This window comes from Variovorax sp. GW823-FHT02B07, from assembly GCF_058797695.1.
The window spans coordinates 2,175,222-2,230,784 of record NZ_JBXAJX010000001.1 but is presented as its reverse complement, the minus strand read 5'-3'; the positions used below and the strand labels follow the sequence as shown (position 1 = coordinate 2,230,784).

Here is a 55,563-nt window from a genome sequence, read left to right as displayed (position 1 = left end):
GCGCGACGGCCGCACCGTCTACCTCAGCGGCCAGGTGCCGCGCGTGGGCACCACCGTGGTCGTCACCGGCCGCGTGGGCGATGCCGTGTCGCTCGACACCGCGCGCGAAGGCGCCCAGATCTGCGCGCTGCGCAGCCTCGCGCTGCTGCGCCGCGCACTCGGCTCGCTCGATGCGGTCGAGAAGGTGCTGCGCGTGGGCGTGTTCGTACAGTGCACGGCCGGCTTCACGCAGCAGAGCGAGGTGGCCGATGCCGCGTCCGACCTGCTGCACCGCGTGTTCGGCGAGGCCGGCGTGCATGTGCGCACGGCGGTCGGCGTCTATGCACTGCCGAAGAATGCGACGGTCGAGGTCGAGATGACCGTCGCGACCACCCACGCCGCCTGAATCGACTGCGTCAGCTGCGTTCGCGGCGCGCGGGTTCGCTGCGGTGCAGGTGCACCGCCAGCGTGTCGCGCGGCGGGCGCACCGCGCATTGCGCCAACAGCCGGCCGGCTTCGCCCCGGTGGTAGCCGTTGTGCGTCACGACATGGGCCAGCATTTCTTCGCGCGTCATGCGGCCCTTGTCGCCGTCGGTGAACACGAAGGGCAGCGGCTCGGCCAGCAGCGCCGGCGTGAGCGTGTCCAGGTAGGCGAGGTACCAGCGGTCGGACTCGGCCACGGCGGCGCGCAGGTCGGCCAGCGTCGGCGTTTCGGGCGTGTTGTCGTCGGTGAAGCCGTGCGGCGTGCCCGTGAGGTGGCCCGCGAAGATCCGGTTCACCACATGGGCATGGTTGACCACGCGGATCGCGGCATGCCGGGCGTCGGCGTGTTGCACGGGGTCGAGGCTGGCCATGCGGTCCAGCAGCTCGTCGTTGGCCCACGCGTGGTACTGGAACAGCGTGCGCAGCAAGGGTGGGGCGCTCATGTCGGGTGTCCTTGTCGCCGGTCGGCGTTTCGTCGGGGAACCCGGATGTTCGCGGCAGGCGCGGCGCCTGTCTACCCGCTTTCGGATCAGTGTTCGCCGAGCATCCAGCGCGTGCGGTCGCCGCGCCCCGGCAGGTGCAGCGCGGCGGTGGCGGCGGGCGTTTCGGCCAGCAGCCGGCCCTTGCGGAACACCTTGAGCCGCGTTGCGCGCAGGCGGATGGCCTCGACCGGGTCGCGCGCCTGCAGCAGCACGAAGCTGGCGTCGCAGCCGGCTTCCAGGCCGTAGCCGTCCAGGTGCATCACGCGCGCCGCGCGCGTGGTCACGGCCTCGAAGCACTGGTGGATGCCGGCCTGGCCGGTCATCTGCGCCACGTGCAGCCCCATGTGGGCCACCTCGAGCATGTCGCCCGAGCCCATGCCGTACCACGGGTCCATCACGCAGTCGTGGCCGAAGGCGACGTTCACGCCGGCCGCCAGCAGCTCGGGCACGCGCGTCATGCCGCGGCGCTTGGGATAGCTGTCGTGGCGGCCCTGCAGCGTGATGTTGATGAGCGGGTTCGACACCACGCTCACACCGCTCTCGGCGATCAGCGGCAGCAGCTTGCTCACGTAGTAGTTGTCCATCGAGTGCATCGAGGTGCAGTGCGAGCCCGTCACGCGGCCCTGCAGGCCCAGGCGCAGCGTCTCGGCGGCCAGGGTCTCGATGTGGCGCGAGAGCGGGTCGTCCGACTCGTCGCAGTGCATGTCGACCAGCTTGCCGCGCTCGGCCGCCAGCTCGCACAGCAGCTTCACGCTGGCCGCGCCGTCGGCCATGGTGCGCTCGAAATGCGGAATGCCGCCGACCACGTCCACGCCCTTGTCGAGCGCGCGCGTGAGGTTGTCGACGCCGCCAGGCGAACGCAGCACGCCATCCTGCGGAAAGGCCACCAGCTGCAGGTCGATGTAGGGCGCCACCTGGCGCTTCACCTCGAGCAGCGCATCGACCGCGAGCAGGCTGGGGTCGCTCGTGTCCACGTGCGAGCGGATCGCCAGCAGGCCCTTGGCCACGGCCCAGTCGCAATACGCGAGCGCGCGTTCGATGAGCGCATCGGCCGTGAGCAGCGGCTTGAGCTCGCCCCACAGCGCGATGCCTTCGAGCAGCGTGCCGCTCTGGTTGACGCGCGGCTGGCCGTAGCTCAGCGTGGCGTCCATGTGGAAGTGCGGGTCGACGAAGTGCGGCGCGAGCAGCAGGCCCTGGGCGTCGAGCGTCTCGTGCGCGGGCGCGGCCAGGCCGGGCGTGACCTCGGCGATGCGGCCGTCCTGCACGGCGACCGACATGCCGGTGCGGCCGTCGGGGAGGGTGGCGTTGGTGATGAGAAGGTCGAGCATCGGTGGGGTGTTTTTTTTTGAGGGGCGTTCAGCGCGTGCGCTGCGCGCGGAAGCGGTATTGCCCTGCGGCTGGCCCGACCTCGATGGTCACGCGGCGCAGCTTGTCGTCGTGGCCCGAGTCGGCCTTGGCCGTCACCACGATGCCGCGCGGCGTGGCGCGGCAGGTGAGTTCGCTCAGGGAGATTTCCGCGTGGTCGTTGTCGAGCTCGGCGATGGCGGTCGTGTGGACGGCGTACAGGCTGTAGCTGCGGTCGGCCTCGCCGCGCGCCATCCACTGCACGTAGAGGAACGACTGGGCGAAGGCTTCGGCGTGGATCACACGGTAGGTGCCGTGGTGGTCAGGGCCCCAGGTGCCGCAGGTCTGCACCCAGGTGACGGCGTCGTGGGTGGCGAAGCGCTCGGGGCCGTAGTCGGCACCCAATGCATGAGCGCCATTGCCGGCCAGGGCGAGTAGCGCGGTGGCCAGCAGGCGACGGAGGCGGGGCCGCGTCATCGGCATGTCAGCGTTCTCCCTTGCGGTAGGGTTTCATCAGCGCCTGCGGGTAGCTGGCCTTGCGCGCCACCAGCACCAGCGCCAGGATCGACAGCAGGTAGGGCAGCATCAGGTACAGCTGGTAAGGCAGCACGGCATCGCCCGATTGTTGCAGCCGCAGCTGCAGCGCGTCGAAGAACGCGAACAGCAACGCGCCGAGCAGGGCCTTGCCGGGCCGCCATGAGGCGAACACCACCAGCGCCACGCAGATCCAGCCGCGCCCGTTCACCATGTTGAAGAAGAAGGCGTTGAAGGCCGAGAGCGTGAGGAACGCGCCGGCCACGCCCATCAGCGCCGAGCCCGCCACGATGGCGCCCGTGCGCGTGGCCGCGACCGACACGCCCTGGCTCTCGGCCGCCTGCGGGTTCTCGCCCACCATGCGCAGCGCCAGGCCCAGCGGCGTGCGGTACAGCACCCAGGCCACCGCCGGCACCAGCAGCAGCGCGAACAGCGTGAGCGCGGTCTGCGCGCCGAGGATGGGCACGGGCAGCCAGTCCATCGGCGCGAAGGGCGTGATGGTCGGCGGCGTGTTCACCTTCGGAAAGCTCACGCGGTAGCCGAAGTAGCTCAGCGCCGTGGCCAAGAGCGTGATGCCCAGCCCCGAGACGTGCTGCGACAGCGCGAGCCCGACGGTCAGGAAGGCATGCAGCAACCCGAACACCATGCCCGTGAGCGCGGCCACGCCGACGCCGGCCCACAGCGGCGCGCCGGCATACACCGCGAGCCAGCCGGTGAAGGCGCCCGCGACCATGATCCCCTCGATGCCCAGGTTGAGCACGCCCGCGCGCTCGCACAGCAGCACGCCCAGCGTGCCCAGGATGAGCGGCGTGGCGATGCGCAGCACCGCGACCCAGAAGGCGGGGTTGGAAAGAATGTCGAGCAGGTCGGTCATTTCGTCACCCGCACGCGGTACTGCGTGAGCAGCGTCGCCACCAGCACCGCGATCAGCGAGGCCGCGACGATCACGTCGGCGATGTAGGTCGGCACGCCCACGGCGCGGCTCATGGTGTCGGCGCCGACCAGCACGCCGGCCACGAACACGCCGGCGGCGATCACGCCCAGCGGGTGCAGCCCGGCGAGCATCGCGATCACGATGCCCGTGTAGCCGTAGCCCGGCGACATGTCGAGCGTGACGTAGCTCGTGCGGCCCGCCACCTCGATGGCGCCGGCCAGCCCGGCCAGCGCGCCCGAGAGCAGCGCCACCATCACCACGGTGCGCGTCACCGGCACGCCGGCGAAGGCGGCGGCGCGTGCATTGGCGCCCACGGCGCGGATGTCGAAGCCCAGCACCGTGTACTTGAAGATCGCCCACACGATCACCGCGAGCGACACGGCCCACAGCAGCCCGGTGTGCACGCGCGTCTGCGCGATGAGCTTGCCCAGCTCGAGGTCGGACTGCAGCGACACGCTCTGCGGCCAGCCCATCGCCGTCGGGTCTTTCATCGGCCCGTCGAGCAGCGCCGACACGCCCAGCAGCACGATGAAGTTGATGAGCAGCGTGGTCACGACCTCGTCGACGCCGAGCTTGTTCTTCATGAGCGCCGGGCCCAGCAGCATCAGCGCACCGGCCACCGCAGCGGCCAGCATCATCAGCGGGAACAGCACCCACGGCGACAGCTCGAAGCCCGTGCCGCCGTGCATGCCGCCCACGGCCACGGCGGCGAGCGCGCCCGCGAACAGCTGCCCCTCGGCGCCGATGTTGAAGAGCCGCGCCTTGAACGCGACCGTGGCGGCCAGGCCGGTGAGGATGAGCGGAATGGCCCGCGTCAGCGTCTCGCTCCACGCGAACACCGAGCCGAAGCCGCCCTGCAGCAGCAGCGCGTAGGTGCGCCCGACCGGCGCGCCGGCCCAGCGCACGAGCAGCGCGCTCACCAGCAGCGTGAACACGACCGCGCCGATGGGGGCCAGCACCAGCGCGGCGCGCGAGCTTTCGTGGCGTCGTTCGAGGCGCATCATGTGGCGGCTCCCGGGCGTTGCGGCGCGGTGGCGCCGGCCATCGCCAAGCCGATGGCCTCGCGCGTCCAGGCCGCGGCCGGGCGCGCTTCGCCGAGGTGGCCGCCGTGCATCACGGCCACACGGTCGCCGAGCGCGAGTACTTCGTCGAGGTCGTCGGAAATGACGAGCACCGCCGCGCCGGCATCGCGCGCGGCGATGAGCTGCTGCTGCACGTAGGCGACGGCGCCGATGTCCAGCCCCCAGGTCGGCTGGTGCGCGACGATGAGGCGCGGGGCGCGGTTCGGGTACTTCTTGTTGTCGGTGTCTTGTTCCACTTGCTCGGGCGCCAGCAGCGCCCGCCCCAGGATCAGTTTCTGCATGTTGCCGCCCGAGAGCGAACGGGCCGGCGACATCAGGCCGGCGCCGCGCACGTCGAAGGCTTTCTCGATGCGCCGGGCGTGCAGCCGCGCGGCGGCGCGCCGGACGATGAACGACCAGCGTGAAAAGACGGGGCTGCGCAGCCGCTCGGACACGGCGTTCTCCCACACCGGCAGATCGCCGACCACGCCGACCGCGTGCCGGTCTTCGGGGATGCGCGCCACGCCGCGCTGCACCAGCCGGGCGGGCGAGGGCGGCAGCGCGCGGCCCATGAATTGCGCGCTGCCGGAGACGGCGCGGCGCGTGCCGCTCAGCAGCTCGGCCAGCGCGACCTGGCCGTTGCCGGAGACGCCGGCGATGGCGGTGATTTCCCCCGCGCGCAGCGTGAGCGACACCTCGCGCAGGCGGTCCTGCCCGCCGTCTTTCGCCGAGGCCGTGCTCACGTGGTCGAGCACGCAGACCGCGTCGCCCACCGACTTCGCGGGCCGGCGCTGCGGCGCCTCGACCGCGTGGCCGACCATCCACAGCGCGAGCTGCGCCTGCGTGGTGTCGGCCGTGCGCGCCTCGGCCACGAGCTTGCCGCCGCGCAGCACCGCGATGCGCTGCGACACGCGCAGCACCTCGCCGAGCTTGTGGCTGATGAAGATCACCGACAGGCCCTGCGCCACCATCTGCGCGAGCGTGGCGAACAGCGCCTCGCTCTCCTGCGGCGTGAGCACGGCCGTGGGCTCGTCGAGGATCAGGATGCGCGCGCCGCGGTACAGCGCCTTGAGGATTTCCACGCGCTGGCGCTCGCCGACCGAGAGGCTGCCGATGGTCGCGTCGGGTTGCACCGGCAGGCCGAACCGCTGGGCGACCTCGAGCAGCCGCGCACGGGCCGCCGCACGGCGCGAGACCGGGCGCCACAGCGGCTCGGTGCCCATCGTCACGTTGTCGAGCACGCTGAGGTTGTCGGCCAGGGTGAAGTGCTGGTGCACCATGCCCACGCCCGCGGCCAGCGCGGCCTTGGGGTTGCCGGGCGGCAGGGGCGAGCCGAAGACTTCGATGCGGCCTTCGTCGGCGACATAGTGGCCGAACAGGATCGACATCAGCGTCGACTTGCCGGCGCCGTTCTCGCCCAGCAGCGCGAGCACTTCGCCGGCCTGCAGGTCGAGGGAGATGGCGTCGTTGGCCATGAGCGGGCCGAAGCGCTTGGTGATGCCCTGGAGGCGGAGCACGGTGGGGTTCATGGGCAGACAGGTGGCGACGGCAGGTCGCGGCAGAAATTCTCGATGGCCCGGGCGGAGGCGGCGGGCGAGGCCTGTAGCAGGCCGTGGGGGCCGTCGAGCTGCACCAGGTGCAACGCCGACAACCCGCGCTGAATGGCGGCCACCGCGCGGCGCGGCACCACGCGATCCTGCAGCGCCTGCAGGTACATCGCCGGCACACGCACCAACGGCAGCTTGTCGCGCACGTCGACGCGCTGCACTTCCTTCATGCGGTGGGTCATGACCGCGACCGACACCTGCTTCAGCGAAGCCTGGAGCATGTCCGACAGGTGCGGCGACGCCGAGCCGCCCAGCAGCAGGTGCCGCATCGGCGCGCGCATGAGCTTCGAATGCAGCAGGCGCATCGACAGGTCGAGCAGGCCCGCGCGCATCAGCGCCAGGCCGGGTGCGGGCCGGCGCGCGAAGCTGCAGCACAGGATGAGGCCGCGCAGCCCCGGCGGGCGCGAGGCCGCGAGGGAGATGGCCAGCGGCCCGGAAAACGACTCGCCGAGCAGCACGAAGGGTTGCTGCGTCGGCAGTTGCGCGCGCACCAGCGGCTCGAGTTCGTCGTAGCCCAGCACCTGGCGGCCCGGGTAGCGCACGACGTCGATGGCGGCCTGCGGCCCCAGGGCCTGCGCCAGCGGCGCGAAGAGATCGCCGGTGCCGTCCATGCCCGGCAGCAAGACAAGACGAGGCAGGCGCCCGGGCGCCACCGTCATTTCCACGCGGCCAGGAAGGCCAGCATGACCTTGGCCGAGTTGTCGGCCGCGATGCTCATGAAGGTGCCCATCTCGTTCTCGCCGTCGCCGCCGCCCGCGAGGTCGCTCAGCGAGCGGAAGGCGATGTAGGGCACGCCGTTGCTGTAGGCGACCATGCCCACGGCGGCGGTTTCCATGTCGAGCACGTTGGCCTGGAAGGTCTTGTAGGTGTATTCGCGGTAGGCCTTGTTGTCCATGAAGGCCTGGCCCGACACGCCGTTGCCGCCCACCACCAGCTGCGGCTTGCGCGGCAGGCACTTGCCGGCGCCGCAGTTCGCCAGCTCGACGTTGCGGATGCTGCGCGCCACCTCGAGCATCTTCGGATCGGCCGCGAACCAGAACTTGCGCTCGATGCCCGGCTTGGCGGCCGAACGCACCTCGACCGGACGCGGGAAGTTCATGCCGAAGTTGGGCAGCGTGGCGTCGGTGATGAAGGGCGGCGCGCTGTACTTGCCGGGTGCGGTCTCGCGTGCCATGAGCACCTCGAGGTACTGGCCCCACTGGGCCGGCACCGTCACGTCGCCCACGTGCAGCGACGGGTTCACGCCGCCCGCGATGCCGCTGAACACGATGCCGCTGATGCGAAAGCGGTTGAGCACGAGCTGCGTGTTCATGGTCGCGTTCGTCATGCTGATGCCCGAGAGGAACAGCACCACGGGCTTGCCTTCGAGCGTGCCGGTGGTGAACTCGACGCCGTTCACGCTGTGTTTGCGGGGACCCTGCAGGCGCGTGAGCAGCAGCTTGAGCTCGGGCTCGAAGGCCGAGATCACGGCCAGGCGCGGCGTGTCGTCCAGCCGCGTGCTGCTGTTGATGCTGACGACGTCCGACTTGTAGACGCCGACGCAGCCCGTCAGCACGAGGCCGAGCGCGGCGGCCAGGACCGGGCCGCGCAGGCGCTGGAGAAGCGAGGAAGTGTTCGTCATGGTCATCAGGAGTTGGTGGGCGGGAGTGAGGGGCGGTGTGCGGCGTCGGGCGTGGCGATCCAGGCTTGCAGCGCGGCGACGCGCGCGTGCTTCGGTGCCAGGCCGACGAAGGTGGTGTAGGCGGCGAGCGCCTTGGCGTCGTTGCCGGCCTGCAGGTAGGCATCGCCCAGGTTCAGGTAGGCGAGGGCGCGGCTGCCGTCCATGTCGATGGCCTGCTCGAACCAGCGCGCGGCCTCGACCGGCTTGCCGCGCTTGAAGTACACGAAGCCCAGGTTGTTGGCCGCCAGCGCAAAGCGCGGCTGCAGCTTCAGCGCCTCGGTGAAGGCGGCTTCGGCCTCGTCGTAGCGGCGCTCGCGGTACAGCTGCAGGCCGCGGTCGTTGGCGCGCTGGGCGGCCACGCGCGGCGTGAGCGGCGCGGCGGCCGGCATGGTCAGCTTGGTGTCGGCGCCTTCGAGGTTCTTCACCACCACCTCGACGGCGGGCGGGCCGGCCTTGGTCGCCTTGGCCGTCTTGGGTACGGCCGCCGCATGCACGGCCTGCTCGTTGGCCTGGTCGATGCGCTTGTTGACCTGGCTGGCGGCGGCGTCGAGCTGCAGGCTGTCGCCGCTGAGGCCTTCGCGTTCGACGGGCAGCGCGAACACGAACTCGCCGCCTTCCGAGCCCGGCAGGCTGCCGAAGGCCGGCGTCTGCCGCGCGATGGCCGAGACCGCCGGCGCCACGTAGGCCGCGAGTTCGGTGCCGGTGATGACGTTGTCGCCGTTCAGGTCGGCCTTGCCCGACAGCGCCTGCAACATCGTCCAGGTGAAGACCGAGTGGCCGCCGGGCCCGTCGTCGGCCACCTGCTGGTCGGCGCCGCCGGCGGTGAGCATCTGGCGGCCGATGCGGCGCGCGTTGTCGGTCAGGAAATTCCTGTTGCCCTGCGCCGCGCCGCCGCGCGTGAGGCCCAGGCCCGAGTAGCAGGCGTCCACGAGGAACAGCACGTGCTTGGCCGACAGCGCCTCGGCCACCTCCTGCAGCTGCGGCATCGAGATGGCGTCCGACGGCAGGTTGTCCAGCGTGGCGTCGACCGGCACGATGTAGCCGACATCGCGCCCGCTCGCGAGCTTGCGGGTGCTGCCGTGGCCGGCAAAGAACACCAGCACGCGGTCGTCGCGCTTCACGCGCTTGCCGTCGGTCAGCTTTTCGTTCAGCGCGCGCAGGATGTTGGCGCGCGTGGCCTGGTCGTCGTACAGCGCCGTGATGTTCTCGGGCTTGAAGCCGAAGCGCGTCACGAGCAGCTGCTCCATCGCCTTGGCGTCGGGCACCGCGTGGTGCAGGCCGGGCCACTTGGCGTACTTGTCGATGCCGATCACCAGCGCGTGGCTCTCGCGGTAGAGCGTGTCGCCCGAGGTGGCGGCCACGCCGTCGTCGGGTGCGGCCTTTTTCGATGCGCTCACGACGAACTTGCCGTCGCGCCAGGTGGCGAAGCGGTAGCCGTCGGCCACCAGCTGGTCGAGCACCGTGGGCAGCGCCTGCACGGTGCGGCCCTGGATGTCGTGGAACAGGATGACGCCGCGCTTGGCCTTGTCGACCTCGGCCAGCACGCGGTCGGCGATCGACTTGGGCACCGGGTCGGCCCAGTCCATCGAGTCGACAGTCCACATCATGGAGCGCAGCTTGAGCGCCTCGACCGTGCTCAGCTTGGCCTCGTTGCGCGCGCCGTACGGAAAGCGAAAGAGGGTGGACTGCGGCCGGCCGGTGGCATCGAGCAGCGTTTCGGTCTCGCTGGCTTCGACGCGCACCGCGTCGTCCGTCATCTTGGCCATCATGCCGTGGCTGAAGCTGTGGTTGGCGAGCACGTGGCCGGCGGCCAGCACGCGCTTGGCGGTCGCGCCGTTGGCGTTGAGTTGGGCCTTGCCCTGTGCGTCGAGCTTGCCCAGGTTGCGCCCGAGCTGGAAGAAGATGGCGGGCGCGTCGTAGCGCTTCAATATCTCCAGGATCTCGTCGGTGTGTTTGGCGTGCGGGCCGTCGTCGAAGGTCAGCACGACGGTCTTGGCCGGCAGCGAGGTGCCGAAGATTTCGCGTGCGTCCGCGCTGTCCTTTTCCTTGGCGCCGCCCGGGGGCTGCGTGTAGGGAACGATGGCGCCGAAGTCTTTCAGGATCTGCTCGCGCGAGTACAGGCCCTGCAGCTTGGCCACGTAGTCGGCCCACTTCTCGCGCTTGGGCTCGATGCCACGCTGCGCGAAGCGGCCGAACACGTCTTTCAGCTCGCGGTCGTAGGCCTGCTCGATCTCGGCGAGCACGGCCAGGTCTTCGCTGGCGCGGCGGCCGAGCTTGAGCCCGGACAGCGACTGCGCCTGGCTGTAGCGCGTGCTCAGCTCGGACAGGAACTCCTTGAACGCCAGCCGGTCGGCATCGAACCAGCTGGGCTCGCTCTCGATGCGGTCGAGCAGTGCGTTCAGGCCCGCCACGGCGGCGGGGTCCGTCATGTCCGCGGCCTGGGCGACCAGCGCCTGCTGGCGCTCCTGCATCTCGTGGAACAGCTGCTGCCCGACGGCGCTGACGGCGCGCTTCTCGGCCGCCTCGAGCGCACGCTCGCCGGTCATCAGCACGATCATCTGGCGGTGCGCGGCGAGCAGGGCGTCGGCGCGCGCCTGCAGCGCGGCCGGAATGCCGACCGGTGGCGCGACCACCGGCGGTGCAACGGCAGCGGGCGCCGAGGCGGCCGATACGGGCACCTCGGCCACCGGGGCCGGGGCCGTCGGCTCAGGTTGACAGGCGGCGAGCCCGGCGGCCAACGCCGCGATGGCCATGCCATGGATTGCGGTCTGCCATCGCGCACGCTTCATGGGTTCGGGTCTGCTCGCTTGTCTGTCTGCTTGTTACTTGGCGGTGGACTTCGGCTGGGCGTCGTCCACCTTCACGGTGAACTTGCCGGCCAGGATGTCGGCTTGCTTCGCCTTCACCTTGGCCACGATGTCGGCCGGCACCTTCTTCTCGAAGGTGCCCAGCGGCGCGAGTTCAGAGCCCTTGTGCTTCATGTGCGAATACACGCCGTAGTCCTCGGCGGCGAACTTGCCTTCCTTCACCAGCTTGATGGCGCGGTCGGCCGAGGGCTCGAAGTTCCACAGCGCCGAGGCCACCACCGTGTCGGGGTACTGGGCCTGCGTGTCGATCACGTTGCCGATGGCGAGCTTGCCCTTTTCCTTGGCCGCGTCCGACACGCCGAAGCGCTCGGCGTACATGATGTCGGCGCCCTTGTCGATCATCGCGAAGGCCGCTTCCTTGGCCTTCGGCGGGTCGAACCAGCTGTTGATGAAGCTCACGCTGAACTCCACCTTCGGGTTCGTTTCCTTCGCGCCCGCCATGAACGCGTTCATGAGCCGGTTCACTTCGGGGATCGGGAAGCCGCCGACCATGCCGATGCGGTTGCTCTTGGTCATGCCGCCCGCGACCATGCCGCTGAGGTAGGCCGGTTCCTGGATGTAGTTGTCGAACACCGAGAAGTTGGGCGCCTGCGGCTTCAGCGACGAGCCCATGAGGAACGCCACCTTGGGGAAGTCCTTCGCGACCTTGCGCGCCGCCGCTTCCACGCCGAACACCTCGCCCAGGATCAGCTGGTTGCCGCCCGTGGCGTACTCGCGCATCACGCGCTCGTAGTCGGCATTGCTCACGTTCTCGGTGGCCTTGTATTCGATCTCCCCACGCGCCTCGGCCGCCTTCAGCGCCTTGTGGATGCGGCCCACCCATTGCTGCTCGAACGGCACCGTGTACACGGCAGCCACCTTGAGCTTGGCCTGCGCGAGCGCAAGGCCCGGGGCGCCCGCCGCAAGCGCTGCGGCGACGGCGATGGAACGAACGATCAATTGACGGCGTGCTGTCACGGTCTTCTCCTCGGTCTGTAAAAAAATCAAGCGCTGCAATCCCCGTGCCCACCGAACCCAACCGAGCCGGCCGCTTGCGGCAGGCTCCCTTCCAGCAAACACCGAGGAACCGGCTCCGCCGGGCCTCAGGTGTTGCCCCCGGTAGGGGGAAGGAGCAGCGACACGAAGTGCGCGAAGCCTGGGGGCGAGCCTACTTCGTGCCGAAGATGCGGTCGCCGGCGTCGCCCAGGCCCGGCAGGATGTAGCCGTGGCTGTCCAGCTCGCGGTCGATGGCGGCGGTGTAGATCGGCACGTCGGGGTGCGCGGTCTGCATCGTCTTCACGCCCTCGGGGCAGGTCAGCAGGCAGACGAACTTGATCGACTTGGGGTTGAGTTCCTTCAGCCGTTCGACCGCGGCCACGGCCGAGTTGCCGGTGGCCAGCATGGGGTCGACCACGATCACGTCGCGGTTCTCCATCTCGCCGGGCATCTTGAAGTAGTACTCGACCGCCGTGAGCGTCTTGGGGTCGCGGTACAGGCCGATGTGGCCGACGCGCGCGCCCGGCACCACCGTGAGCATGCCGTCCAGGATGCCGGTGCCGGCCCGCAGGATCGACACCAGCACCACCTTCTTGCCGTCGATGACCTTGGCCTGCATGGTCTCCAGCGGGGTCTCGACCTCGATGTCCTGCATCGGCATGTCGCGCGTGACCTCGTAGGCCATCAGCATGCTGATTTCGTTCAAGAGCCGGCGAAAGCTGTTGGTGGAGGCGTCCTTGCGGCGCATCAGCGTGAGCTTGTGCTGGACGAGGGGGTGGTCGACGAGGTGGACGTTGCTCATTGGAGTCTTCTTTTGGTGTGCCGTTGCGGAAAACAGGAGAGTCTAAAAGACTAGAAGACGGTGCCGTCGCTCTCGATCTGCAGCGGTGGCGCACCGTTTCGCAAGCGCTGTGCCAGCACCCGGCCCGCGGCCCAGGTGCCGCCTTCGAGCACGCAGGCCAGGGGCAGCTCTTCCTCGGTGCGGTCGAGCACCTTGCGCACGCGCGGGGCGATTTCGTCGAGCAGCGCCACGGTGAGGGCGCGCCATTCGACGATGAACTCGTCGCCGGCCTTCCAGCGGCGGGTGAGAAAGGCCGCCTCGCGCGGCACGATCACGCCGCTGTCGATCAGCAGGCCGCCGTTGCGGTACTCGGGCAGGGCGGTGAGCGCGTCGAGGTGGCGCACCTTCACGCCGGCCCATTCGAAGGGCTCGAGCAGCGAGTACGTGAGCCACTGCGACAGCTTGTGGAACGGCATCCAGCCGTTGGTGAGCCCGGGGCCGGTGACGGCGCTGTGGCGCCAGCAGTCGCCCAGTGCGAAGGCCGGGTCGCCGGAGCCTCCAACGTTGTCGCTGCCGTCGGCCGCCAGGCTGTCGATGGCGTTGGCCGAGGGCCAGATGTGCGAGAGGGTGTCGAGCAGCAGCGACAAAATCTGGTGCGCCGTGATCTCGGCCGTGGGCGGCGAGGCCGCGCCCAGCGGGGCCACGAGCGCGTCGAAAAGGCCGGCGGGCCGGCCGTCGTCGCCGAAGGTCTCGGGCTGCTCGCTCATGGCCTCGCCCAGGCGGCGCAGCAGCACCGCGCGTCCGGCCAGGCCGACCAGCGGATTGACCTCGCTCACCTGGAAGGCGTCGCCCAGGCGCTCGGTCACGAGGCCGCGCAGGCCGGCCGCGTCGGCCTGCAGTGGGTGGTTCGGGTCGGACGAAAAGAGCCCGCTGGTGAACGCATGGAAACACGCCACGCCCAGGCCTTCGGAGCGCGTGAAGCGCAGGCCGGTGGCCGGTTCGGTGTAGTGCCAGGTCGGGCCGGCGCCGGCGTCGAGCAGCACGCTCACCAGCGTGAGGTCGATGTGGGCGCGGGCGCGCTGGCGGGCGTCGAGGCCCTTGCCGAGCAGCGCGTCGAGCTGCAGGCGGCGGTCGACGCCGCCGGCCTCGAAGTGGCGCCAGCGGCTGTGGTACGGGATGGTGTCCCAGGGGTAACGCTCGCGCGTGACCTCGGCCACGGTGCGTGCCGCGTCCTCGAGCGCGTCGTCGCTGCCGATGCGGAACCATTGCGACTCGCCGCGGCGCGCGCGTGCCAGCAGGGCGCCCGCGCGCTGGCGGATGGCGGTGGTGGTGCGCAGCAAGGTGGCGGCGCCGGCCGGGTGGGCGGTGTCGGGCGCGAACTCGATCGACGGATCGACAGCGCCCGCGCCGCCGGGGCGCAGGCTGCCGGAACCGTCGGCGGGCAGGTCGATGTCGGTGCTTCGGCTCATTCGCTCAATCCCCGGCCCTTGGCCTTTTTCAGTTCCTCTGCGTCCGGCACCGGGCCGGGCGTGAAATAGCCGGCTGCCATCTTGGCGTCCATCTCGACGCGGGCGTCGGCCGGGATCAGTTCGTCGGGAATGTTCACGCGCTCGCCGATCTCGATGCCCGAGCCGGTGATCGCGTCGAACTTCATGTTGCTCATCGACACGAGGCGGTGGATCTTCTTGATGCCCAGCCAGTGGAAGACGTCGGGCATCAGCTCCTGGAAGCGCATGTCCTGCACGCCGGCCACGCACTCGGTGCGCGCGAAATACTGGTCGGCCGTGTCGCCGCCGACCTGGCGCTTGCGGGCGTTGTAGACCAGGAACTTGGTCACTTCGCCGAGCGCGCGGCCTTCCTTGCGCGAGTAGGCGATGAGGCCCACGCCGCCGCGCTGCGCGCCCTGGATGCATTCCTCGATGGCGTGCGTGAGGTAGGGCCGGCAGGTGCAGATGTCGGAGCCGAACACGTCGGAGCCGTTGCACTCGTCGTGGATGCGCGCGGTGAGTTCGACCTCGGGGTTGGCCAGGTCGCGCGGGTTGCCGAAGATGTAGAGCGTCTGCCCGCCGATGGGCGGCAGGAACACCTCGAGGTCGGAGCGCGTGACGAGTTCGGGGTACATGCCGCCGGTTTCCTCGAACAGCGTGCGGCGCAGGTCGGTTTCGGAGCAGCCGAAGCGGCGCGCCACCTCGGGCAGGTACCACACGGGTTCGATGGCCGCCTTGGTCACCATCGCGGCGCCGCCCGTGGTGAGGAAGTGGCCGTCGGCCTTCAGGCGCCCGCTTTGCAGCGCCTCGATCACCTCGGGCAGGATCACGTGGGCCTTGGTGATCGCGATGGTCGGGCGGATGTCGTAGCCGGCCGCGAGTTCGGTGGAAAACACGTCGGCCACGAGCGCGCCCCAGGGGTCGAGCGAGACGATGCGCCCGGGCTCGCTCCACTGCGGATAGGGGCCGATGACGTCGGTGGGCGCGGTGTTGGTGAGGTCGGCCTTGTGTTCGCGCTTCAGGGCGCCGGCCGCCACGGCCAGCGCGCGGTACACGCTGTACGAGCCGCTGTGCGTGCCGATGACGTTGCGGTGCGCGCGCTTGGTGGTGGTGCCGACCACGGGCCCGCGCTCGGTGGCGGTGGCCGCGCCCCAGTGGATGGGCAGGGCGCCGAAGCCGCCGGCATGCGAGGTCAGGCGGATGTGGCCGGTCGAGGACGAGGGGTGGAGCGGAGGGCTCTGCGCCGGGCTGGCACCGGTCGCGGTCGGCAAGGCGGAAGGGAGCGCGGTACTGTCTGCAGACATTTGAGGCCCTCAAAAAATGCAATGTACCGAGCACTTGTGCGGCTGGCAAGCGAGGGCCCGCGCGGCCTGGCCGCACTGGCTTTCAGGCAGGCGATGAGCGCAGGCCGTAGGTCTTGCCGTGCACGAACAGGTACTCGGCGCGCAGCACCGCGTCGCCTTTCTCGCCGGTGAAGGTGAAGCCCAGCACGGCCACCGGCGTGCCGGGCTTGATCTCCTCGACGCCCCAGGCCTGCAGCCGTGTGAGCGGGGCCAGCTCGATCTGCCACTTGCGGTCGCGCCGCGTCGGCAACTGCGCCTTGGCCAGCAGCGCCGCGCCGTCGACCGTTGCGCTTTGCTTCGGCAGGGGCCGCTGCTTCAGGTCGGGCGGCAGCGCGAGGTTCTCGGGCAGCTCGATCTCCAGCTCGCCGTGCGGGTTGCGCCAGCTCACCTTGGTGGCGCGGCCTTCCAGGTACAGCGGGCGCTCCTGGTCAAAACTGCTCCAGCCGTGGTGGGCCCAGGCGGGCAGGGCCAGTGCGATCGAACCGGTCACGAACATGCGTCGATGCAGCATCGCGTTCTCCTTGGTCAGACATAAGCAATCCAGCGCCCGCAGATGATGACAGCGAGCCAAAACCCCAAAGACAGGAGGCATTGAAACCTGGCGAACCCGCTCTGCCCGCCGAGGTCACCGCGCAGGTGGAACCAGGCGGCGTTGAGGCCGGCCAGCAGGATCAGCAGCAGCTTGACGCGAAAGGCCGTGTTGCTCAGCAACTCGCCCGGCTGGCTGGCGAACATGGTCAGGCCGGTCAGTGCGCACAGGCCGAAGCCCAGCAGGGCGGGGCGCAGCGTGAGGCGCGCCAGCAGCGGCGCCGGCAGCTCGCGGGCCAGGCCGAGGGCGCGCAGCTCGAACACCAGCAGGCCGCCGAACAGCAGCGCGATGCCCACGATGTGCGCCGCCTCCAGCGCCGGGTAGGCCCAGGGGTGCGAGACGAGTCCGGCCAGCATCGGGGCAGCTTAGCGCAAGCCTCGCCCCGGGGGCGCGGCACAATCCCTTGCAATCTTTTTTCACCAGGCTGTAACCGGCCGGCCCGATGGCACGAAACACCGTAGGCAGCAGGACGACACCGAGCGACGCGGAAGCGGCCTTGCGCCGCCTGTTCCTTCGCGGCCTCGATGGCGACGCCGGCGCGTACCGCGAGTTCCTGCAGAAACTGAGTGCGCACCTGCGCGCTTTTCTGGGCAAGCGCCTGTTCGGCTGGCCCGATGAAGTGGAAGACCTCGTCCAGGAATGCCTGCTCGCCATGCACAACCAGCGCCACACCTACCAGAGCGACCAGCCGCTGACGGCCTGGGTGCATGCCATTGCGCGCTACAAGATGATCGACCTGCTGCGCGCCAAGTCGGTCCGCGAAGACCTGCATGACCCGCTGGACGACGACCTGGCCGTGTTCGCCGCGTCGGCCACCGAGGCCAGCGACGCGAAGCGCGACCTCGGCGGATTGCTGCAGACCCTGCCCGAACGCCAGCGCCTGCCCATCGTGCACGTGAAGATCGAAGGCCTCTCGGTGGCCGAGACGGCCAGCCTCACGGGCATGTCGGAGTCGGCGGTGAAGGTCGGCATCCACCGGGGCCTGAAGGCCCTGGCCGCGAAGTTCGGGGGAGGCGCCGCGCCATGAAGACCGACGACCTCGTGAACCTGCTGGCCGCCGGCGAGGTGGCGGTGCCGCGGCGCAGCGCCAGCGGGCGGATCGGGCTGGCGGTGCTGGCCGCGCTGCCGGTGTCCTTCGTGATCCTGTTCGGCGAGTACGGGCTGCGGCCCGACCTGGTGCAGGCGATGTTCTGGCCGATGTTCTGGGTCAAGGTGCTGTTTCCGCTGTGCATCGCGGCGGCGGCCTTCGTGACGGTGCAGCGGCTGGCCCGGCCTGGCGTGCGGGTGCGCCACGCGTGGTGGGGCGGGGTGCTGCCGGTGTTGGGAATCTGGGGGCTGGCGGCGTTCGTCTGGTTCTCGGTGCCGATCGAGGAGCGCATGCCCTTGCTGATGGGCCAGTCGTGGCGCATCTGCGCTCTGAGCATCGGCTTCATGGCGCTGCCGGTGTTCGCGGCCACCTTCGTGGCATTGCGGGGGCTGGCGCCGACGCGGCCCGCGCTGGCCGGGGCCGCGGCCGGCGCACTGGCCGGCGGCGTGGGCGCGTCGGTCTACGCGCTGCACTGCATGGAGCTGACCGCGCCGTTCCTCGCGGTCTGGTACGTGAGCGGGATCGCGGTGCCGGTGCTACTGGGCGCGGCACTGGGGCCGCGCCTGCTGCGCTGGTAACGCGGCCGCTTTCTCTTAGCGCTTCTTGCTGCCGAAGATCCCGCCCAGCACGCCGCGCAGGATTTCCTTGCCCACCGACGTGCCCATGGTGCGCACCGCCGACTTGGCCATGGTCTGCACGAGGCCGTCGCGCTTGCCGCCGCGCGGGCCGGTGCTGCCGAAGAGCATGTCGTTGAGCATGCCGCCCATGCCGGACGATTCTTCCGCGGCGGCTCCGCCCTTGGCGCCGGCAGCCGGCGCATCGGGTGCGCTTTCGGCGCGGCCCTTGAGCTTTTCGTAGGCCGATTCGCGGTCGACCGTCTTCTCGTACACGCCCGCCACCAGCGAGCCCGCGATCAGCGCCTTGCGCTGCTCGGGCGTGATCGGGCCGAGTTGGCTGCCCGGCGGCAGCACGTACACGCGCTCGGTGATGCTGGGGCGGCCCTTGGCGTCCAGGAAGCTCACCAGCGCCTCGCCCACGGCGAGTTCGGTGATGGCGGTCTCGATGTCCAGGCCGGGCTTCTGGCGCATGGTGCTGGCGGCGGCCTTCACGGCCTTCTGGTCGCGCGGGGTGAAGGCACGCAGCGCGTGCTGCACCCGGTTGCCCAGCTGGGCCAGCACCGAATCGGGAATGTCCAGCGGGTTTTGCGTGACGAAATACACGCCGACGCCCTTGGAGCGCACCAGTCGCACCACGAGTTCGATGCGTTCGACCAGCGCCTTGGGCGCCTCGTTGAACAGCAGGTGGGCCTCGTCGAAGAAGAAGGCCAGCTTCGGCTTCTCGGGGTCGCCGATTTCGGGCAGCTGCTCGAACAGCTCCGACAGCATCCACAGCAGGAAGGTGGCGTACAGGCGCGGCGAGTTCATGAGCTTGTCGGCCGCCAGGATGTTCACCACCCCCTTGCCGCCCACCGTCTGCATGAAGTCGGTGATGTTGAGCATCGGCTCGCCGAAGAACTTGTCGCCGCCCTGGGTCTCGATCTGCAGCAGGCCGCGCTGGATCGCGCCTACGCTGGCGGCGCTGATGTTGCCGTACTCGGTGGTGAACTGGCTCGCGTTCTCGCCCACGTACTGCAGCATGGCGCGCAGGTCCTTCAGGTCGAGCAGCAGCATGCCGCTGTCGTCGGCGATCTTGAACACCAGGTTCAGCACGCCGGCCTGGGTTTCGTTCACGTCGAGCATGCGGCCCAGGAGCAGCGGGCCCATGTCGGACACGGTGGCGCGCACCGGGTGGCCCTGTTCGCCGAACACGTCCCACAGCGTGACGGGGCAGGCGGCCGGCTCGGGCACGTCGATGCCGCGTTCCTTGAGCGTGGCGGCCAGTTTCTCGCTGACGCTGCCTTTCTGGCTGATGCCGGTCAGGTCGCCCTTGACGTCGGCCATGAACACCGGCACGCCGATGTTCGACAGTTGTTCGGCGATGGTCTGGAGCGAGACGGTCTTGCCGGTGCCGGTGGCGCCGGTGATCAGGCCATGGCGGTTGGCCAGGCCGGGCAGGAGGGTGCACTCGATGGTGTCGTGGCGTGCGATCAGAAGGGGGTCGGCCATGGGGCGCTCCGGGTCGTATCGAAGCGCGCAGTCTAATCAACCGCCACTCCTATAATTCACGACCCCGCACGGTCGTTCAGGAAAAAAGTTCAGGAGGTTTTTTTGTCATCGACTGCTCAGCCCCCCATTCCCGCCACTGGCGATGCATCCGAACAGTCGCCGATCGAAAAAGAGCTGGCCGTGTTGCTCGTGAACGCGCTCAATCTCGAGGTCGCACCTGAAGAGATCGTTCCCACCGACCCGCTGTACGGCGAAGGTCTGGGCCTCGACTCCATCGACATCCTCGAAGTCGCGCTCGAAGTCTCGCGCCGCTACGGTTTCCAGCTGCGCTCGGACGACGAGCGCAACCAGCAGATCTTCCAGTCGCTGCGTACGCTCGCGACCCACGTCGCCGAGCACCGCAGCGCCACCTGATCCATGTCCCGATGGCGACTCGTCCTCCTGCTGCTGGTAGGGGTCACGTATGCCGGCCTCTCCCACTGGATGACGCTGTTCCACGCCACCGAGCCCTGGGCTGTGGTGGTGTTGCTCGGCCCGTTGTGGATCGCGGCCATGGGTTGCGCCGCCAGCTGGTTCGGCCGCTGGGGCCTGGCCATAGCGGCGGCGCTGGGCATCGGCGGCTTCTCGCTCGTCTTCCTCGGTGAGGCGGGCGACACGAACCGCCTGTACGTGCTGCAGCACATCGGCATCAACGGCGCCTTGTGCGGCTGGTTCGGCTCGACGCTGCGCGGCAAGGGCCTGCCGCTGATCACCCAGTTCGCGCAGCGCGTGCACCCGCTGAAGGGGCACATGCTGTCGTACACGACGCACCTGACGCAGGTGTGGACGGTGTACTTCGCCGTGGTGGTCGTCTCGTCGATCGTGGTCTACCTGACGCTGCCGTTCTCGGCCTGGTCGCTGCTGGCCAACGTGCTGTCGCCGCTGAGCGTGGCGCTGCTTTTCGTGGGCGAGCACCTCGTGCGCTACCGCCTGCATCCCGAATTCGAACGCACGCGCCTCGTCGATGCGGTGCGCGCGTTCTACGGCACCTCGACGGTGGACAACGGCGCTGGCGGCCAATGAAACAGGCACAGCCCGCGTGACCCCCGACACCGCTTCTTCTTCCTTCCTGCCGCTGCTCGCGGACCGCAACCCCGACGCGCCCCTGGCCTGGCGCGCCGGCCAGCCGGTCAGTACGCGGCAATTCCTGGCCGACGTCGCGCGCCTGGCGCCCGCACTGCCCGCCGAAGGGCCTGCCGTCAACCTCTGCCTCGACCGCTACGCCTTCGCCGTGAGCCTGGGCGCCGCGCTGGTGCGCGGCCATGCCAGCCTGCTGCCGCCCGACGCGCGGCCGGACACGCTGGCGCGCCTGACCGAAACCGGCGGCGCCCACCTGTTCGCGCTGACCGACGACGACAAGCTCGAGACACCCGGCATGCGGCGCCTGCAGGTCGAGGCCGTGCCCGGCCCAGCCAGCGATGCGCTGGTGCCCGCCATCGACGGCGGCCGGCATGCGGCCAGCCTGCTCACCTCGGGTTCCACCGGCGTGCCGCAACCGCATGCCAAGGCCTGGCGCACGCTGGTCGGCGACGTCGAAGTGGCGGTCGAGCGGCTGTGCCGCGTGCTGCAGCGGCCCACGCTCGAAGGGCTCGCGCTGGTGGCGACCGTACCGGTGCAGCACAGCTACGGCCTGGAGTCGTCGGTGCTGCTTGCGATGCTCGGTGGCGCCGCGTTCGAAACCGGGCGGCCGTTCTTCCCGGCCGACGTGGCGAAGGCGCTGGCCTCGGTGCCGCGCCCGCGCGCGCTGGTGACCACGCCGTTCCACCTGAAGACGCTGCTGCTGTCGGGCATCGAGTTGCCGCCGGTCGACCTGATCCTGTCGGCCACCGCGCCGCTGTCGCCGCAATTGGCCGCGCAGGCCGAGCAGGCGCTGGGCGGCGTGCTGCTCGAGATCTACGGCAGCACCGAATCGGGCCAGGTGGCCACGCGCCGCACGACCGAGAGCGAAATCTGGGAAACCTTCGGCGAGATCCGCGTGCATGCGCAGCCGGGGGAGGGTGACGGACCCGAGCGCTTCATCTTCAGCGGCGATTTCATTCCCGAGCCGACGCCCATGGCCGACGTGCTCGAGCTGCTCGATGCACGGCGCTTTCGCTTGTTCGGCCGTGCCAACGACCTGATCCACGTCGCCGGCCGGCGCAGTTCGCTCGCGCACCTGAACTACCACCTCAACAGCATCGCCGGCGTCGAGGACGGCGCCTTCTGGCTGCCCGACGAGGTGGCCGACGGCGTGGTGCGGCCGGTGGCGTTCGTGGTCGCGCCCACGCTGTCGGCAGCGGACATCATTGCTGCACTGCGGCAACGCCTGGAGCCCGTGTTCGTGCCGCGCCGCGTGGTGCAGGTCAAGGCCTTTCCGCGCGAAGGCACGGGCAAGCTCACGGTGCGGGCGCTGCGCGAATTTGCGCTGGCGCAGCTGGCCGACGACCAGACGCCGGTGCAGATGGCGCACACGGTGCCGGTCGACCATCCGGCCTTTGCGGGCCATTTCCCCGGCCAGCCGCTGGTGCCCGGCGCGCTGCTGCTGGCCGAGGTCATGGAAGTCGTGCGGCGCGTGCCGGCGCTGTCGGCACGGCTCGGCCCGAGCCCGACGCTCGCGGCCGCCAAGTTCCTGGCGCCCGTGCGGCCTGGCAGCACGCTGTCCATCGAGCTGCATCCCGAGGCCGGAACCGGCCGCGGCGTGCGTTTCGACGTGCGCTGTGACGGCGTGGCGGCTGTCACCGGCCGCTGGACGGCTGTGCCAGAGTCGGCGGGATGAAGCACACCGACGCCGAAACGCGCGCCGTGGACGAAGCGGCGCGGCAGACCGCCCGCCCGGCGGCCCAGCAGGGCGACTGGGCGCGCGCGCCCGAGCGCAGCAACATGCTGGCGCTGCGCTTCATCTGCCTGATGGCGCTGGTGTGCGGAAGGCACGTCACGCGGCTGCTGCTGCCGCCGATCAGCCTGTACTTCCTGCTGTTCGCGCCGGCGCCGCGCCGCCACATCAAGCGCTACCTGTTCCGGGCCATCGGTCCGCGCGCGGGCTGGGTCGACGGCTACCGCCTGCTGCACGCGTTTTCCTCCACCGTGCTCGACCGCGTGTACTTCCTGCGCGGGCGCATGGACCTGTTCAAGCTGAAGATCGAAGGCAACGCCCCGATCGAGGCCGAGGCGACCGAAGGGCGGGGCGCTTTCCTGCTCGGCGCCCACATCGGCAGCTTCGAGGTGCTCGGCGCCTGCAAGCAGCAAAAACACCAGAACCGCATGCGGCTGGCGATGCTGATGTACCCCGACAATGCGCAGCGCATCACCGCCATCCTGAACGCCATCGCGCTGCCCGAGATGCGGCCCCACGTGATCGCGCTGGGCCGGCCGCATTCCATGCTCGCGCTGCGCGACTGGCTCGACGGCGGCGGCCTCGGCGGCATGTTGGCCGACCGCACCCTGCCGGGCAGCGAGGAGCAGCCGGCAAACCAGCGCGGCAACAACATCGTGCTGCCGTTTCTGGGGCAGCCGGCCGTCTTCAACGATGGCCCGTTCCGGCTGGCGGCGCTGCTGCGCCGCAAGGTGTTCTTCATGGCCGGCATGTACGGCGGCGGTGCCCGCTACGATGTCCGGTTCGATCCGCTGGCCGACTTCGGCACGCCGTTCGCCGACGCCGCGGAGCGTGAACGCCGCATCCGAAGCGCGGTCGAAGCCTATGTGGCCCGCCTGGAGGCGCTGTGCCGCGCCTACCCGTACAACTGGTTCAATTTTCATGATTTCTGGCTCGAAGATGCGGCTTGATCGGCTTTGCAGGGTGGTGGTGCTGGCGGTGGCTTTCTGTGCCGCGCCGGCCTGGGCGGCGTTCGACCTGCCCGAACTGATGGGCCTGCTGGCCCGGCAGAAGAGCGGCGAGGCGCGCTTCACCGAGCAGCGCTTCGTGCACGGCCTCGAAGGCCCGCTCGACGCGAGCGGCACGCTGAGCTTCGAGGCGCCCGACAAGCTGGTGCGCCGCACGCTGTCGCCGCGCATCGAGACCATGTCCGTCGACGGCAACACGCTGACCCTGTCGCGCGGCAACCGCAACCGCACGCTGGCACTGGACAGCATGCCCGAGCTGCTGGGCCTGGTCGAAGCCATGCGCGGCACGCTGAGCGGCGACGGCGCCACGCTGCAGCGCTACTTCAAGAGCACCGTGACCGGCGCCGCCGGCAAGTGGACGCTCGACCTCACGCCCAACGACAGCCGGCTGGCCGCGCAGGTGCGCAGCATGCGCATCACCGGCCGCAACAGCGAGGTGCTGGGGCTGGAGATGGAGTTCGTGGGCGGTGACCGTTCGGTCATGCACATTTCGCCCAACGCGCCGGCGTCGGCGCTGCCGGCCGGCGCCCCCGGGCGCGCGACGCCGTGAGCCTGGCGCAGGCGGGCGGCCCGCCGGGGTGGTCGCGCCGCATCGTCGTCCTGCTGGCGTGGCTCTTGGTCGTGGCCCTCGGCGCGGTCGTCATCGCGCGCACCCAGATCGGCGCCGACCTGTCGGCCTTTCTTCCCAAGAGCCCTGACCTGCGCCAGCGCGTGCTGATCGAGCAGCTGCAAAGCGGCGTCGCCTCGCGCACGCTGATGCTGGGCTTCGAGGGCGGCAGCGTCGAACAGCGTGCTGAAGTCTCGCGTGCCGTCGGCAAGGCGATGCGCGAAAGCCAGCTCTTCGACCTGGTGCAGAACGGTGACGTGAGCGACTGGAGCGAGGCCGGCACCTGGGTGTTCCAGCACCGCTACCAACTGTCGTCCGGCGTGATGCCGGGGCAGTTCACCGCCGAAGGGTTGCGCGAGGCCATCGTCGACACCCTGTCGATGCTCGGCACGCCGGCCGGGAATGCGATCAAGCCCTTGCTCGACAGTGATCCGACGGGCGAGACCCAACGCATCGCGATGGAGCTGGTGCCGGCCAGCGCGCCGCGCAGCGAGGCCGGTGTCTGGATGTCGCGCGAGGCGCCGCGTGCGCTCATGATCGCCACCACGCGCGCAGCTGGCGGCGACCTCGACGCGCAGGCCGTCGCCATCGCCCGCGTGCAGGCCGCCTACGAAGCCGCCGCGCGTGGCATGGGCGAGGCCGCGCCGAAGCTGCTGCTGAGCGGGCCGCCCGTGTTCTCGGTGATGAGCCGCGAAAAGATCAAGACCGAAGCCATCCACCTCGCGGTGGTGGGCGGCATCGTGATGAGCGTGCTGCTGCTGCTGGCCTTTGCCTCGCCGCGCGCGCTGGTCATCGCCTTCCTGCCGGTGGCCACGGGCGTGGTGGTGGGCACCGCGTCGGTCAGCCTGGTGTTCGGCTCGGTGCACGGGCTCACGCTGGGCTTCGGCAGCACGCTGATCGGCGAGACGGTCGACTACGCCATCTATTACCTGATCCAGGCGCGCGGCGCGGCCGTGGCCGGCACCGGCTGGCAGCGCTGGCGCGAGGTGCACTGGCCCACGGTGCGGCTGGGCCTGCTGACCTCCGTGTGCGGCTTTGCGGCGCTGGTGTTCTCGGGCTTTCCGGGGCTGGCGCAATTGGGCGTGTTCTCGATCGCCGGGCTGGTGTCGGCCGCGCTCGCCACGCGCTACGTGCTGCCCGTGCTGGCACCCGATGGCGCGACCGGCATGGGCATGCGCCGGCACATGGCGCGGCTGGCCGGCCTGCTGGTGCGCGGCCTGCCGCGCCTGCGCTGGCCGCTGGCGGCGCTCGGCGTGGCGGCGCTCGCGCTGGTGCTGTGGCAGGGCGGCCACCTGTGGCGCGCCGACCTGAGCGCGATGAGCCCCGTGCCGCGCTCGGCCCAGCAGCTCGACGAGATGCTGCGCAAGGACATCGGCGCCAGCGACGGCGGCGTGCTCGTGGTGGCCTTCGGCGACGACGAACAGGCCGCACTGCGCCACACCGAGGCCGCGGCTGCGCGCCTCGATGCGCTGGTCGACAAGGGCGAGCTCAGCGGCTACGAAGCCGTGACCCGCGTGCTGCCCAGCGTGGCCGCGCAAACGGCGCGCCAGGCCAGCCTGCCCGACGTCGACACGCTGCGCGCCAACCTGGCCGAGGCGACCAAGGGCCTGCCGCTGCCGGCATCGCGCCTCGGCCCCTTCGTGGCCGACGTGGAAGCCGCGCGCAAGCAAGCGCCCGTGCAGCGCGCCGACCTCATGGGCGGCCCGCTGGGCTCGGTGGTCAACACGCTGATGTACGAGCGACCGGGCGGTGGCTGGTCCACGCTGGTCGTGCTGCATCCCGGCCCCGGCTTCGAACAGGCGCGCCTCGAGGAGGCGCTGGCCGGGCTGCCCGAGGTGCAGGTGGTGGACGTCGGGCGCGAGCTCGGCGGCCTCTATCAGCGCTATCTGCACGAGGCCTTCGTGCAGGTGCTGCTCGGCGCGCTGGCGGTGGTGGTGCTGTTGGGCGTGTACCTGCGCTCGTGGCGCCGTCTGCTGGCCGTGTGCCAGCCGCTGCTGTTCGCGGTGGTGCTCACGCTGGGCGGCATGGCACTGGCGCAGGCGGCACTCGGCATCCTGCACCTCGTGGGGCTGCTGCTGATCGTCGCCGTGGGATCGAACTACGCGCTCTTCTTCGACCAGCTGCGCACGACCGGGCGCGCCGATGAAGACACGCTGGCCTCGCTGATGCTGGCCAACCTCACGACGGTGGTGTCGTTCGGGCTGATCGCGATCTCGGACATTCCGGCGCTGTCGTCCATCGGCCGTGTGGTCGCGCCGGGCGCCTTGCTGGCGCTGCTGCTGTCGGCCGCGTTCGCGCGCAACGTGGCGCCCGGGAAGGGCCCGAGCCCACAGCGTCCGCGCTGATGGGAAAATCCGGGCCCACCATGTCGTCGCCTTCCGCCCCTTCCACCCGTTCTGCCGCCTCCGAATCCTGGCCCTGGCCGCCGGCCATGCGCGCCAGCGCGGCCGTGCATGTGGCTGCGTTGGGCGCTGGCGTGCTGGTGCCCGGCGCCTGGCCCTGGGCGCTCGGCGCGGTGGTGCTGAACCATGCGCTGATCACCGGTGCGGGCCTCACGCCGCGCAGCAACCTGCTCGGCCCGAACGTCACGCGCCTGCCCGAGGCCGCCGGCGCGCGTCGCGAGGTGGCGATCACCATCGACGACGGGCCCGAGCCCGAGGTCACGCCCCGCGTGCTCGACCTGCTGGACGCCCACGGCCAGCGCGCGACCTTCTTCTGCATCGCCGAGCGCGTGCTGGCGCATCCCGCACTGGCGCGCGAGATCGTCGCGCGCGGCCACAGCATCCAAAACCACACGGCGCAGCATCGCCACAACTTTTCCTTCCTCGGCCCGCGCGGCTTCGCGGCGGAGATCGCGCGCGCGCAGGACATCCTGACCGACGTGACCGGCCAGCGCCCGACCTGTTTCCGCGCGCCCGCCGGCCTGCGCAACCCTTTCCTCGAACCCGTGCTGCACCGCCTCGGCCTCTCGCTCGTGAGCTGGACGCGGCGCGGTTTCGACACCCGCGAAGGCGACGCCACCAAGGTGATGGCGCGCCTTACTCGCCACCTGCAGGCGCGCGATATCCTGCTGCTGCACGACGGCAATGCCGCGCGCACCGCAGCAGGGCAACCCGTCTTGCTGGAAGTCCTGCCCTTGTTGCTCCAACGCCTGCGCACCGATGGATTGCGCGCCGTGACCCTGCCTGAAGGATTGAAGACCGCATGAGCGCCGTGATGCCATCGACGATGACCACCGACCAAGCCTGGCGCGAGCTGCACGAAGCCGCGACAGTGCCCTACAAGAAGGGCGGCACCTTCGCCTGGCAGTTCGCACGCGGCAAGCTCGGGCGCGACCCGGTGTTCCGCGGCCTGCTCGAACGCGGGCTGATCGACGCCCAGCACCGGCGCGTGGTCGACATCGGCTGCGGACAGGGCCTCTTCGTGAGCCTGCTGGCGTCGATGAGCGCGATGCAGCAGCAAGGACGCTGGCCGGCCTCATGGGCCGCCACGCCCGCCGCCGCGGACTACACGGGCATCGAGCTGATGCCGAAGGACGTGGCGCGCGCCGAGGCGTCGGTCGGCCACCTGCAGCCGACGCCGCGGCTGGTGTGCGCCGACATGTGCTCGGCCGCCTTGCCCGACTGCGATCTGGTCGTGATCCTCGACGTGCTGCACTACGTGGACCTCGCGGCGCAAGAAGGCGTGCTGACCCGCGTGCGCGACGCGCTCCGCCGCGGCGGCAACCCAAAGGCGCGCCTGCTGCTGCGCGTGGGCGATGCGTCGAGCACGCGTGGTTTCGCGATCAGCCAGTGGGTCGATCGCACCGTGACGCGCATCCGCGGCCACAAGGTCTCCCCGACCTGGGGCCGCCCGCTGGCCGAGTGGATCGCCGTGCTGCAGCGCCTGGGTTTCCGCGTGCAGAGCATGCCGATGAGCGAAGGCACGCCGTTTGCCAACGTGCTGCTGGTCGCCGACCTGGAGACTGCCGCTTGACGGCACCGCAGACGCTCGACCGCGCGGGCATCGCCGCGCGCATTCCGCACAGCGGCAGCATGTGCCTGCTGGAGCGCCTCGAAGGCTGGGACGCCGAATCGATCCATTGCAGCACCACGACGCACAGCCAGGCGGACAACCCGCTGCGCACCGAGAGCGGCCTGCTCGCGCCCAACGCCATCGAGTACGCGGCGCAGGCCATGGCGCTGCACGGCGGCCTGCTGGCCGCCGAGGGCAGCACGCCGTCGGCCGGCTTCCTGGCCAGCGCGCGCAACGTGAAGCTGGGGGTGGCGCGGCTGGACGACATCGCCGGAGCGTTGCAGGTGCGCGCGAAGCGCCTGTCCGGCGACGACCGGCAGGTCTTGTATGAATTCACGGTGGCGGCCGACGACGGCCGCCTGCTGGCCGAGGGCCGGGCCGTGGTGGTCTTGAACACGCCGCTGGCGGACATGGGAAGCACACCGTCATGAGTTTCGAAGGAAAACGCACACTGATCACCGGCGCCAGCGGCGCGCTCGGCGCGGCCATGGCGGAGCGTTTTGCGCGCGACGGCGCCACCGTGCTGCTGCATGCGAACTCGCGGCCCGAGGCCATCGAGCAGCTGGCCGCGTCGATCACCGCCGCCGGCGGCAAGGCGGAATGCCATGTGTTCGACCTGCGCAGCGACGAGGCCTGCGCGGCCGGCTGCGTACGCATCCTCGAAGGCGGCGCGGTGCAGATCCTCGTCAACAACGCGGGCGTGCACGACGACGCCGTGCTGCCCGGCATGCGCGCCGAGCAATGGCACAAGGTGATCGACGTGTCGCTGAACGGTTTCTTCCGCGTGACTCAGCCGCTGCTGCTGCCGATGATGCGCACCCGCTGGGGGCGCGTGCTGAACATCTCGTCCGTCGCCGCCATCGCGGGGAACAAGGGGCAGGTGAACTACGCCGCGGCCAAGGGCGCGCTGAACAGCGCGACCAAGGCGCTGTCGCTCGAAGTGGCGTCGCGCGGCGTGACCGTGAACGCGATCGCGCCGGGGATCATCGCCTCGCCGATGGCCGATGCGGTGTTCGACCCCGCGCTCATCAACCAGATGGTGCCCGTGAAGCGCGCCGGAACGCCGCAGGAAGTGGCGGCGCTGGCAGCGTTCCTGGCAGGCGATGAAGCCGCGTACATCACGGGGCAGGTGATCTCGATCAACGGCGGGATGATCTGAGACCCTGCCGGCTCGTTCTTCCCTGCGAAGAGCGCGGCATCCACTTCACCCCGAAGCCCGGCAGGCGGTGCGGTGTGGGCGGCCCCTCTGTGCCGCCGAGGAGCGCAGCGTTTCGCGGATCAGGGCTCGCAGCTGTTTGAGCGAAGCGAGTTCTGCGAGACCCCGCGAAACGCGAGCACCGCAGGGCAGCCGCGAAGCGGCCGGCACAGTGGGGCCGACCACGCCGTGCCGCCTGTCGGGCGCTCCCAAAAGGCCTAGAGAGGCAGCGTATCGAACGCAGCGTAAGCCGTAGCCAGCCAAGACTTCACGCGCTGCCGTTCCAGCAATCCAAGCGCATGCGGCCCTTCGCGGTCGTTCACCGCCTTCCAGAAACTCGTGTTCTGCGCATCGATCTTGCGCATGCTGGCCTCATGCAAACGCGGCAAGGCAATCACGCGCGCGCCATTCGCATTGGCCTTCGACAGCGACTGCGACGCCAGCAGCATTCCGAAGTCGCTGCCGCGCCCGTAGTTCTGCACCACGATGTAGTTGGGCCGGTTGCCGAAGGTGTCGATCAGCGTGCCGAGCAGGTCGGTGGAGTCCTTGCCGTCGTCCAGCACGTGCCAGAAGTTGACCGTGACGTCGATCTCCTCGAACACGTCGAACAGGTCCGATTCCTTGATCCAGCGCGACAGCGGCGCCAGCGTCTGCGCTGCGAGGTCGACGATCACGCTCTGCTTCGGGTTGGTCTCGAAGCCGTTCACCACCGTGTCCAGGCCTTCGAAGCTGTCGACCACCACGGGCGAGGCAAAGCCCTCGTAGAAGCGGGTGAAGGAGCTGTGCGAACGGTCGGTGTCGAAGCCGGTGAAGGGCCGGCTGCGATCGATGAAGTACTGGGCCAGCACGCGTGCCGTGACCGATTTGCCGACACCGCCTTTTTCGCCGCCGATGAAGTTGATGGAGCTCATGAGTGGTTGCTGCCTCGAATGGGTTGAGGGGTGGAGGAGGGCGGATTCATTCTAGGGGTCGCCTGTCGCGCTATCGTGGCTAGCGACCCCGCTTGCTCATGCCCTGCAGCAAGGGATGTGCCTGCAGGCGCTGCTGCAGCCGTTTTTTCCACGGAGCCGGCAACGCCGAGCCGTCGATCATCGCGGGCCACTGGTCGCGCGCAAGGCGGGCCGTGTCGGCCACCACGCGTCGCATGCGCGGCTCGTGCACGCCGGCCGAGAAGCAGAAGGCGCGCACGTTGGCCGGCGTGAACATCGCGGTGCGACGGGCCGCGGCGGCGCCCACCGGGGCCGGCAGCAGCGGCAACGCATGGCCCTCGACGCCCTGCAGCGCCGCATAAGCCACGATGTCGTAGGCCGGCGCCAGGCGCGGCGCGATGCCGTCGGGGTACAGCACGCCGAAGTTCTTCAGGTGCGCATCCGGGTTGCCCAGCAGGTCGTTGACCACGAGCCGGCGCACCAGTTCGAGCACAGCGTCTTCGCCGAGAGACGGAAAGGCGCGCATCGCGAGCGCCATGTCGAGGTAGCTGCCGCTGTACTTGTGCATCGGATCGACCGCCAGCACCTGCGCGAAGTCTTCGAAGTGGATGCGGCGCGCGCCATCGCGGTCGAAACGCGTGACGGCCAGGAACTCGGGCTCGTCCGGCAGCGCATAGCTGTGCTCCGCCGCAATGGCCGACAGCGGCGCGAGTTCGGCGTGGCACACCTCGACGCCCGCCACCCCGGCCATCTGCAGCGAGAGCATCTCGAGTTGCGGCATGTGCGGCCGGCCGGCCACGGGCAGCTTGGCGATCACGCGCGTGCTGGCGCCGGCGCGCACGCGCGCCACGTAGCGTCCACCTTGGCGGCGCAGACCGAGCTTGGGCTGCACGCCCGAGACCGAGATGCCCTGCGGCATCGGCAGCTCGACCACCGACATCTCGAGCGCGTCCTGGTCCTGCGTGATGAGCCGCTGCAGCGTGCCGCGGTCCACCGACACGGGGCGCGCGGCCACGGCGCCGGGCAGGTCGCCGCCGCAGGCTGCCAGCAATTCGAAATGGTCGTTCTCGCGGCAACCGCGCAACTGCGCGATGTGGCTGCGCAGCACGCCCTCGGGCAGCAGGTTCTGGAAGAAACCGGGCAACTGGCCGCCCTGGGCGTTGAATAACGGGTTCTTCACGTCGCTCCACAGCGCGGCCTGGGCCGCTGGGTCGCTCGCGACCATCGACAGCGAAAGCACGCCGGGCAGCGGGTTGGCGATCAGCTCGGGCTCCGCCACGAAACGGCACAGGTCGGCGTACTGGAATAGCTTGCCGAGGCGGTGCGCGCCGAGCGAAATCTCGAGGATCTTGACGTTCATGGCGGTGAGCGGCGGCCCCGCACGTAGGGCGGCGCGGCAGGCGCTTCGGCCAGCGCACGACCGACGCGCGTGGCGACCGGGCGGTAGCCGGGATCGACGGCCGTGCCTTCGCCGAAGCCCTTGGGCGCGAGCTGCAGTTCGAGCCCCAGCGCATCGACCAGCGCGAGCAGCGACGACAGTTGCGGATTGCCCTTCAGGCTCAGGGCATTGCGCACCGAGCGTTCGGTGAGCCCCGAGCGCAAGGCGATCTCGGCGTTCGTGAGACCGGTGGCCCCGCGACGCGCCGTGAGGGCGGTGATGAGTTCCTGCTTGTCCACGGAAAGATATTACCGCAAATGCCTATTTGGGAAACATATTTCCGATGCGAAGAACCTACTTGGGTATCAGCGTGAAGAGCGGCATGACCACGCCCATCACCCAGTTCTGCCCGAAATCGAGGGCCGCCCGGCGGTATTTCTCGTCGGCCTGAGCGGCCAGCAGGTCGAGCCGTGCCACCACCTTCGACAGCTCGCGGTCGGCCACGAGATTGCGCCCGCGCTCGCTGATCTCGGTGGCCAGCAGCAGCGGCTGGCCGTCGGGGCCGGTCTTGGAAGAGATGAGCCAGAGCGAAATCTCGAAGTTGCGCGCCGTGCGGTAGCTGTTCTCGGCGTCGACCCCGTCGATCATGGTCTGGTCCCAGGTGTTGCCGTTGGCCTGCTTGAGCATCGAGGCCCACCCGACGACCAGCGCCGCCACACGGTCGCCCTGGTAGGCCTGCGGACCGGTCTCAAAGGCCAGGCGGATGGCGTCGATGCCGGTGGCGCCGCGCAGCTCGGGCAGCGGCGTGCCCTGCAGGACCGCGTCCCAGGTGCGCTGCGTGGCTTCTTCCATGCTGGCGGCCGACTTGCGCCATTCGCGCGGGTTGCGCCGGTACAGCGTGGTCTGCACGCGGCGCACCGATTGCAGGTTGTCGCGCAGCGACAGGTTGGCGATGCGGTTGGTGGCCGATTGCAGCCATTCCTGGTTGCCGTAGGGCTCGGCGCGCTCGGTGGAACGGAAGGAGGAACAGCCCGTCAGCGCCAGCGGCGCGAGCAGGGCGGCCGCGGTGCCTGCCAGCAGGCAGGTGCGTCGCGCCGCGAGGGGAGAAGCCAGGGAATCGCTCATGCCCTGACGTTATCATCCACGGCTGGGGCGGCGGCCCGCTTCAAGCTGCGGGCCCGTGCAATTTTCCTTACAAATCAATACCTTGGCGCTACGCCAAGGCAGGGCGACAAGTCGTGCGTCTTAACTCCATCAAGCTCTCGGGCTTCAAGTCGTTCGCCGAACCCACCAACTTCCTGCTGCCGGGCCAACTGGTCGGGGTGGTAGGGCCGAACGGCTGCGGCAAGTCGAACATCATGGATGCCGTGCGCTGGGTGCTCGGCGAGTCGCGTGCGTCGGAACTGCGCGGCGAGTCGATGCAGGACGTGATTTTCAACGGCACGACCACCCGCAAGCAGGCCAGCCGCTCGAGCGTCGAACTGGTGTTCGACAACGCCGACCACCGCGCCGGCGGCCAGTGGAACCAGTTCACCGAAATCGCCGTGCGCCGCGTGCTCACGCGCGACGGCACCAGCAGCTACTACATCAACAACCAGCCGGTGCGTCGCCGCGACGTGCAGGACGTGTTCCTGGGCACCGGCCTCGGCCCGCGCGCCTACGCCATCATCGGCCAGGGCACGATCAGCCGGATCATCGAATCCAAGCCCGAAGAACTGCGCCTGTTCCTCGAAGAAGCCGCGGGCGTCTCCAAGTACAAGGAGCGCCGCCGCGAGACCGAGAACCGCCTGGGCGACACGCGCGAGAACCTCACGCGCGTGGAAGACATCCTGCGCGAGCTCAACGCCAACCTCGAGAAGCTCGAGAAGCAGGCCGAGGTGGCGGCGCGCTACAACGCGCTGCAGGGCGACGCCACGAAGAAGCAGCACCAGCTGTGGTTCCTTAAGCGCGGCGAAAGCGATGCCGACCAGGCCAAGATCAAGGCCGATTCGGAAAAGGCCATCAACGACCTCGAATCGCGCACCGCCGACCTGCGCCGCATCGAGTCCGAACTCGAAACCGTGCGCCAGGCCCACTACGGCGCCGGTGACCTGGTGAACCAGGCGCAAGGCAAGCTGTACGAAGCCAGCGCCGAAGTCGGCCGACTCGAAGGCGAGATCCGCTTCGTGGTCGAAGGCCGCCAGCGCGTCGAGCAGCGCCTGGTGCAGTTGCGCGAGCAGATGGGCCAGTGGGGCCGTCGCCGCGAAGAAGCCGAGGCCGAGATCGAGACGCTGGCCGGTGCCGGCGTCGATGCCGAAGAGCAGGCCATCCTGCTGGCCGCGCAGCTCGAAGAGCACGACGCGCGCCTGCCTGACCTCGAAGAGGCCGTGCAGCGTGCGCAGAACGAGGCCAACACGCAGCGCGCGACGGTCTCGCAGGTGCAGCAGCAGATCCAGGTGCTGGCCGCCGACCAGCGCAACATCGAAGACCAGAGCCGTCAGCTCACGCTGCGCAGCGAACGCCTGCGCGCCGATCAGAACGCGCTGGCTGCGCCCGACGAAGACCGGCTGACCGAAATGCAGGAGCAGCTGGCCGCGGCGCAGGAAACCGCCAGCGAATCCGACGCCCGCCTGCAGGAGCTGCAGGAGGCCGTGCCCCAGCTCGACGAAGACCGCCGCGCCAAGCAGCAGGCCGTCAACACCGAGGGCGCCCGCCACGCCGAGTTCTCGGCCCGCCTCGAAGCGCTGCGTGCGCTGCAAGAGAAGGTCAAGACCGACGGCAAGCTCGCCCCCTGGCTCGCCAAGCACGGCCTGGACGGCCTGCAGGGCCTGTGGAGCCGCATCCACATCGAGCAGGGCTGGGAGAACGCGCTCGAATCCGCACTGCGCGAGCGCTTGGGCGCGCTCGAGGTCAGCCGGCTCGACATGGTGCGTGCCTTCGGCAACGACGCACCGCCCGCCAAGCTGGCCTTCTACAGCCCGCCCGTCGCCGGCGTGCCGCAGGGCGCGGGCGCGCTGCCCAAGCTGTCGAGCCTGCTGCGCCTGAACGACGCCGGCCAGCAGGCCCTGCTGAACGACTGGCTGCACGGTTGCTTCACGGCCGAGACTTTCGAAGAAGCGCTGGCCCAGCGCGCCACGCTGCAGCCCGGCGAGGTGATCTACGTGCGCAGCGGCCATGCCGTGTCGTCGCACAGCGTGAACTTCTACGCGCCCGATTCCGAGCAGGCCGGCCTTCTGGCCCGCCAGCAGGAAATGGAAAACCTCGAGCGCCAGCTCAAGGCCCAGACGCTCATCAACGAAGAGGCGCGCACCGCGCTGGTCCGTGCCGAAGCGGCCTACGGCGATGCCGCGCAGCGCCTCGTCACGGCCCGCCGCGAAGCCGCCGAAACGCAGTCGCGCGCCCATGAGCTGCAGGTCGAGACGCTGCGCATGACGCAGCTCGCCGAACAGACCCGCGCGCGCAGCCAGCAGCTGGCCGCCGACCTCGGCGAGGTCGATGCCCAGCTCGAGGAACTGCAAGAAAAGCGCATCGCCGCCGAAGGCCGCTTCGAAGAACTCGACATGCAGCTGGCTGACAGCCAGGAGCGCCATGCGCAGCTCGACGAGCGCGTGATCGAAGCCGGCCGCGCGCTCACGGCCAGCCGCGAACAGCACCGCAGCCTCGAGCGACAGGCGCAGGAAGCCACCTTCTCGCAGCGCACGCTCGAAGCGCGCCGCGGCGAACTGAACCGCAGCATCGAAACTGCCTCGCAGCAGACCGTCGCACTGACCGACGAAGACGAGCGCGCCCGCGCCGAGCTGAGCCGCCTGTCGGATGCCGCCGCGCAGGCCGGCCTGCAGGACGCGCTGTCGCTCAAGCTGGAGCGCGAGACCGCCTTGGGCGCAGCTCGCAGCCAGTACGACGACCTCACACTCAAGCTGCGCGCCAGCGACGAGCGCCGGCTGCAGCTGGAGCGCGAACTCGATCCGCTGCGCCAGCGCATCACCGAGTTCCAGCTCAAGGAACAGGCCGCGCGCCTGGGCGTCGAGCAGTACCAGCAGCTGCTGGACGACGCCGGTGCCGACCTCGAGGCGGTCGCGCAATCGATCGAGACCGAGAAGGTGCGCCTGACCGGCCTGCAAAGCGAAATCGACCGCCTGAACCGCGAGGTGGTCGCGCTCGGCGCCGTCAACCTGGCCGCGCTCGACGAACTCGCCATTGCGAGCGAGCGCAAGATCTTCCTCGACGCCCAGTCGGCCGACCTGAACGAAGCCATCGGCACGCTCGAAGACGCCATCCGCAAGATCGATGCCGAAACGCGAGACCTGCTCGGCGGCACCTTCAAGATCGTCAACGAGCACTTCAGCCGCATGTTCCCGGAGCTGTTCGGCGGCGGCAACGCCAAGCTGATGATGACGGGCGACGAAATCCTCGACTCCGGCGTGCAGGTCATGGCCCAGCCGCCCGGCAAGAAGAACCAGACCATCCACCTGCTCTCGGGCGGTGAGAAGGCGCTCACGGCCATTGCGCTCGTGTTCGCCATCTTCCAGCTGAACCCGGCGCCTTTCTGTCTGCTGGACGAAGTGGACGCGCCGCTGGACGACGCCAACACCGAACGCTATGCCAAACTCGTCTCCGCCATGAGCCGTGAAACCCAGTTCCTTTTCATCAGCCACAACAAGATCGCCATGGAAATGGCCGAACAGCTGATCGGCGTGACCATGCAGGAGCAGGGCGTGTCGCGCATCGTTGCGGTCGACATGGAGTCGGCGGTCTCGATGGTCGAAGCGGCATAAGGCAGGCGCGCGCATGAGCAATCTCACCCTCGCCCTGGCGATCCTCGGCGGCCTCGTTCTCGCGGCCGTCGTGGCCTACAACACCCTGATGTCGCGCCGCAATGCGCCGCGCCAGCCCGATGCGGTCGATGTCGCCCTGGCCGAGGCCGAGCGCGCGCTGGCCGGCGGCGGCGACGGCGGTGTGGAGCCGATGCTCCATGCCGACCCGAGCCAGGTGGCCGGCAGCGACCGCCACGAGCCGCTGTTCGACCCCGACCTGCCCGCGCCCAGCGGCGTGCCCGTGCCCACTGGCGAGCGCCGCGGCGGGCTCGATCCGCTGATCGACGTCATCGCGCCCATCTCGCTCGAAGGCCTGGCCTCGGGCGATGCCGCGCTCGCGTCGATGCCGTCGACGCGCCGCGCCGGCAGCAAGCCGGTGGCCATCGAAGGCCTGAACGACCTCACCAGCCAATGGGAGCCGCCGGCGCCCGGGCAGCGCTACCGCGCGTTCCAGGTCGGCGTGCAGCTGGCCAACCGCACCGGGGCACTCAACGAGATCGAGTACTCCGAGTTCGTGGTCAAGGCGCAGGCCTTTGCCGACGCCGTGAACGGCGCGCCCGAGTTTCCCGAGATGCTCGACGAAGTGGCGCGCGCCCGCGAGCTCGACCAGTTCGCCAGCGCGCACGACGCGCAACTGGGCTTCGTGCTGCGCGCGCTGCACGCGGCCTGGAGCCCGGGCTACGTGCAGCAGAACGCGGCGCGGCTGGGCTTCGTGGCCGGGATCATTCCGGGCCGCATGGTGTTGCCGACCAGCGAGGCAGGCCTGCCGCCGATCCTCGGGCTCTCGTTCGACACCCAGGCCGCGCTGGCCGACGATCCGGCGCAATCGGCGATTCGCGAGCTCAGCCTGAGCCTGGACGTTCCGCAGGTCGATCGCGGCGAAGAGCCGTTCCGTCGCATGCGCGAGGCCGCCGCCACGCTCGCCCGCGAGATGGACGGCGTGGTGACCGACAGCGACGGCCAGTTGCTGCGTGACGAAACCATGGACGTGATCGGCACCGACCTCGAGCAGCTGTACGACACGCTCGACGCACGCGACCTCGCCGCGGGTTCGCCGCTGGCGCGACGCCTCTTCAGCTGACCCGTCTTTTTCCCGAGGGACACCCCATGACAACGCGCGACGAAGCGGCACGCGAAGCCGCCGCACTGAGCGAGCAGCTGCATCGCCACGCCCATCTGTACTACGTGCTCGACGCCCCCGAACTGCCCGACGCCGAGTACGACAAGATGTTCCAGCGCCTGCAGGTGCTGGAGACCGAGTTTCCCGAACTGCGCACGCCCGATTCGCCGACGCAGCGCGTGGGCGGCACCGTGCTCGACAGCCTGGCCAAGGTGCGCCACCGGGTGCCGATGCTGTCGATCCGCACCGAGACCGACATCACGCCCGCCGGCGCCAGCGCCTTCGATGCGCGCGTGCGCCGCGAACTGGGCCTGGCCGAGGACGCGCCGCAGATCAGCTACGTCTGCGAACTCAAGTTCGACGGGCTGGCCATGAGCCTGCGCTACGAGCACGGCGTGCTCGTGCAGGCCGCCACGCGCGGCGACGGCGAGGTGGGCGAGGACGTCACGCAGAACATCCGCACCGTGCGCGAGATTCCGCTCAAGCTCAAGGGTGCGGCGCCGCCCGTGGTCGAGGTGCGTGGCGAGGTCTACATGAAGCGCGCCGATTTCGACGCCCTCAACGAGCGCCAGCGCCAGAAGATCGCCGCCGGGCAGAAGAACGAGAAGGTGTTCGTCAACCCGCGCAACGCGGCGGCCGGCGCGGTGCGCCAGCACGACCCGGCGATCGCGGCAGAGCGCCCGCTGAGCTTCTTTGCCTACGGCCTGGGCGAGGTCTCGCCCGCGAGCGGCGGCGGCCCCGACATCGCGACCCAGTTCGACTGGCTGCAGCAGTTCCACGCCTGGGGCTTTCCGGTGGCCACGCAGACCGCGCGGGCGACCGGCGCTATTGAACTGATAGCGTTCCACGAAACCATCGGCCGCCAGCGCGATGCGCTGCCGTACGACATCGACGGCGTGGTCTACAAGGTCGACAGCCTGGAGCTGCAGCGGCAGCTGGGTTTTGTTTCGCGTGAACCGCGCTGGGCCGTGGCCCACAAGTACCCGGCGCAGGAGCAGCTGACCGAGGTGGTCGGCATCGAGATCCAGGTGGGCCGCACCGGCAAGCTCACGCCGGTGGCCAAGCTGGCGCCAGTGTTCGTGGGCGGCGTGACCGTGACCAACGCCACGCTGCACAACGAAGACGAAGCCCGCCGCAAGGACGTGCGCGTGGGCGACACGGTGATCGTGCGCCGAGCCGGCGATGTGATTCCCGAAGTGGTGGGCGTGGCGCCCGACAGCCTGGCCAGGCCCGACGACCAGCGCGGCGCGGTCTTCACCATGCCGCACAAGTGCCCCGTGTGCGATTCCGAGGCGGTGCGGGAGGAGGGCGAGGTCGACTACCGTTGCACCGGCGGCCTGTTCTGCGCGGCGCAGCGCAAGGAGGCCATCCTGCATTTCGCGGCGCGGCGCGCGGTCGATGTCGACGGGCTGGGCGACAAGCTGGTCGAACAGCTGGTCGATGCCAACCTGATTCGCACCTTGCCCGATCTCTACAAGCTCGGCTTCGTCACGCTGGCGGGCCTGGACCGCATGGCCGAGAAGTCGGCCCAGAACCTCGTCGATGCGCTCGAAGCCTCGAAGAAGACCACGCTGCCGCGCTTTCTGTTCGGCCTGGGCATCCGCCACGTCGGCGAGAGCACGGCGAAAGACCTCGCCAAGCATTTCGGCAAGCTCGACGCCATCATGGACGCGACCGAGGAGCAGCTGCTCGAGGTCAACGACGTCGGCCCGGTGGTGGCGCAGAGCCTGCGCACCTTCTTCGACCAGCCGCACAACCGCGAGGTGGTCGAGCAGCTGCGCGCCTGCGGCCTGACGTGGGAAGAGTTCGAGCCCGAAGCCCGCGCGCCCAAGCCTTTGGCGGGACTGACCTTCGTGATCACCGGCACCCTTCCTACGCTGGGCCGCGACGAAGCGAAGGATAAATTGGAGGCAGCCGGCGCCAAGGTGGCCGGCTCCGTCAGCAAGAAGACCCACTACCTCGTGGCCGGGGAAGAGGCGGGCAGCAAGCTGGACAAGGCGCGCGACCTCGGCGTCACGGTGATTGACGAGGCGCGTATGCTGGAGATCCTCGCCAGCGGTGTTCCGCCGGCACCCGACGCCTGAGTCGCCCGGCGCCCGGGATCCAGGCCTTTACCGGCCGTTACGCGACTTCACACCAGCGCAGTCAACAGGGTCTACAAGCGGGCGTTGAACGACTACAGAAGGCCGACAAGGAGTCCCTCATGCAAAAAATTCGTGTTCTCGCTACCAGCCTCGCACTCGGCGGCATCGCGCTGCTGAGCGGCTGCGTGGCCGTCCCTGGCGATCCGTACTACTCCGGCGGCTATTCCGAACCGTACTACTCCGATCCGGGGCCCGTGGTGGTGCCGGCGCCGGTCTACATCCAGGGTGGCGGCTACTACGACAACCGTCGCCCGTACTACGACCGCCGTCCTTACTATGGCCGTCCCGGTTATCCCGCGGTGCGTCCCAGCTACCCAGCCGTGCGGCCGACCTATCCGGCCGGGCGTCCGCCGGGTTGGCAGCGTCCACCGGCTGTCTCGCCTGCGCATCCGGGTGTGTCGCCCAACTACCCGAGCAATGCGATGCGCCCACCGCCGGGCGTGCCGTGGCGTGACGCGCCGGCGCTGGCCGACAAGCCTTGAGCAAGCGCTCCAGCGAGGGCGCTGCGCGCTGGCCATAATCCCTCCATGGCCTTCCGCGAAATCCTGAAAATGGGCGACCCCCGGCTGCTGCGCACCGCGCAGCCGGTCGCCGCTTTCGACACCGACGAACTGCACCTGCTGGTGCGCGACATGTTCGAGACCATGCAGGCGGTCAATGGCGCCGGCCTCGCGGCGCCGCAGATCGGCGTCGACCTGCAACTGGTGATCTTCGGCACCGACACCGTCAATCCACGCTATCCCGACGCGCCGCCGGTGCCGCGCACCGTGCTGCTCAACCCCGTCATCACGCCGCTGGGCGATGAAGAGGAAGAGGGCTGGGAAGGCTGTCTGTCGGTGCCTGGCCTGCGCGGCGTGGTGCCGCGCTTCGCCCACATCCGCTACACGGGCTTCGACCTGTACGGCGACCCGATCGACCGCACCGCCGACGGCTTCCATGCGCGCGTGGTGCAGCACGAGGTCGATCACCTGTTCGGCAAGCTGTACCCGATGCGGGTGCGCGATTTCTCGCGCTTCGGCTACACCGAGGTCCTGTTCCCGGGCCTCGATGCGGCGGACGACGACTGATTCGTCTGCCCGCCTCATTGCTTACTTGTTGTTGAGCCCGAAGCGCCCGCCGCCCGTGAGCGCGAGCGAGATGGCCGCGAACAGGAACATGCCCTGCAGTTCCAGCGCCCAGCCGCCTTGCCCGTTCAGCGCGCCCAGGTCCTTGCGGTGGGCCAGCCAGATCGCCACGACCATGTTGATGGCCACGACCAGCGCGGCAGGCCGCGTGAACAGGCCAACGATCAGCAGCACCGGCGCCAGGATCTCGCCCACGTAGACCAGGTAGGCCAGCACCGCGGGCACGCCGTGCGACGCGAGCATGCCGCCGATGCCGTCGACGCCCTTGCCGACTTTGGCAATGCCATGCAGCAGGATGAGGATGCCCAGCGCAACGCGCAGGATGAGCTTGCCGGTGTCGTCGGACTTGACCATGGTGTGATTCCTGTTCGGGAGTGATGAAAGGGCCGTATGGTAGTGAAACTGCGAGGCAAACCGGCCTGCCGTCGGGAAGCCGTTCGACATATGTATCCAACGCAGGGTTCTTTGTCGCCGGCCTGCATCGCCCCGTACACTGCCTTTTGCCTACTGTTGAGGAGTACACACCAATGATGATGAAGAAGACAAGCACCCGATTCCGCCCGGCACTGCTCGCCGCCGCTTCCGTTCTCGCACTGGCCGCCGCGGCCCCGGCCTTTGCCGGCAAGACGCTCGACGCGGTCAAGCAGCGCGGCAGCGTCAAGTGCGGCGTGACCAACGGCGTGGCCGGTTTCTCGGCCCCCGACACGCAGGGCAACTGGTCGGGCCTGGACGTCGACACCTGCCGTGCCATCGCCGCGGCCGTGCTGGGCGATCCCAAGAAGGTCGACTTCGTGCCGCTGAATTCGCAGCAGCGCTTCTCGGCGCTGCAGGCCGGCGAGATCGACATCCTCGCGCGCAACACCACCTGGACGCTCACGCGCGACGCCTCGCTGGGCTTCAACTTCACCACCATCACCTACTACGACGGCCAGGGCTTCCTGGTGCCCAAGAAGCTCAAGGTGACGAGCGCCAAGCAGCTCAAGAACGCCACCATCTGCACGCAGTCGGGCACCACCAACGAGAAGAACGTGTCGGACTACTTCCGCGCGCAGAACATCCCGGTGAAGACCGTCGTGTTCGAGAGCTTCGAAGCCTCGTTCAAGGCCTTCTTCTCGGGCCGCTGCCAGGCCTTCACCACCGACGCCTCGGCGCTGGCCGGCCTGCGCAACAAGGAAGCGCCGAACCCCGACGACTACCTCATCCTGCCCGAGCTGATCTCCAAGGAGCCTCTGGCGCCGCTGGTGCGCCGCGGCGACGACGAGTGGTTCGCCATCGCCAAGTGGGTGCCCAACGCGCTCATCGAGGCGGAAGAATTCGGCGTCACCCAAGCCAATGCCGACCAGCTCAAGGCCGCCAGCAAAGACCCGGCGCAGCAGCGCCTGCTCGGCGCCGGTGAAGACCTCGGCAAGCTGCTGGGCCTCGACAAAGACTGGTCGTATCGCGCCATCAAGGCCGTGGGCAACTACGGCGAGATGTTCGAGCGCAACGTCGGACCGAAGTCGGTGCTCAAACTGCCGCGTGGCTCCAACAATCTGTGGAGCAAAGGCGGCCTGATCTACGCACCCCCTGTTCGATGAGTCGGCAGGCCTCGCGCCGCGGCGCCTGGCTGGCCTGGCTCGTGCAGGCCCTGCTGGTGCTGGCCGTCGTGGCCGGCGCCTTCTGGGTGGTGAACCATGCGCTCGAGGTGCTGCGCGCACGCGGCGTGCGTTCGGGCTTCGACTTCCTCACCGAGCCCGCGGGCTTTTCGATCAGCGAGGGCTGGCTCGACTTCGATGCCAGCCAGCCGTCGTGGCGCGCGTTCCTCGCGGGCCTGATCAACACCGTGCGCGCGGCCGTGCCGGCAGCCATCTTCGCGGTGGTGCTCGGCACGCTGATCGGCATCGGCCGGCTCGCGCCGCACGTGCTGCTGCGCGGCATCTGCACCGCGTACGTGGAACTGCTGCGCAACGTGCCGCTGCTGGTGCAGCTGCTGATGCTGGCGTTCGCGATGGCCAACCTGCTGCCCGATCCGACCGAGCCCGTGCACCTGCTGCCGGGCGTGTGGCTCAGCAAGGGCGGCCTCAGCGTGCCCTGGCCCGTGGCGGGCGAGGGCGGCGGGTGGCCCACGCATTTCGAATGGCCCGAGCGCGGTGACTTCGGCGTGAGCGGCGGCGCCGCGCTGAGCCCGGAGTACGTGACCATCGTCGCCGGGCTGTCGCTGTACTCGGCGGCCTTCGTTGCCGAGATCGTGCGCGCGGGCATCCTCTCGGTGTCGCAGGGGCAGGTGCTGGCGGGGCAGGCGCTGGGCCTGTCGTCGGTGCAGCAGCTGCGCATCGTGATCCTGCCGCAGGCGCTGCGCGTGATCGTGCCTTCGCTCACCAACCAGCTGCTGAGTCTCACCAAGAACTCGTCGCTCGCCGTGGCCGTGGGCTATCCGGAGCTGGTGTCGGTGGCCAACACCACCATCGGCTCGAACGGGCGCGCCTTCGAGTGCATCGCGATCATCATGGCGGTGTACCTGCTGCTGTCGCTCGTGATCTCCTTCGGCATGAACCGCTACAACGCGCGCGTCGCGCTGCGAGGCTGGCGATGAGAAACGTCGCGCAAGGCCCCATCGCATGGCGCAGCGAGCTGTGGGGTTCGCCGCTGCGCGCGCTGGCCACGGTGCTTCTGCTGGGCCTGCTGGCCTGGGCCGGCTTCCACGCGTTCGAATGGGGCGTGGTGCACGCCGTGTTCCGCCCCGACGCCGAGGCCTGCCGCGCGGTGCAGCACGGCGCCTGCTGGGGCGTGGTGGCCGAGAAGTGGCGGCCGATGCTGTTCGGTCGCTTTCCGTATGAAGAGCAGTGGCGTCCGGCCATCGCGGTGGTCGTGCTGTCCGCGGTGACCGTGCTCAGCGCGTGGCCGCGGAGCTGGCGCTGGTGGCTGGCGCCGTTGTGGGGCGTGGCACTGCTGCTGTTCGTCGGGCTGATGCACGGCGGCGTGGCCGGGCTGAACGTGGTGCCGACCAGTCGCTGGGGCGGCCTGCCGCTCACCATCGGGCTGGCGGTGGTCGGGCTGGCACTGGCCTTTCCGCTGGCGCTGCTGCTCGCGATGGGGCGGCGCTCCGAATGGCCCGTGGTGCGCACGTTGAGCGCGAGCTACATCGAACTGGTGCGCGGCGTGCCGCTGATCTCGGTGCTGTTCATGGCCTCGTTCCTGCTGCCGTTGCTGTGGCCAGCGGGCTGGCAGCCCGACGTGCTGGTGCGCGTGCTGATGGGCCTCACGCTGTTCGTCGCGGCCTACCTGGCGGAGATCATCCGCGGCGGCCTGCAGGCCGTGCCGCGGGGGCAGACCGAGGTGGCGATGGCGCTGGGCTTCGGCCGCTGGCCAGTGCAGCGCGACATCGTGCTGCCGCAGGCGCTGCGCCTCGTGGTGCCGGCGCTGACCAACAGCGTGGTCGGCACGCTGAAGGACACCTCGCTGGTCACCGTGGTCGGGCTGTTCGAGCTGACCGGCGCACTCGGGCTGGCGCTGGGCGGCGACCCGGTCTGGCGGCCGTTCTACCTCGAGGGCTACCTGTTCGTGGCAGCTGTCTACTGGCTGCTGTGCTTCGGGCTGTCGCGCTACAGCGTCTGGCTGGAGCGGCGCCTGGGCACCAGCTCGGCGTAGCCGGTCTGCGCATCGGGCTCGCGCGAGAAGTGCCACGCGGGCAGCACCGCGACGAGGATCTCGGCCGTGGTGCGCACCACGCAGCCCGGTGCGGCATGACCGCCCGACACGCGGCCGGCGGCATCCGACACACTGACATGCAGGTGCGAGCCGTCGGGCGACAGCGTGCCGGCGAGCGTAAGGATTTCAAGGTCGCCTTCGATTCGCGCCGCCGTCTCCGCGCCTGCGAAACGGATGCTCGCACCGCGCAGGCTGCCGATGCCCGAGACCACGAAGGCCGCCTCGCCGATGCCGGCTTGCTTCAGCACGGCGTCGAGTGCTGCGCGCAGATCGTCGCCCGGTTGCAGCCGCAGCACCAGCGTGTCCATGCGCTGTTGCCTCGCGTCAGCTCGCCGACAGCGCCTTGTCGACCACCTGCTGCGCCTCGCCGAGGATGCGCGCGAGGTGGTCGTCGCCGAGGAAGCTCTCGCCGTAGATCTTGTAGATGTTCTCCGTGCCCGACGGCCGTGCGGCGAACCAGCCGTTCTCGGTGACGACCTTCACGCCGCCGATGGCCGCGCCGTTGCCCGGTGCGTGGCTCAGCACGTTCTCGATCTTCTCGCCCGCCAGCGTGGTCGAGGTGATCTGCTGCGGCGACAGGGCCGACAGGCGTTTTTTCTGCTCGGGCGTGGCGGGCGCGTCCACGCGGTCGGACACGGGGCGCCCCAGTGCCTGCGTCAGCTCGGTGAAGCGCTCGCCGGGGTCGCGACCCGTGCGCGCGGCGATCTCGGCAGAGAGCAGGGCGGGCACGATGCCGTCCTTGTCGGTGGTCCATGCGCTGCCGTCGTGGCGCAGGAAGGTGGCGCCCGCGCTTTCCTCGCCGCCGAAGCCCAGCGAGCCGTCGACCAGACCGTCGACGAACCACTTGAAGCCCACCGGCACTTCGTACAGCGGGCGGCCCAGCCGCGCCGCCACGCGGTCGATCATGCGGCTGCTGACCACCGTCTTGCCGACGGCCGCCTGCGCCGGCCAGTGCGGGCGGTGCGTGAAGAGGTAGTCGACCATCACCGCGAGGTAGTTGTTCGGCTGCATCAGGCCCGCGCTGCGCGTGACCACGCCGTGGCGGTCGTGGTCGGTGTCGCAGGCAAAGGCGATGCCGAAGCGGTCTTTCAGCGCGACCAGCCCGTGCATCGCGTCGGGCGACGACGGGTCCATGCGGATGCGGCCGTCCCAGTCGAGCGACATGAAGCGGAAAGTCGGGTCGACCGCCTGGCTCAGCACGTTCAGGCGCTGCAGCTTGTAGCGCGCGGCAATGGCGGGCCAGTAGTGCACGCCGGCACCGCCCAGCGGATCGACGCCCAGGTCGACGGTGCCGCCGCGGATCGCGTCCATGTCGAGCACCTGGGCCAGGTCTTCGACATAGGTGTTCAGGTAGTCGTGGCGGTGCGTGGTCGACGCCTTCAGCGCCTGCGCCAGCGGCATGCGCTTCACGCCGTCGAGCTTGTTCGCCAGCATCTTGTTGGCGGCCGCTTCGACGGCGGAGGTGATGTCGGTGCCCGCGGGGCCGCCGTTCGGCGGGTTGTACTTGAAGCCGCCGCTTTCGGGCGGGTTGTGCGAGGGGGTGATCACGATGCCGTCGGCCAGCCCGCTGGTGCGTCCGCGGTTGTAGACCAGGATGGCGTGGGACACGGCCGGCGTGGGCGTGTACTCGTCGTCCTTCGACAGCATCAGCTCGACGCCGTTGGCCGCCAGCACCTCGACCGCGCTGGCGAAGGCGGGCGTGGACAGCGCGTGCGTGTCGATGCCCAGGAACAGCGGGCCGTCGATGCCTTGCTGCTTGCGGTAGTCGCAGATGGCCTGGCTGATCGCCAGCACATGCCATTCGTTGAACGCGTCGTCGAACGAGGAGCCGCGATGGCCCGAGGTGCCGAAGGCCACGCGCTGGCTGGGCACGGCCGGATCGGGGCGGCCGGTGTAGTAGGCCGAGACGAGGCGCGGCACGTCCACCAGCAGATCAGACGGGGCCGGCTGGCCCGCGAGGGGATGGGAAGAGGTGCTCATGTCGAAAGCGGGTGATGAAAGAGGAGCGTGCCGGCGGTGCCGTGCGCGCCCTTTCAGCATACGCCATGGGCGGGGGCGGCTTGCCGCCTGCGCGCCCGTTCACAGAAGTCCGCTTACAACCCTTTCAATGTGAGCGCCGCGTGCGGACCCGCTCCGGGCCGTCGCCCGTGGCCAGCCACCGGGCCGGCACCTCGAAGTACGCGGCGATCGCATGCAGGTGCAGGGTGCCTGCGCAGCTGTGGCGGTCGGTGAGCCAGCGGATCACGGTGGGGGCGCTGACGCCGCACTGTCGGGCGAGCTCGGATTTCCATTGAGGCTGCGATCCGGCGACGAGCGAGATCAGGCGGTCTTGAAAACTGGCGTTCATGGTCGGCCCCCTTTGGCGACAACAGCGGTCGGCTCTGAATTTCCTCGAAACGCGCCAGGCACCCAACCCCTCCTTCGCAGGGGCTGGTAGTTTTTTGCATGGAGGGTGATCTAGTTCCGACGCGCGGCGGGTGCACCCGTGTTTGCCAGCGTCAGAATGAGGGTGCATATCGGCCAGAAAGGCCGAAGGGGGTGTGCCATGAAAGTGATGACGCTGGACGACCACGCGTTGTTTCGCGCGGGCCTGCGCATGCTGCTGGAGAGCATGGAGCGCAGTGCCGAAATCTTCGAAGCCGCCACGGTCGACGAGGCCTGCGCCCTGGCGCTGCGCCATCCCGACCTGGCGATCTGCCTGCTCGATCTCGAACTGCGCGGCGAGTACGGCCTGGATGCGCTGGTGCGCCTGAAGGCGGCCGCGCCCGACATCGCGGCCGTGGTGGTGTCGGCCTCGACCGATGTCGACATCATCCGCGGCTGCCTGGAGGCGGGCGCCATGAGCTTCGTGCCCAAGAGCATGCCGGCCGATTTCCTGAAGCGGGCCTTCGAGACCGTGCTGGCGGGGGAGGTCTACCTGCCGCAGGAAATCCTGCACTTGGGGTCGAAGAGCACCGCCAGGCCGACGCTCAGCCCGCGGCAGGCCGACACGCTGCACGGCCTGGCGCGCGGGCTGCCGACCAAGTCGATCGCGCGCGAGCTCGGCCTGTCCGAGCACACGGTGAAGGAGTACATCGGCACCTTGTTCCAAGCACTGGGTGTGCACAATCGCACCGAGGCCGTGATCACGGGCATCCGCCTGGGGCTGTTGTCGCCGCTGCAGCGCAAGGGGTCATGAGCGGGCCACCGCGGGCGGCTAAGCTTCAGGCTGGTTTCAAGGAGCAAGACAAGATGCGCATGACGTTCGGCCGGCACGGGTTTCTTCTGACGGCTGCGGCCCTGGCTGCGGTGCTCGCGGGCTGCGAGGCCCCGCCCAAGGACCGGCCGCTCACCTCCGAAGTGCCGGCGCCGCCGAGCTTCGCGCCGCCACCCGAAAGTTGCCAGGCGCCGGAAGTGCGCTTTGCGTTGGGCATGCAGGCGACGCGCCCCTTGCTGGAAGAAATGCGCCAGCGCGCCGGCGCGAAAACCGCCCGCACCGTACCGGCCACGGCACCGGCCGACCCGGCCCAGGACGCGACGCGCCTCAACGCGCAGGTCGATCCCACGGGTCGCATCCTCGGCGCGTACTGCGGCTGAGCCGCACACGCCCATTCGGCGGCCTCACTGGGAGGCCAGTGCCTCCATCAGGTCGGTCTCGATGGCCAGCTGCGTCTTCTGGCCTTGCAGTTCCGGCCCGCTGATCAGGAAGGTGTCTTCCACCCGTTCGCCCAGGGTCGTCACCTTCGCCAGCTGCAGGTTCAGGTGATGCCGCGCGAGCACGCGCGCCACCGAATACAACAGGCCCGCACGGTCGCTGGCCGAGATGCTGAGCAGCCAGCGCTGCGCCTTGTCGTCGGGCACGAGGCTGATGCGTGGCTTGATCGGAAAACTGCGTACCCGGCGTGACACGCGCCCCATGCTGGGGGCGGGCAGGGCGCCGGCTTCGGTGAGCGTTTGCGCCAGGCCGGTCTCGACCATGCTGATCAGGTCGCGGTAGTGGTCGGGCTGGAAGGTCGTCACCACCTGGAAGGTGTCGAGCGCGTAGCCGTTGCTCGTGGTGTGGACCTTGGCGTCGAGGATGCTGAACGACGCCTGGTCGAAATAGCCGCAGATGCGTGCGAACAGGTCGGACTGGTCGGGCGTGTAGACCACCACCTGCAGCCCTTCGCCCACCGGCGACAGGTGCGCGCGCACGATGGGCAGGGCCTTCGGGTCGATGGGCACGTTCTTCGGCGGCACGAAGCGCGACAGCTGCTTGGCGTGCCAGGCGATCTCGGTGGCGTCGTGGCGCATGAAGTAGCCGACGTCGAGCGTGTCCCACAGCGCCTTGTGCGCCTCGAAGCGCTGGGCGTGCAGGGCCAGCTGCACCAGCGCCTCGCGCTTGCGGGCCTCGACCTCGGCGTCCGGGTCGGGCATGCGTCCGCCCAGGGCGCGCAGGGTGAAGCGGTACAGGTCTTCGAGCAGCTTGCCTTTCCAGGCATTCCACACGCGCGGCGAGGTGCCGCGGATGTCGGCCACCGTCAGCAGGTACAGCGCCGTGAGGTAACGCTCGTTGCCCACGCGCTTGGCAAACGCGCCGATGACCTCGGGATCGCCCAGGTCCTGCTTTTGTGCGACCTGGCTCATCACCAGGTGCTCGGCCACGAGGAACTCGATGAGCTTGGCGTCTTCGCGGGCGATGCCGTGCTGTTTGCAGAAGCGCTGCACGTCGCGCGCGCCGAGCGTGGAGTGGTCGCCGCCGCGGCCCTTGGCGATGTCGTGGAAGAGGGCGGCGACGTAAAGAATCCAGGGCTTGTCCCAGCCGGCCGCGAGCTGCGAGCAGCCCGGGTACTCGTGCGCATGCTCGGCGATGAAGAAGCGGCGCACGTTGCGCAGCACCATCAGGATGTGCTGGTCGACCGTGTACACGTGGAACAGGTCGTGCTGCATCTGCCCCACGATGCTGCGGAACACGCGCAGGTAGCGTCCCAGCACCGAGGTCTGGTTCATGAGCCGGAAGGCATGCGTGATGCCGTAGGGCTGCTGCAGGATCCGCATGAAGGTCACGTGGTTGACCGGGTCGTTGCGGAACTTGCTGTCCATGACATGGCGCGCGTTGTACAGCGCACGCAGCGTGCGCGCCGACAGGCCCTTCACGCCGATGGTCTTCTGGTACAGCAGGAAGGTCTCGAGCACCGCGTGCGGCTCGCGCTCGTACAGGTCGTCGCTGGCGATCTCGATCAGGCCGGCGCGCTCGTAGAAGCGCTCGTTGATGGTCGTGGGCTGCTCGTCGATGGGCTGCAGCCGCTCGGAAATATTGAGCAGCAGGATCTGGTTGAGCTGCGACACCGCCTTGGCGGCCCAGTAGTAGCGACGCATCAGCGCCTCGCTCGACTTGCGCTGCGACTCGCTCTCGTAGCCGAAGCTCGCGGCCACGGCGGTCTGCAGGTCGAACACCAGCCGGTCTTCGCGCCGGTTGGCGATCACGTGCAGGCGGGCGCGGATGAGCGAGAGCAGGGCCTCGTTGCGCTTGATCTGCTGCGCTTCGAAGGGCGTGGCCAGGCCGTTCTTGGCCAGGTCGTCCCAGCGGCTGCCGAAGCCGGCGGCCTTGCTCATCCACAGGATGGTCTGCAGGTCGCGCAGGCCGCCGGGCGATTCCTTGCAGTTGGGTTCGAGCGCGTAGGGCGTGTTGTCGAACTTCTGGTGGCGGTGCCGCATTTCCTGCGACTTGGCCACGAAGAAGGCCTGCGGGTCGATGGCCTGGGTGAAGCGGCGGCGAAAGGCTGCAAAGAGCTTCTTGTCGCCCGTGATCAGGCGCGATTCGAGCAGCGAGGTCTGGACTGTGATGTCCTTGGCGGCCTCGTCCAGGCACTCTTCGAGCGTGCGCACGCTGGAGCCGATCTCGAGGCCGGCGTCCCAGCACTGGCCGATGAAGGCCTCGATGCGGGCCGGCTCGACGCCACTGTCCTGGCCCTCGGGCGGCAGCAGCAGCAGCACGTCGACGTCGGAGTACGGGAACAGCTCGCCGCGCCCGTAGCCGCCCACCGCGGCCAGCGCGAAGGCGTCGCCGAAGCCGGCTTCGTTCCACAGCGCCGTGAGCGTCTGGTCGGCCAGCGCCGAGAGCTGGCGCAGCACCGTGTGGACGCTGCGGGTGGGCGCGCGGGCGAAGCGCAGGGTGTCGAAAAGGGCGAGCTTTTTCGCGCGATAGGCTTCGCGCAGCGTCGCCACGTCGATCTTGGCTGCTTCGATCACGGCGGGGGCGCGCTGGGGCGCGTCAGGTTTTGGTGGAGGTGACGAAGGCCGGCAGCGGCGGGCTGCCTTCGGAGAGCGTCAGCACCTCGTAGCCGGTTTCGGTGACGAGCACCGTGTGCTCCCACTGGGCCGACAGCGAATGGTCGCGCGTGACGATGGTCCAGCCGTCGTACTGGCCGCCCTTGAAGTCTTCCTTCACGTCGCGCTTGCCGGCGTTGATCATCGGCTCGATGGTGAAGATCATGCCGGGCTTGAGCTCTTCCATGGTGCCCGGGCGGCCGTAGTGCAGCACCTGGGGTTCTTCGTGGAAGCGCTGGCCCACGCCGTGGCCGCAGAACTCGCGCACGATCGAGAAGCCCTGGCCCTCGGCGAACTTCTGGATCGCATGGCCCACATCGCCCAGGTGGGCACCGGGGCGCACCTGCAGGATGCCGTGCCACATGGCTTCGAAGGTGACGTTGCACAGGCGCTTGGCGGCAATGGAGGCGTCGCCGATCACGAACATGCGGCTGTTGTCGCCGAACCAGCCGTCCTTGATGACGGTGACGTCGACATTCATGATGTCGCCCTTCTTCAGGGGCTTGTCATTGGGGATGCCGTGGCACACCACGTGGTTCACCGAGGTGCACAGCGACTTCGGGAACGGCACGCTGCTGGCGCCCATGTAGCCCACCGTGGCCGAGGTGGTGCCCTGCTTGACCATGTACTCGGCGGCCAGCCGGTCCACGTCGTTGGTCGTGATGCCGGGCTTGATGAAGGGCGTGAGGTAGTCCAGCACCTCGGAACCGAGGCGGCAGGCGACCCGCATGGCTTCGATGCCTGCGGCGTCTTTGTAGGTAATGCTCATGCCCCGAATTATCCCATTCGGCAAGCTAAAATTCCGGGTTAACGCGGATGACCCCAGTCAGCGGCCTCCGCCCAGATTCCTTGATTCCCAACGCGGCCCCCGAGGCCCTCCATCGACCGTGACGCAGCCCGCACCTCAAGCCCTTCCTGTCGTAACCATGTTCGAGGGCGGCAGCGCACTCAGCGACTTCCGTGCACGGCAATTGCTGCCGAAGCTGCAGGCCATCGAGCCGCGCATCGAGGGCATTTCGGCTCGTTTCGTGCACCTGGTGGTCACCGATGCGTCGCTGGGCGACGCCGACCGTGAGCGCTTCGCCGCGCTGCTGACCTACGGCGAGCCCTTCGAGGCCCCGACGGCCAAGGCGAGCGCCTCGGTGGTCGTCACGCCCCGCCTGGGCACCGTGTCGCCCTGGGCCTCCAAGGCCACCGACATCGCCCACAACTGCGGCCTGGCGCTGCGCCGCGTGGAGCGCGTCACCCAGTACCACCTGAAGCTGAAGACGCCGCTGATCGGCAAGGCCCCCGTGCTCGAAGGCGACGCGCTGGCCGCCGTGGCCGGCCCGCTGCACGACCGCATGACCGAATCGGTGCTCGCCGCCGTCGAGCAGGCGGCCAGCCTGTTCAGCGAGCTGCCGGCCCAGCCGATGGCGCAGGTCGATGTGCAAACCGGTGGCCGTGCCGCGCTGGTGGCCGCCAACACCGGCTTCGGCTTGGCGCTGGCCGAGGACGAAATCGATTACCTGGTGGACGCCTTCACCCGCCTGGGCCGCAACCCCAGCGACGTCGAGCTGATGATGTTCGCGCAGGCCAACAGCGAGCACTGCCGCCACAAGATCTTCAACGCCAACTTCACCATCGACGGCGTGGCCCAGTCGCAGAGCCTGTTCTCGATGATCCGCCACACCGAGAAGCAGAACCCGCAACACACGGTGATCGCCTATGCGGACAACGCTTCGGTGATGGAAGGCGCGACCATCGAGCGCTTCATTCCCGTCGAAGGCTCGCAGAGCTATCAAAAAGATAGCGCCCTGAGCCATGTGCTGATGAAGGTCGAGACGCACAACCACCCCACGGCCATTTCCCCGTTCCCCGGCGCCTCGACCGGCGCGGGCGGCGAAATCCGCGACGAAGGCGCCACCGGCCGCGGCTCCAAGCCCAAGGCCGGCCTGACCGGCTTCACCGTCTCCAAGCTCTGGCCGGAAGACGGCCACTACGGCAAGCCCGAGCACATCGCCAGCCCGCTGCAGATCATGACCGAGGGCCCGCTGGGCGGTGCCGCGTTCAACAACGAATTCGGCCGTCCCAACCTGCTGGGCTACTTCCGCGAATACGAGCAGGCGGTGACGAGCGACCTCGACACCGTGCAGCGCGGCTACCACAAGCCCATCATGATCGCGGGTGGCCTGGGCAGCATCGACGCCACGCAGACCAAGAAGATCCTGTTCCCGGCCGGCTCGCTGCTGATCCAGCTCGGCGGCCCCGGCATGCGCATCGGCATGGGCGGCAGCGCCGCCAGTTCGATGGCCACCGGCGCCAATGCGGCCGAGCTCGATTTCGACTCGGTGCAGCGCGGCAACCCCGAAATCGAACGCCGTGCGCAGGAGGTCATCAACCACTGCTGGCAGCAGGGCGCGGCCAACCCGATCCTCGCGATCCACGACGTGGGCGCCGGCGGCCTGAGCAATGCCTTCCCCGAGCTGACCAACGACGCCGGCCGTGGCGCGCGCTTCGACCTGCGCGCTGTGCCGCTCGAAGAGTCGGGCATGGCGCCCAAGGAAATCTGGTGCAACGAGAGCCAGGAGCGCTACGTGCTGGCCATCGCGCCCGAGTCGCTCGAACAGTTCAAGGCCTTCTGCGAGCGCGAGCGCTGCCCGTTCTCGGTGGTCGGCGTGGCGACCGAAGAGCGCCAGCTGCTGGTGGCCGACGAAGGCGCGGCGGTGCAGCCCGTCGACATGCCCATGGACGTGCTGCTGGGCAAGCCGCCCAAGATGCACCGCGACGTGAAGACCGTCGCCCGCAGCTTCAAGCCGCTCGACCTCACGGGCGTCGACCTGCAGAAGGCCGCCATCGACGTGCTCGCACACCCGACCGTGGCCTCGAAGCGCTTCCTCATCACCATCGGCGACCGCAGCGTGGGCGGCCTGACGCACCGCGACCAGATGGTCGGTCCGTGGCAGGTGCCCGTGGCCGATTGCGCCGTGACGCTGGCCGACTACAAGGGCTTCGCGGGTGAGGCGATGAGCATGGGCGAGCGCACGCCGCTGGCCGCGCTCGACGCGCCGGCCTCGGGCCGCATGGCCGTGGCCGAGGCCATCACCAACCTGCTGGCGGCGCCCATCGAGCTGTCGCGCGTCAAGCTGTCGGCCAACTGGATGGCCGCCTGCGGCGAGCCCGGCGAAGACGCCGCGCTGTACGAGACCGTCAAGGCCGTGGGCCTGGAGCTGTGCCCGGCGCTGGGCGTGTCGATTCCCGTCGGCAAGGATTCGCTGTCGATGCGCACGCAGTGGAAGGACAACGGCGAAGCCAAGAAGGTCACCTCGCCCGTGAGCCTGATCGTCACCGCCTTCGCCTCGCTGGCTGACGTGCGCGGCACGCTCACGCCGCAGCTCGACGCGACCGAAGACGACACCACGCTCGTGCTGATCGACCTCGGCCGTGGCCAGCACCGCATGGCCGGCAGCATCCTGTCGCAGACGCTCGGCCAGAGCGGCGACACCGTGCCCGACCTCGACGACCCGGCGCAGCTGGTGGCGCTGGTCAACGCCGTGAACGCGCTGCGCGCCGACGGCAAGATCCTCGCGATGCACGACCGCAGCGACGGCGGCCTGTTCGCCACTGCCTGCGAAATGGCCTTTGCCGGCCACGTCGGCGTGGCGCTCAACGTCGACATGCTCGTCACCGAAGGCGACGGCATTTCCGACAGCCGCATGGAAACCGGCGACGCCAAGAATTGGGCGCAGCAGGTCAGCGCGCGCCGCGAAGAACTCACGCTCAAGGCGCTGTTCAACGAAGAGCTGGGCATGGTGCTGCAGGTGCGCACCGCCGAGCGCAACGACGTCATGCAGGTGCTGCGCGCCCACGGCCTGAGCACGCACAGCCACTTCGTCGGCAAGACGCGCCCGGCCAGCTCGGCCATGGACGCCGGCAAGGGCAAGCTCGAAGTCTGGCGCGATGCCAAGTCGGTGTTCAGCGCCTCGCTGCACGACCTGCACCAGGTGTGGGATTCGGTCAGCTGGAAGATCGCCCGCGAGCGCGACAACCCGGCCTGCGCCGATGCCGAGCACGCCGCGGCCGGTGTGCCGAACGACCCGGGCATGCATGTGTTCCTGCCGAACGCCCCGGTGGCACCGGCCATCCTGCAGTCGCGCCCCAAGGTCGCGATCCTGCGCGAGCAGGGCGTCAACTCGCACGTCGAGATGGCTTATGCCTTCACCGAAGCGGGCTTCGAGGCCTTCGACGTGCACATGACCGACCTGCAGACGGGCAGGGCGGACCTGGCCGCGTTCAAGGGCGTGGTCGCTTGCGGCGGCTTCAGCTACGGCGACACGCTGGGCGCGGGCATCGGCTGGGCGCGCAGCATCACCTTCAACCCGAAGCTGGCCGAACAGTTCAAGACCTTCTTCGGTCGCGCCGACACCTTCGGCCTGGGCGTGTGCAACGGCTGCCAGATGTTCGCCGAGCTGGCCGACATCATTCCGGGCGCCGAGGCCTGGCCGCGCTTCACCACCAACCAGAGCGAGCGTTTCGAGGCGCGCCTGTCGATGGTCGAGGTGCTCGAGTCGCCCAGCATCTTCTTCGCGGGCATGGCCGGCAGCCGCCTGCCGATCGCGGTGGCGCACGGCGAGGGCTATGCCAACTTCAAGCACCGCGGCGATGCGGCCAAGGCCATCGGCGCGATGCGCTTCGTGGACAACCACGGCCAGCCGACCGAGCAGTACCCGTTCAATCCGAACGGCAGCGCGGGCGGCCTGACCTCGGTCACCACGCCGGACGGCCGCTTCACCGCCGTGATGCCGCACCCCGAGCGTGTGTTCCGCAACATCCAGATGAGCTGGACCTCGGGTGACAAGAGCGAACTGAGCCCGTGGATGCAGATCTGGCGCAACGCGCGCAAGTGGGTGGGTTGATCGGGCGAAGTCGGGCCGTGCAGTCGGCCTGACGACGGTCAACGAAAAATGCCCTCCAGGCTCAGGCCTGGAGGGCATTTTTCATGGGGATCGATGCGCCTGAAGCGCCGTCGATCAGCGCTGGCTGTTCAGCATCGACGCCTTGAACGACAGCACATGCGTCTTCGCCGCTTCGGCCGCCGCGTCGGCGTCGTGCCGCTGCAGCGTGGCGAC

The 55,563-nt window shown here is 69.4% G+C and carries 51 protein-coding genes (2 of these 51 running past the window's edge); 24 read left to right on the top strand and 27 right to left on the bottom strand.

Annotation, left to right across the window (positions count from 1 at the left end):
- Window positions 1-385: the 3' portion of a RidA family protein gene (locus AC1RGU_RS10380; protein ID WP_492696341.1), read on the top strand. It extends 107 nt beyond the left edge of the window; the window shows 385 of its 492 coding nt (coding positions 108-492); the start codon falls outside the window, past its left edge; its stop codon occupies window positions 383-385.
- Between the two features lie 10 nt (window positions 386-395).
- Here the strand turns inward: AC1RGU_RS10380 and AC1RGU_RS10375 are convergent, their stop codons facing one another.
- The 15 genes from AC1RGU_RS10375 to AC1RGU_RS10305 form a co-directional block, all read right to left on the bottom strand.
- Window positions 396-905, bottom strand: a complete 510-nt coding sequence (locus AC1RGU_RS10375; RefSeq protein WP_062477792.1) for a DinB family protein — start codon at window positions 903-905, stop codon at window positions 396-398.
- An 86-nt stretch (window positions 906-991) separates the two neighbouring features.
- A complete protein-coding gene (locus AC1RGU_RS10370) occupies window positions 992-2,272 on the bottom strand; it encodes an amidohydrolase family protein (RefSeq protein ID WP_062477789.1) in 1,281 nt (426 codons plus the stop codon).
- A 28-nt stretch (window positions 2,273-2,300) separates the two neighbouring features.
- Window positions 2,301-2,771 (bottom strand): hypothetical protein, encoded by a 471-nt coding sequence (locus AC1RGU_RS10365; RefSeq protein ID WP_492740794.1) that lies wholly within the window; start codon window positions 2,769-2,771, stop codon window positions 2,301-2,303.
- Between the two features lies 1 nt (window position 2,772).
- A complete protein-coding gene (locus AC1RGU_RS10360) occupies window positions 2,773-3,696 on the bottom strand; it encodes an ABC transporter permease (RefSeq protein ID WP_062477785.1) in 924 nt (307 codons plus the stop codon).
- Window positions 3,693-4,757 carry an ABC transporter permease gene (locus AC1RGU_RS10355; protein WP_390349899.1) on the bottom strand — a complete coding sequence of 355 codons (1,065 nt, stop codon included), beginning with the start codon at window positions 4,755-4,757 and terminating at the stop codon, window positions 3,693-3,695. Before AC1RGU_RS10355 ends, AC1RGU_RS10360 begins: the two co-directional genes overlap by 4 nt.
- On the bottom strand, window positions 4,757-6,346 hold the full coding sequence (locus AC1RGU_RS10350) for an ABC transporter ATP-binding protein (RefSeq protein ID WP_492696340.1): 1,590 nt from the start codon (window positions 6,344-6,346) through the stop codon (window positions 4,757-4,759). The genes AC1RGU_RS10355 and AC1RGU_RS10350 overlap by 1 nt, the downstream gene beginning before the upstream one ends.
- On the bottom strand, window positions 6,343-7,083 hold the full coding sequence (locus AC1RGU_RS10345) for an alpha/beta fold hydrolase (RefSeq protein ID WP_492696460.1): 741 nt from the start codon (window positions 7,081-7,083) through the stop codon (window positions 6,343-6,345). The genes AC1RGU_RS10350 and AC1RGU_RS10345 overlap by 4 nt, the downstream gene beginning before the upstream one ends.
- Entirely contained in the window at window positions 7,080-8,051 is a 972-nt protein-coding gene (locus AC1RGU_RS10340; protein WP_206167779.1) for a 5'-methylthioadenosine/S-adenosylhomocysteine nucleosidase, read from the bottom strand. The genes AC1RGU_RS10345 and AC1RGU_RS10340 overlap by 4 nt, the downstream gene beginning before the upstream one ends.
- The gene (locus AC1RGU_RS10335) at window positions 8,051-10,873 is read right to left on the bottom strand and encodes a polysaccharide deacetylase family protein (RefSeq protein ID WP_492696339.1); all 2,823 of its coding nucleotides are present in this window, start codon (window positions 10,871-10,873) and stop codon (window positions 8,051-8,053) included. The genes AC1RGU_RS10340 and AC1RGU_RS10335 overlap by 1 nt, the downstream gene beginning before the upstream one ends.
- Window positions 10,874-10,906: 33 nt before the next feature.
- Complete coding sequence (locus tag AC1RGU_RS10330) at window positions 10,907-11,908, bottom strand: BMP family protein (RefSeq protein ID WP_062477866.1); 1,002 nt, start codon at window positions 11,906-11,908, stop codon at window positions 10,907-10,909.
- A 190-nt stretch (window positions 11,909-12,098) separates the two neighbouring features.
- A complete protein-coding gene (upp, locus tag AC1RGU_RS10325) occupies window positions 12,099-12,728 on the bottom strand; it encodes a uracil phosphoribosyltransferase (RefSeq protein ID WP_062477764.1) in 630 nt (209 codons plus the stop codon).
- A 50-nt stretch (window positions 12,729-12,778) separates the two neighbouring features.
- A complete protein-coding gene (locus AC1RGU_RS10320) occupies window positions 12,779-14,176 on the bottom strand; it encodes a URC4/urg3 family protein (RefSeq protein ID WP_492696338.1) in 1,398 nt (465 codons plus the stop codon).
- The gene (locus AC1RGU_RS10315) at window positions 14,173-15,498 is read right to left on the bottom strand and encodes a GTP cyclohydrolase II (protein ID WP_159271758.1); all 1,326 of its coding nucleotides are present in this window, start codon (window positions 15,496-15,498) and stop codon (window positions 14,173-14,175) included. Before AC1RGU_RS10315 ends, AC1RGU_RS10320 begins: the two co-directional genes overlap by 4 nt.
- Window positions 15,499-15,580: 82 nt before the next feature.
- Window positions 15,581-16,048, bottom strand: a complete 468-nt coding sequence (locus AC1RGU_RS10310; protein WP_070060744.1) for a DUF6152 family protein — start codon at window positions 16,046-16,048, stop codon at window positions 15,581-15,583.
- Window positions 16,049-16,062: 14 nt separating this feature from the next.
- The gene (locus tag AC1RGU_RS10305) at window positions 16,063-16,482 is read right to left on the bottom strand and encodes a hypothetical protein (RefSeq protein WP_159276923.1); all 420 of its coding nucleotides are present in this window, start codon (window positions 16,480-16,482) and stop codon (window positions 16,063-16,065) included.
- An 86-nt stretch (window positions 16,483-16,568) separates the two neighbouring features.
- Between AC1RGU_RS10305 and AC1RGU_RS10300 the strand changes: the two genes are divergently transcribed.
- Window positions 16,569-17,153, top strand: a complete 585-nt coding sequence (locus tag AC1RGU_RS10300) for a sigma-70 family RNA polymerase sigma factor (RefSeq protein WP_062477750.1) — start codon at window positions 16,569-16,571, stop codon at window positions 17,151-17,153.
- On the top strand, window positions 17,150-17,791 hold the full coding sequence (locus tag AC1RGU_RS10295) for a DUF1109 domain-containing protein (protein WP_095745358.1): 642 nt from the start codon (window positions 17,150-17,152) through the stop codon (window positions 17,789-17,791). Before AC1RGU_RS10300 ends, AC1RGU_RS10295 begins: the two co-directional genes overlap by 4 nt.
- A 15-nt stretch (window positions 17,792-17,806) precedes the next feature.
- On the opposite strand, the gene AC1RGU_RS10290 is transcribed toward AC1RGU_RS10295, so the two are convergent.
- A complete protein-coding gene (locus AC1RGU_RS10290; protein ID WP_354342052.1) occupies window positions 17,807-19,318 on the bottom strand; it encodes a helicase HerA-like C-terminal domain-containing protein in 1,512 nt (503 codons plus the stop codon).
- 102 nt (window positions 19,319-19,420) lie between these two features.
- Here AC1RGU_RS10290 and AC1RGU_RS10285 point away from each other — a divergent pair, with 102 nt between their 5' ends.
- From AC1RGU_RS10285 to fabG, 10 genes are read left to right on the top strand one after another with little or no spacing between them, the layout of a single operon-like run.
- Window positions 19,421-19,732, top strand: a complete 312-nt coding sequence (locus tag AC1RGU_RS10285; RefSeq protein WP_062482694.1) for a phosphopantetheine-binding protein — start codon at window positions 19,421-19,423, stop codon at window positions 19,730-19,732.
- A 3-nt stretch (window positions 19,733-19,735) separates the two neighbouring features.
- Entirely contained in the window at window positions 19,736-20,380 is a 645-nt protein-coding gene (locus tag AC1RGU_RS10280; RefSeq protein ID WP_062482691.1) for a COG4648 family protein, read from the top strand.
- A gap of 16 nt (window positions 20,381-20,396) precedes the next feature.
- Window positions 20,397-22,112, top strand: a complete 1,716-nt coding sequence (locus AC1RGU_RS10275) for an ApeI family dehydratase (RefSeq protein ID WP_492696335.1) — start codon at window positions 20,397-20,399, stop codon at window positions 22,110-22,112.
- Window positions 22,109-23,119 (top strand): lysophospholipid acyltransferase family protein, encoded by a 1,011-nt coding sequence (locus tag AC1RGU_RS10270; RefSeq protein ID WP_492696333.1) that lies wholly within the window; start codon window positions 22,109-22,111, stop codon window positions 23,117-23,119. Before AC1RGU_RS10275 ends, AC1RGU_RS10270 begins: the two co-directional genes overlap by 4 nt.
- A complete protein-coding gene (locus AC1RGU_RS10265) occupies window positions 23,091-23,726 on the top strand; it encodes a LolA-related protein (RefSeq protein WP_095948590.1) in 636 nt (211 codons plus the stop codon). The genes AC1RGU_RS10270 and AC1RGU_RS10265 overlap by 29 nt, the downstream gene beginning before the upstream one ends.
- Entirely contained in the window at window positions 23,723-26,128 is a 2,406-nt protein-coding gene (locus AC1RGU_RS10260) for an MMPL family transporter (RefSeq protein ID WP_492696331.1), read from the top strand. The genes AC1RGU_RS10265 and AC1RGU_RS10260 overlap by 4 nt, the downstream gene beginning before the upstream one ends.
- A gap of 20 nt (window positions 26,129-26,148) precedes the next feature.
- On the top strand, window positions 26,149-26,991 hold the full coding sequence (locus tag AC1RGU_RS10255) for a polysaccharide deacetylase family protein (RefSeq protein ID WP_492696329.1): 843 nt from the start codon (window positions 26,149-26,151) through the stop codon (window positions 26,989-26,991).
- Window positions 26,988-27,758 carry a class I SAM-dependent methyltransferase gene (locus tag AC1RGU_RS10250; RefSeq protein WP_492696327.1) on the top strand — a complete coding sequence of 257 codons (771 nt, stop codon included), beginning with the start codon at window positions 26,988-26,990 and terminating at the stop codon, window positions 27,756-27,758. Before AC1RGU_RS10255 ends, AC1RGU_RS10250 begins: the two co-directional genes overlap by 4 nt.
- A complete protein-coding gene (locus AC1RGU_RS10245; RefSeq protein WP_492696325.1) occupies window positions 27,755-28,228 on the top strand; it encodes a hotdog family protein in 474 nt (157 codons plus the stop codon). The genes AC1RGU_RS10250 and AC1RGU_RS10245 overlap by 4 nt, the downstream gene beginning before the upstream one ends.
- Window positions 28,225-28,956, top strand: coding sequence for a 3-oxoacyl-ACP reductase FabG (gene fabG / locus AC1RGU_RS10240; protein WP_492696323.1), 732 nt, complete (start codon window positions 28,225-28,227; stop codon window positions 28,954-28,956). The genes AC1RGU_RS10245 and fabG overlap by 4 nt, the downstream gene beginning before the upstream one ends.
- 254 nt (window positions 28,957-29,210) lie before the next feature.
- Here fabG and AC1RGU_RS10235 read toward each other — a convergent pair whose 3' ends face one another.
- From AC1RGU_RS10235 to AC1RGU_RS10220, 4 genes are all read right to left on the bottom strand, one after another.
- On the bottom strand, window positions 29,211-29,903 hold the full coding sequence (locus AC1RGU_RS10235) for a P-loop NTPase family protein (RefSeq protein ID WP_062471226.1): 693 nt from the start codon (window positions 29,901-29,903) through the stop codon (window positions 29,211-29,213).
- Window positions 29,904-29,982: 79 nt separating this feature from the next.
- Window positions 29,983-31,281 (bottom strand): type II toxin-antitoxin system HipA family toxin, encoded by a 1,299-nt coding sequence (locus AC1RGU_RS10230; RefSeq protein WP_492696321.1) that lies wholly within the window; start codon window positions 31,279-31,281, stop codon window positions 29,983-29,985.
- On the bottom strand, window positions 31,278-31,598 hold the full coding sequence (locus AC1RGU_RS10225; protein ID WP_070060699.1) for a helix-turn-helix domain-containing protein: 321 nt from the start codon (window positions 31,596-31,598) through the stop codon (window positions 31,278-31,280). The genes AC1RGU_RS10230 and AC1RGU_RS10225 overlap by 4 nt, the downstream gene beginning before the upstream one ends.
- Before the next feature lie 55 nt (window positions 31,599-31,653).
- Window positions 31,654-32,424: a hypothetical protein gene (locus AC1RGU_RS10220; RefSeq protein ID WP_369628924.1), complete on the bottom strand. Its 771-nt coding sequence runs from the start codon at window positions 32,422-32,424 to the stop codon at window positions 31,654-31,656.
- 113 nt (window positions 32,425-32,537) lie between these two features.
- Here AC1RGU_RS10220 and smc point away from each other — a divergent pair, with 113 nt between their 5' ends.
- From smc to def, 5 genes are all read left to right on the top strand, one after another.
- Window positions 32,538-36,053 carry a chromosome segregation protein SMC gene (gene smc / locus AC1RGU_RS10215; RefSeq protein WP_139701602.1) on the top strand — a complete coding sequence of 1,172 codons (3,516 nt, stop codon included), beginning with the start codon at window positions 32,538-32,540 and terminating at the stop codon, window positions 36,051-36,053.
- A 13-nt stretch (window positions 36,054-36,066) separates the two neighbouring features.
- Window positions 36,067-37,173: a cell division protein ZipA C-terminal FtsZ-binding domain-containing protein gene (locus AC1RGU_RS10210; RefSeq protein WP_492696319.1), complete on the top strand. Its 1,107-nt coding sequence runs from the start codon at window positions 36,067-36,069 to the stop codon at window positions 37,171-37,173.
- Between the two features lie 26 nt (window positions 37,174-37,199).
- Window positions 37,200-39,296: an NAD-dependent DNA ligase LigA gene (gene ligA, locus AC1RGU_RS10205; protein WP_492696317.1), complete on the top strand. Its 2,097-nt coding sequence runs from the start codon at window positions 37,200-37,202 to the stop codon at window positions 39,294-39,296.
- Window positions 39,297-39,415: 119 nt separating this feature from the next.
- Window positions 39,416-39,838, top strand: coding sequence for a hypothetical protein (locus AC1RGU_RS10200; RefSeq protein ID WP_223301316.1), 423 nt, complete (start codon window positions 39,416-39,418; stop codon window positions 39,836-39,838).
- A gap of 45 nt (window positions 39,839-39,883) precedes the next feature.
- Entirely contained in the window at window positions 39,884-40,423 is a 540-nt protein-coding gene (gene def / locus AC1RGU_RS10195; protein WP_070060694.1) for a peptide deformylase, read from the top strand.
- A 21-nt stretch (window positions 40,424-40,444) separates the two neighbouring features.
- Here def and AC1RGU_RS10190 read toward each other — a convergent pair whose 3' ends face one another.
- Window positions 40,445-40,834 carry a DoxX family protein gene (locus tag AC1RGU_RS10190; RefSeq protein WP_062471245.1) on the bottom strand — a complete coding sequence of 130 codons (390 nt, stop codon included), beginning with the start codon at window positions 40,832-40,834 and terminating at the stop codon, window positions 40,445-40,447.
- Between the two features lie 179 nt (window positions 40,835-41,013).
- Between AC1RGU_RS10190 and AC1RGU_RS10185 the strand changes: the two genes are divergently transcribed.
- Genes AC1RGU_RS10185 through AC1RGU_RS10175 form a run of 3 tightly spaced genes read left to right on the top strand, consistent with a single transcriptional unit; the run spans window position 41,014 to window position 44,107 of the window.
- Window positions 41,014-42,057, top strand: coding sequence for an amino acid ABC transporter substrate-binding protein (locus AC1RGU_RS10185; protein WP_492696459.1), 1,044 nt, complete (start codon window positions 41,014-41,016; stop codon window positions 42,055-42,057).
- Window positions 42,054-43,052: an amino acid ABC transporter permease gene (locus tag AC1RGU_RS10180; protein WP_390343862.1), complete on the top strand. Its 999-nt coding sequence runs from the start codon at window positions 42,054-42,056 to the stop codon at window positions 43,050-43,052. Before AC1RGU_RS10185 ends, AC1RGU_RS10180 begins: the two co-directional genes overlap by 4 nt.
- Window positions 43,049-44,107, top strand: coding sequence for an amino acid ABC transporter permease (locus AC1RGU_RS10175; RefSeq protein WP_492696315.1), 1,059 nt, complete (start codon window positions 43,049-43,051; stop codon window positions 44,105-44,107). The genes AC1RGU_RS10180 and AC1RGU_RS10175 overlap by 4 nt, the downstream gene beginning before the upstream one ends.
- On the opposite strand, the gene AC1RGU_RS10170 is transcribed toward AC1RGU_RS10175, so the two are convergent.
- The 3 genes from AC1RGU_RS10170 to AC1RGU_RS10160 all read right to left on the bottom strand — a co-directional run bounded on the left by AC1RGU_RS10170 (window position 44,062) and on the right by AC1RGU_RS10160 (window position 46,514).
- Window positions 44,062-44,475: a PPC domain-containing DNA-binding protein gene (locus AC1RGU_RS10170; protein WP_492696314.1), complete on the bottom strand. Its 414-nt coding sequence runs from the start codon at window positions 44,473-44,475 to the stop codon at window positions 44,062-44,064. The two genes, AC1RGU_RS10175 and AC1RGU_RS10170, sit on opposite strands and share 46 nt — an antisense overlap.
- Window positions 44,476-44,491: 16 nt before the next feature.
- Entirely contained in the window at window positions 44,492-46,147 is a 1,656-nt protein-coding gene (gene pgm / locus AC1RGU_RS10165; RefSeq protein ID WP_492696312.1) for a phosphoglucomutase (alpha-D-glucose-1,6-bisphosphate-dependent), read from the bottom strand.
- Between the two features lie 124 nt (window positions 46,148-46,271).
- Entirely contained in the window at window positions 46,272-46,514 is a 243-nt protein-coding gene (locus tag AC1RGU_RS10160; RefSeq protein ID WP_062471259.1) for a helix-turn-helix domain-containing protein, read from the bottom strand.
- A 198-nt stretch (window positions 46,515-46,712) separates the two neighbouring features.
- Between AC1RGU_RS10160 and AC1RGU_RS10155 the strand changes: the two genes are divergently transcribed.
- Complete coding sequence (locus AC1RGU_RS10155) at window positions 46,713-47,345, top strand: LuxR C-terminal-related transcriptional regulator (protein WP_167395026.1); 633 nt, start codon at window positions 46,713-46,715, stop codon at window positions 47,343-47,345.
- 53 nt (window positions 47,346-47,398) lie between these two features.
- Window positions 47,399-47,743 carry a hypothetical protein gene (locus AC1RGU_RS10150; protein WP_056580768.1) on the top strand — a complete coding sequence of 115 codons (345 nt, stop codon included), beginning with the start codon at window positions 47,399-47,401 and terminating at the stop codon, window positions 47,741-47,743.
- Window positions 47,744-47,767: 24 nt separating this feature from the next.
- Here the strand turns inward: AC1RGU_RS10150 and AC1RGU_RS10145 are convergent, their stop codons facing one another.
- A complete protein-coding gene (locus tag AC1RGU_RS10145) occupies window positions 47,768-50,377 on the bottom strand; it encodes a [protein-PII] uridylyltransferase (RefSeq protein WP_062471264.1) in 2,610 nt (869 codons plus the stop codon).
- A 22-nt stretch (window positions 50,378-50,399) separates the two neighbouring features.
- Complete coding sequence (gene map, locus AC1RGU_RS10140) at window positions 50,400-51,224, bottom strand: type I methionyl aminopeptidase (protein WP_062471267.1); 825 nt, start codon at window positions 51,222-51,224, stop codon at window positions 50,400-50,402.
- Between the two features lie 157 nt (window positions 51,225-51,381).
- Here map and purL point away from each other — a divergent pair, with 157 nt between their 5' ends.
- The gene (purL, locus tag AC1RGU_RS10135; protein WP_492696458.1) at window positions 51,382-55,350 is read left to right on the top strand and encodes a phosphoribosylformylglycinamidine synthase; all 3,969 of its coding nucleotides are present in this window, start codon (window positions 51,382-51,384) and stop codon (window positions 55,348-55,350) included.
- 114 nt (window positions 55,351-55,464) lie between these two features.
- Here the strand turns inward: purL and AC1RGU_RS10130 are convergent, their stop codons facing one another.
- Window positions 55,465-55,563 carry the end of a GntR family transcriptional regulator gene (locus AC1RGU_RS10130; protein WP_095745340.1) on the bottom strand. It continues 585 nt past the right edge of the window, so 99 of the gene's 684 nt are visible here — the last part of the coding sequence; its start codon lies beyond the right edge, outside the window; the stop codon is at window positions 55,465-55,467.

Excerpts from the sequence above, each read along its gene's own strand:
- AC1RGU_RS10310 (WP_070060744.1), bottom strand. The coding sequence starts at position 16,048 with ATGCTGCATCGACGCATGTTCGTGACCGGTTCGATCGCACTGGCCCTG.
- ligA (WP_492696317.1), top strand. The coding sequence starts at position 37,200 with ATGACAACGCGCGACGAAGCGGCACGCGAAGCCGCCGCACTGAGCGAG.
- fabG (WP_492696323.1), top strand. The coding sequence starts at position 28,225 with ATGAGTTTCGAAGGAAAACGCACACTGATCACCGGCGCCAGCGGCGCG.
- AC1RGU_RS10230 (WP_492696321.1), bottom strand. The coding sequence starts at position 31,281 with ATGAACGTCAAGATCCTCGAGATTTCGCTCGGCGCGCACCGCCTCGGC.
- AC1RGU_RS10370 (WP_062477789.1), bottom strand. The coding sequence starts at position 2,272 with ATGCTCGACCTTCTCATCACCAACGCCACCCTCCCCGACGGCCGCACC.
- AC1RGU_RS10295 (WP_095745358.1), top strand. The coding sequence starts at position 17,150 with ATGAAGACCGACGACCTCGTGAACCTGCTGGCCGCCGGCGAGGTGGCG.
- AC1RGU_RS10250 (WP_492696327.1), top strand. The coding sequence starts at position 26,988 with ATGAGCGCCGTGATGCCATCGACGATGACCACCGACCAAGCCTGGCGC.
- AC1RGU_RS10280 (WP_062482691.1), top strand. The coding sequence starts at position 19,736 with ATGTCCCGATGGCGACTCGTCCTCCTGCTGCTGGTAGGGGTCACGTAT.
- AC1RGU_RS10350 (WP_492696340.1), bottom strand. The coding sequence starts at position 6,346 with ATGAACCCCACCGTGCTCCGCCTCCAGGGCATCACCAAGCGCTTCGGC.
- AC1RGU_RS10200 (WP_223301316.1), top strand. The coding sequence starts at position 39,416 with ATGCAAAAAATTCGTGTTCTCGCTACCAGCCTCGCACTCGGCGGCATC.
- AC1RGU_RS10185 (WP_492696459.1), top strand. The coding sequence starts at position 41,014 with ATGAAGAAGACAAGCACCCGATTCCGCCCGGCACTGCTCGCCGCCGCT.
- AC1RGU_RS10255 (WP_492696329.1), top strand. The coding sequence starts at position 26,149 with ATGTCGTCGCCTTCCGCCCCTTCCACCCGTTCTGCCGCCTCCGAATCC.
- AC1RGU_RS10235 (WP_062471226.1), bottom strand. The coding sequence starts at position 29,903 with ATGAGCTCCATCAACTTCATCGGCGGCGAAAAAGGCGGTGTCGGCAAA.
- purL (WP_492696458.1), top strand. The coding sequence starts at position 51,382 with ATGTTCGAGGGCGGCAGCGCACTCAGCGACTTCCGTGCACGGCAATTG.
- AC1RGU_RS10355 (WP_390349899.1), bottom strand. The coding sequence starts at position 4,757 with ATGCGCCTCGAACGACGCCACGAAAGCTCGCGCGCCGCGCTGGTGCTG.
- AC1RGU_RS10335 (WP_492696339.1), bottom strand. The coding sequence starts at position 10,873 with ATGAAGCGTGCGCGATGGCAGACCGCAATCCATGGCATGGCCATCGCG.
- AC1RGU_RS10210 (WP_492696319.1), top strand. The coding sequence starts at position 36,067 with ATGAGCAATCTCACCCTCGCCCTGGCGATCCTCGGCGGCCTCGTTCTC.
- AC1RGU_RS10300 (WP_062477750.1), top strand. The coding sequence starts at position 16,569 with ATGGCACGAAACACCGTAGGCAGCAGGACGACACCGAGCGACGCGGAA.
- AC1RGU_RS10155 (WP_167395026.1), top strand. The coding sequence starts at position 46,713 with ATGAAAGTGATGACGCTGGACGACCACGCGTTGTTTCGCGCGGGCCTG.
- AC1RGU_RS10375 (WP_062477792.1), bottom strand. The coding sequence starts at position 905 with ATGAGCGCCCCACCCTTGCTGCGCACGCTGTTCCAGTACCACGCGTGG.
- AC1RGU_RS10345 (WP_492696460.1), bottom strand. The coding sequence starts at position 7,083 with ATGACGGTGGCGCCCGGGCGCCTGCCTCGTCTTGTCTTGCTGCCGGGC.
- AC1RGU_RS10170 (WP_492696314.1), bottom strand. The coding sequence starts at position 44,475 with ATGGACACGCTGGTGCTGCGGCTGCAACCGGGCGACGATCTGCGCGCA.
- AC1RGU_RS10290 (WP_354342052.1), bottom strand. The coding sequence starts at position 19,318 with ATGGCCGACCCCCTTCTGATCGCACGCCACGACACCATCGAGTGCACC.
- AC1RGU_RS10180 (WP_390343862.1), top strand. The coding sequence starts at position 42,054 with ATGAGTCGGCAGGCCTCGCGCCGCGGCGCCTGGCTGGCCTGGCTCGTG.
- AC1RGU_RS10340 (WP_206167779.1), bottom strand. The coding sequence starts at position 8,051 with ATGACCATGACGAACACTTCCTCGCTTCTCCAGCGCCTGCGCGGCCCG.
- AC1RGU_RS10360 (WP_062477785.1), bottom strand. The coding sequence starts at position 3,696 with ATGACCGACCTGCTCGACATTCTTTCCAACCCCGCCTTCTGGGTCGCG.
- map (WP_062471267.1), bottom strand. The coding sequence starts at position 51,224 with ATGAGCATTACCTACAAAGACGCCGCAGGCATCGAAGCCATGCGGGTC.
- def (WP_070060694.1), top strand. The coding sequence starts at position 39,884 with ATGGCCTTCCGCGAAATCCTGAAAATGGGCGACCCCCGGCTGCTGCGC.
- AC1RGU_RS10305 (WP_159276923.1), bottom strand. The coding sequence starts at position 16,482 with ATGCTGGCCGGACTCGTCTCGCACCCCTGGGCCTACCCGGCGCTGGAG.
- AC1RGU_RS10365 (WP_492740794.1), bottom strand. The coding sequence starts at position 2,771 with ATGCCGATGACGCGGCCCCGCCTCCGTCGCCTGCTGGCCACCGCGCTA.
- AC1RGU_RS10315 (WP_159271758.1), bottom strand. The coding sequence starts at position 15,498 with ATGTCTGCAGACAGTACCGCGCTCCCTTCCGCCTTGCCGACCGCGACC.
- AC1RGU_RS10190 (WP_062471245.1), bottom strand. The coding sequence starts at position 40,834 with ATGGTCAAGTCCGACGACACCGGCAAGCTCATCCTGCGCGTTGCGCTG.
- AC1RGU_RS10175 (WP_492696315.1), top strand. The coding sequence starts at position 43,049 with ATGAGAAACGTCGCGCAAGGCCCCATCGCATGGCGCAGCGAGCTGTGG.
- AC1RGU_RS10160 (WP_062471259.1), bottom strand. The coding sequence starts at position 46,514 with ATGAACGCCAGTTTTCAAGACCGCCTGATCTCGCTCGTCGCCGGATCG.
- upp (WP_062477764.1), bottom strand. The coding sequence starts at position 12,728 with ATGAGCAACGTCCACCTCGTCGACCACCCCCTCGTCCAGCACAAGCTC.
- AC1RGU_RS10270 (WP_492696333.1), top strand. The coding sequence starts at position 22,109 with ATGAAGCACACCGACGCCGAAACGCGCGCCGTGGACGAAGCGGCGCGG.
- pgm (WP_492696312.1), bottom strand. The coding sequence starts at position 46,147 with ATGAGCACCTCTTCCCATCCCCTCGCGGGCCAGCCGGCCCCGTCTGAT.
- AC1RGU_RS10265 (WP_095948590.1), top strand. The coding sequence starts at position 23,091 with ATGATTTCTGGCTCGAAGATGCGGCTTGATCGGCTTTGCAGGGTGGTG.
- AC1RGU_RS10320 (WP_492696338.1), bottom strand. The coding sequence starts at position 14,176 with ATGAGCCGAAGCACCGACATCGACCTGCCCGCCGACGGTTCCGGCAGC.
- AC1RGU_RS10220 (WP_369628924.1), bottom strand. The coding sequence starts at position 32,424 with ATGAGCGATTCCCTGGCTTCTCCCCTCGCGGCGCGACGCACCTGCCTG.
- AC1RGU_RS10150 (WP_056580768.1), top strand. The coding sequence starts at position 47,399 with ATGCGCATGACGTTCGGCCGGCACGGGTTTCTTCTGACGGCTGCGGCC.